The organism is Salinispora fenicalii (assembly GCF_000514815.1).
Classification (GTDB): Bacteria; Actinomycetota; Actinomycetes; order Mycobacteriales; family Micromonosporaceae; genus Micromonospora; species Micromonospora fenicalii.
On record NZ_AZWQ01000009.1, the window covers coordinates 114,588 to 172,258 of the forward strand.

The 57,671-nt window shown below is 70.6% G+C and carries 51 protein-coding genes and 1 pseudogene (2 of these 52 cut by a window edge); 18 read left to right on the forward strand and 34 right to left on the reverse strand.

The features are described 5' to 3' along the window. Positions 1-635, forward strand: the 3' portion of a protein-coding gene (locus tag B116_RS0102115) for a type 1 glutamine amidotransferase (protein WP_027659080.1). The gene continues 160 nt to the left of window position 1, outside the view; the window shows 635 of its 795 coding nt (coding positions 161-795); its start codon lies off the left edge, out of view; it ends in the stop codon at positions 633-635. Continuing rightward, positions 632-3,679: a bifunctional [glutamine synthetase] adenylyltransferase/[glutamine synthetase]-adenylyl-L-tyrosine phosphorylase gene (locus tag B116_RS0102120; protein WP_027659081.1), complete on the forward strand. Its 3,048-nt coding sequence runs from the start codon at positions 632-634 to the stop codon at positions 3,677-3,679. The genes B116_RS0102115 and B116_RS0102120 overlap by 4 nt, the downstream gene beginning before the upstream one ends. Positions 3,680-3,755: 76 nt before the next feature. Here B116_RS0102120 and B116_RS0102125 read toward each other — a convergent pair whose 3' ends face one another. Next, the gene (locus tag B116_RS0102125) at positions 3,756-5,381 is read right to left on the reverse strand and encodes a hypothetical protein (protein WP_027659082.1); all 1,626 of its coding nucleotides are present in this window, start codon (positions 5,379-5,381) and stop codon (positions 3,756-3,758) included. Between the two features lie 108 nt (positions 5,382-5,489). Between B116_RS0102125 and mptB the strand changes: the two genes are divergently transcribed. Further along, positions 5,490-6,980: a polyprenol phosphomannose-dependent alpha 1,6 mannosyltransferase MptB gene (gene mptB, locus B116_RS0102130; protein ID WP_027659083.1), complete on the forward strand. Its 1,491-nt coding sequence runs from the start codon at positions 5,490-5,492 to the stop codon at positions 6,978-6,980. A gap of 63 nt (positions 6,981-7,043) precedes the next feature. Here the strand turns inward: mptB and glnA are convergent, their stop codons facing one another. Next, complete coding sequence (gene glnA / locus B116_RS0102135) at positions 7,044-8,468, reverse strand: type I glutamate--ammonia ligase (RefSeq protein WP_018216482.1); 1,425 nt, start codon at positions 8,466-8,468, stop codon at positions 7,044-7,046. A gap of 262 nt (positions 8,469-8,730) precedes the next feature. Between glnA and B116_RS0102140 the strand changes: the two genes are divergently transcribed. Continuing rightward, positions 8,731-9,126, forward strand: coding sequence for an RDD family protein (locus B116_RS0102140; protein WP_027659084.1), 396 nt, complete (start codon positions 8,731-8,733; stop codon positions 9,124-9,126). Positions 9,127-9,258: 132 nt separating this feature from the next. Here the strand turns inward: B116_RS0102140 and B116_RS0102145 are convergent, their stop codons facing one another. The 13 genes and pseudogenes from B116_RS0102145 to B116_RS0102200 form a co-directional block, all read right to left on the reverse strand. Further along, positions 9,259-9,948, reverse strand: a complete 690-nt coding sequence (locus B116_RS0102145; RefSeq protein WP_027659085.1) for a DUF4191 domain-containing protein — start codon at positions 9,946-9,948, stop codon at positions 9,259-9,261. Positions 9,949-10,092: 144 nt separating this feature from the next. Then, a complete protein-coding gene (locus tag B116_RS0102150) occupies positions 10,093-10,737 on the reverse strand; it encodes an SPFH domain-containing protein (RefSeq protein ID WP_018721406.1) in 645 nt (214 codons plus the stop codon). Next, positions 10,734-11,960 (reverse strand): globin domain-containing protein, encoded by a 1,227-nt coding sequence (locus B116_RS0102155; protein WP_027659086.1) that lies wholly within the window; start codon positions 11,958-11,960, stop codon positions 10,734-10,736. The genes B116_RS0102150 and B116_RS0102155 overlap by 4 nt, the downstream gene beginning before the upstream one ends. A 3-nt stretch (positions 11,961-11,963) precedes the next feature. Next, a complete protein-coding gene (locus B116_RS0102160; RefSeq protein ID WP_397540548.1) occupies positions 11,964-13,148 on the reverse strand; it encodes a nitric oxide synthase oxygenase in 1,185 nt (394 codons plus the stop codon). Positions 13,149-13,609: 461 nt separating this feature from the next. Further along, complete coding sequence (locus tag B116_RS0102165; RefSeq protein ID WP_027659088.1) at positions 13,610-15,220, reverse strand: hypothetical protein; 1,611 nt, start codon at positions 15,218-15,220, stop codon at positions 13,610-13,612. Positions 15,221-15,277: 57 nt separating this feature from the next. Next, positions 15,278-16,327, reverse strand: coding sequence for a lipoyl synthase (lipA, locus tag B116_RS0102170; RefSeq protein WP_082312672.1), 1,050 nt, complete (start codon positions 16,325-16,327; stop codon positions 15,278-15,280). Positions 16,328-16,466: 139 nt separating this feature from the next. Next, positions 16,467-16,919, reverse strand: a complete 453-nt coding sequence (locus tag B116_RS24640; RefSeq protein ID WP_263404854.1) for a DUF4166 domain-containing protein — start codon at positions 16,917-16,919, stop codon at positions 16,467-16,469. 64 nt (positions 16,920-16,983) lie between these two features. Continuing rightward, positions 16,984-17,142, reverse strand: a pseudogene (locus tag B116_RS28580) (DUF4166 domain-containing protein); the annotation flags it as partial. Beyond that, entirely contained in the window at positions 17,139-17,849 is a 711-nt protein-coding gene (locus B116_RS0102180; RefSeq protein ID WP_027659089.1) for an SRPBCC family protein, read from the reverse strand. The gene B116_RS0102180 and the pseudogene B116_RS28580, both read right to left, overlap by 4 nt. A gap of 168 nt (positions 17,850-18,017) precedes the next feature. Beyond that, positions 18,018-18,659, reverse strand: a complete 642-nt coding sequence (gene lipB, locus B116_RS0102185; protein WP_027659090.1) for a lipoyl(octanoyl) transferase LipB — start codon at positions 18,657-18,659, stop codon at positions 18,018-18,020. Positions 18,660-18,733: 74 nt separating this feature from the next. After that, positions 18,734-20,554: a hypothetical protein gene (locus B116_RS0102190; protein ID WP_027659091.1), complete on the reverse strand. Its 1,821-nt coding sequence runs from the start codon at positions 20,552-20,554 to the stop codon at positions 18,734-18,736. 120 nt (positions 20,555-20,674) lie between these two features. Then, complete coding sequence (locus tag B116_RS0102195) at positions 20,675-21,586, reverse strand: TIGR01777 family oxidoreductase (protein ID WP_027659092.1); 912 nt, start codon at positions 21,584-21,586, stop codon at positions 20,675-20,677. 45 nt (positions 21,587-21,631) lie between these two features. Further along, positions 21,632-22,639 carry an aldo/keto reductase gene (locus B116_RS0102200; RefSeq protein WP_018721416.1) on the reverse strand — a complete coding sequence of 336 codons (1,008 nt, stop codon included), beginning with the start codon at positions 22,637-22,639 and terminating at the stop codon, positions 21,632-21,634. A gap of 54 nt (positions 22,640-22,693) precedes the next feature. Between B116_RS0102200 and B116_RS0102205 the strand changes: the two genes are divergently transcribed. Next, positions 22,694-23,062, forward strand: coding sequence for a MerR family transcriptional regulator (locus B116_RS0102205; RefSeq protein WP_018721417.1), 369 nt, complete (start codon positions 22,694-22,696; stop codon positions 23,060-23,062). Here the strand turns inward: B116_RS0102205 and B116_RS0102210 are convergent. Further along, complete coding sequence (locus B116_RS0102210; RefSeq protein ID WP_027659093.1) at positions 23,059-25,278, reverse strand: FUSC family protein; 2,220 nt, start codon at positions 25,276-25,278, stop codon at positions 23,059-23,061. The genes B116_RS0102205 and B116_RS0102210 overlap by 4 nt on opposite strands. A gap of 102 nt (positions 25,279-25,380) precedes the next feature. After that, positions 25,381-25,632 carry a hypothetical protein gene (locus B116_RS0102215; RefSeq protein WP_027659094.1) on the reverse strand — a complete coding sequence of 84 codons (252 nt, stop codon included), beginning with the start codon at positions 25,630-25,632 and terminating at the stop codon, positions 25,381-25,383. 630 nt (positions 25,633-26,262) lie between these two features. Between B116_RS0102215 and B116_RS0102220 the strand changes: the two genes are divergently transcribed. Continuing rightward, a complete protein-coding gene (locus B116_RS0102220) occupies positions 26,263-26,529 on the forward strand; it encodes a winged helix-turn-helix domain-containing protein (RefSeq protein WP_018721420.1) in 267 nt (88 codons plus the stop codon). Between the two features lie 47 nt (positions 26,530-26,576). Then, the gene (locus B116_RS0102225; RefSeq protein ID WP_027659095.1) at positions 26,577-26,810 is read left to right on the forward strand and encodes a GntR family transcriptional regulator; all 234 of its coding nucleotides are present in this window, start codon (positions 26,577-26,579) and stop codon (positions 26,808-26,810) included. A gap of 54 nt (positions 26,811-26,864) precedes the next feature. On the opposite strand, the gene sucB is transcribed toward B116_RS0102225, so the two are convergent. Both sucB and lpdA read right to left on the reverse strand, forming a co-directional pair. Next, the gene (gene sucB, locus B116_RS0102230) at positions 26,865-28,643 is read right to left on the reverse strand and encodes a 2-oxoglutarate dehydrogenase, E2 component, dihydrolipoamide succinyltransferase (RefSeq protein ID WP_027659096.1); all 1,779 of its coding nucleotides are present in this window, start codon (positions 28,641-28,643) and stop codon (positions 26,865-26,867) included. A gap of 65 nt (positions 28,644-28,708) precedes the next feature. After that, entirely contained in the window at positions 28,709-30,136 is a 1,428-nt protein-coding gene (gene lpdA, locus B116_RS0102235; protein WP_027659097.1) for a dihydrolipoyl dehydrogenase, read from the reverse strand. A gap of 140 nt (positions 30,137-30,276) precedes the next feature. Here lpdA and B116_RS0102240 point away from each other — a divergent pair, with 140 nt between their 5' ends. Next, on the forward strand, positions 30,277-30,603 hold the full coding sequence (locus B116_RS0102240) for a hypothetical protein (protein ID WP_018721424.1): 327 nt from the start codon (positions 30,277-30,279) through the stop codon (positions 30,601-30,603). 75 nt (positions 30,604-30,678) lie between these two features. On the opposite strand, the gene B116_RS0102245 is transcribed toward B116_RS0102240, so the two are convergent. Continuing rightward, on the reverse strand, positions 30,679-32,232 hold the full coding sequence (locus B116_RS0102245) for a leucyl aminopeptidase (protein ID WP_018721425.1): 1,554 nt from the start codon (positions 32,230-32,232) through the stop codon (positions 30,679-30,681). A gap of 160 nt (positions 32,233-32,392) precedes the next feature. Between B116_RS0102245 and gcvT the strand changes: the two genes are divergently transcribed. Then, positions 32,393-33,517 (forward strand): glycine cleavage system aminomethyltransferase GcvT, encoded by a 1,125-nt coding sequence (gcvT, locus tag B116_RS0102250; protein ID WP_027659098.1) that lies wholly within the window; start codon positions 32,393-32,395, stop codon positions 33,515-33,517. 27 nt (positions 33,518-33,544) lie between these two features. Here the strand turns inward: gcvT and B116_RS0102255 are convergent, their stop codons facing one another. The 3 genes from B116_RS0102255 to B116_RS0102265 form a co-directional block, all read right to left on the reverse strand. Next, positions 33,545-34,840 carry a DUF2314 domain-containing protein gene (locus B116_RS0102255; protein ID WP_027659099.1) on the reverse strand — a complete coding sequence of 432 codons (1,296 nt, stop codon included), beginning with the start codon at positions 34,838-34,840 and terminating at the stop codon, positions 33,545-33,547. 65 nt (positions 34,841-34,905) lie between these two features. Further along, complete coding sequence (locus tag B116_RS0102260) at positions 34,906-35,679, reverse strand: adenosylcobinamide-GDP ribazoletransferase (RefSeq protein WP_018721428.1); 774 nt, start codon at positions 35,677-35,679, stop codon at positions 34,906-34,908. After that, positions 35,669-37,645 (reverse strand): bifunctional adenosylcobinamide kinase/adenosylcobinamide-phosphate guanylyltransferase, encoded by a 1,977-nt coding sequence (locus tag B116_RS0102265; RefSeq protein WP_027659100.1) that lies wholly within the window; start codon positions 37,643-37,645, stop codon positions 35,669-35,671. Before B116_RS0102265 ends, B116_RS0102260 begins: the two co-directional genes overlap by 11 nt. 163 nt (positions 37,646-37,808) lie before the next feature. Here B116_RS0102265 and B116_RS0102270 point away from each other — a divergent pair, with 163 nt between their 5' ends. Both B116_RS0102270 and B116_RS0102275 read left to right on the forward strand, forming a co-directional pair. After that, positions 37,809-38,009, forward strand: a complete 201-nt coding sequence (locus tag B116_RS0102270) for a hypothetical protein (protein WP_018721430.1) — start codon at positions 37,809-37,811, stop codon at positions 38,007-38,009. Beyond that, the gene (locus B116_RS0102275; RefSeq protein WP_027659101.1) at positions 38,009-38,806 is read left to right on the forward strand and encodes a site-2 protease family protein; all 798 of its coding nucleotides are present in this window, start codon (positions 38,009-38,011) and stop codon (positions 38,804-38,806) included. The genes B116_RS0102270 and B116_RS0102275 overlap by 1 nt, the downstream gene beginning before the upstream one ends. 120 nt (positions 38,807-38,926) lie before the next feature. Here B116_RS0102275 and B116_RS0102280 read toward each other — a convergent pair whose 3' ends face one another. The 6 genes from B116_RS0102280 to nadA form a co-directional block, all read right to left on the reverse strand. Further along, positions 38,927-39,925: an aldo/keto reductase family protein gene (locus tag B116_RS0102280; RefSeq protein WP_018721432.1), complete on the reverse strand. Its 999-nt coding sequence runs from the start codon at positions 39,923-39,925 to the stop codon at positions 38,927-38,929. A gap of 120 nt (positions 39,926-40,045) precedes the next feature. After that, positions 40,046-42,553 carry a WG repeat-containing protein gene (locus B116_RS0102285; protein WP_223874495.1) on the reverse strand — a complete coding sequence of 836 codons (2,508 nt, stop codon included), beginning with the start codon at positions 42,551-42,553 and terminating at the stop codon, positions 40,046-40,048. A gap of 113 nt (positions 42,554-42,666) precedes the next feature. After that, positions 42,667-43,041: a hypothetical protein gene (locus B116_RS28050; RefSeq protein WP_223874496.1), complete on the reverse strand. Its 375-nt coding sequence runs from the start codon at positions 43,039-43,041 to the stop codon at positions 42,667-42,669. A 997-nt stretch (positions 43,042-44,038) separates the two neighbouring features. Next, complete coding sequence (locus B116_RS0102290) at positions 44,039-44,635, reverse strand: DUF3043 domain-containing protein (RefSeq protein WP_027659103.1); 597 nt, start codon at positions 44,633-44,635, stop codon at positions 44,039-44,041. Between the two features lie 95 nt (positions 44,636-44,730). Next, positions 44,731-46,179 (reverse strand): UDP-N-acetylglucosamine 1-carboxyvinyltransferase, encoded by a 1,449-nt coding sequence (gene murA, locus B116_RS0102295; RefSeq protein ID WP_018721435.1) that lies wholly within the window; start codon positions 46,177-46,179, stop codon positions 44,731-44,733. A 115-nt stretch (positions 46,180-46,294) separates the two neighbouring features. Beyond that, positions 46,295-47,497, reverse strand: a complete 1,203-nt coding sequence (gene nadA, locus B116_RS0102300) for a quinolinate synthase NadA (protein WP_027659104.1) — start codon at positions 47,495-47,497, stop codon at positions 46,295-46,297. Positions 47,498-47,565: 68 nt separating this feature from the next. Between nadA and B116_RS0102305 the strand changes: the two genes are divergently transcribed. From B116_RS0102305 to B116_RS0102315, 3 genes are all read left to right on the forward strand, one after another. Next, the gene (locus B116_RS0102305) at positions 47,566-48,702 is read left to right on the forward strand and encodes a glycerate kinase family protein (RefSeq protein WP_018721437.1); all 1,137 of its coding nucleotides are present in this window, start codon (positions 47,566-47,568) and stop codon (positions 48,700-48,702) included. Positions 48,703-48,838: 136 nt separating this feature from the next. Further along, the gene (gene erpA, locus B116_RS0102310; protein WP_018216456.1) at positions 48,839-49,201 is read left to right on the forward strand and encodes an iron-sulfur cluster insertion protein ErpA; all 363 of its coding nucleotides are present in this window, start codon (positions 48,839-48,841) and stop codon (positions 49,199-49,201) included. A gap of 155 nt (positions 49,202-49,356) precedes the next feature. Beyond that, the gene (locus tag B116_RS0102315) at positions 49,357-50,334 is read left to right on the forward strand and encodes a carbohydrate kinase family protein (RefSeq protein WP_018721438.1); all 978 of its coding nucleotides are present in this window, start codon (positions 49,357-49,359) and stop codon (positions 50,332-50,334) included. Between the two features lie 35 nt (positions 50,335-50,369). Here the strand turns inward: B116_RS0102315 and B116_RS0102320 are convergent, their stop codons facing one another. After that, positions 50,370-50,600, reverse strand: a complete 231-nt coding sequence (locus tag B116_RS0102320) for a sulfurtransferase TusA family protein (RefSeq protein WP_018721439.1) — start codon at positions 50,598-50,600, stop codon at positions 50,370-50,372. Continuing rightward, a complete protein-coding gene (locus tag B116_RS0102325; protein ID WP_027659105.1) occupies positions 50,597-51,748 on the reverse strand; it encodes a cysteine desulfurase family protein in 1,152 nt (383 codons plus the stop codon). Before B116_RS0102325 ends, B116_RS0102320 begins: the two co-directional genes overlap by 4 nt. A gap of 194 nt (positions 51,749-51,942) precedes the next feature. On the opposite strand from B116_RS0102325, the gene ctaC reads away from it, so the two are divergent. Then, entirely contained in the window at positions 51,943-52,914 is a 972-nt protein-coding gene (gene ctaC / locus B116_RS0102330; RefSeq protein ID WP_026321559.1) for an aa3-type cytochrome oxidase subunit II, read from the forward strand. A 10-nt stretch (positions 52,915-52,924) separates the two neighbouring features. Continuing rightward, positions 52,925-53,350 carry a cytochrome c oxidase subunit 4 gene (locus B116_RS0102335; RefSeq protein ID WP_018721442.1) on the forward strand — a complete coding sequence of 142 codons (426 nt, stop codon included), beginning with the start codon at positions 52,925-52,927 and terminating at the stop codon, positions 53,348-53,350. Positions 53,351-53,519: 169 nt separating this feature from the next. Here the strand turns inward: B116_RS0102335 and trpD are convergent, their stop codons facing one another. From trpD to B116_RS0102350, 3 genes are all read right to left on the reverse strand, one after another. Then, entirely contained in the window at positions 53,520-54,581 is a 1,062-nt protein-coding gene (gene trpD / locus B116_RS0102340; RefSeq protein ID WP_018721443.1) for an anthranilate phosphoribosyltransferase, read from the reverse strand. Positions 54,582-54,659: 78 nt separating this feature from the next. After that, entirely contained in the window at positions 54,660-55,055 is a 396-nt protein-coding gene (locus tag B116_RS0102345; protein WP_018721444.1) for a response regulator, read from the reverse strand. Between the two features lie 91 nt (positions 55,056-55,146). Then, entirely contained in the window at positions 55,147-56,106 is a 960-nt protein-coding gene (locus tag B116_RS0102350) for a cytochrome c oxidase assembly protein (protein ID WP_027659106.1), read from the reverse strand. A 107-nt stretch (positions 56,107-56,213) separates the two neighbouring features. Between B116_RS0102350 and ctaE the strand changes: the two genes are divergently transcribed. Continuing rightward, positions 56,214-56,813, forward strand: coding sequence for an aa3-type cytochrome oxidase subunit III (gene ctaE, locus B116_RS0102355; RefSeq protein ID WP_012014506.1), 600 nt, complete (start codon positions 56,214-56,216; stop codon positions 56,811-56,813). Positions 56,814-56,885: 72 nt separating this feature from the next. After that, positions 56,886-57,671: the 5' portion of a cytochrome bc1 complex diheme cytochrome c subunit gene (qcrC, locus tag B116_RS0102360; protein ID WP_018721446.1), read on the forward strand. Its footprint extends 48 nt past the window's final position; the window shows 786 of its 834 coding nt (coding positions 1-786); its start codon is at positions 56,886-56,888; its stop codon lies beyond the right edge, outside the window.

The following is a 57,671-nucleotide window of genomic DNA, read 5'->3' on the forward strand; positions in this document are numbered from 1 at the left end:
ACGGATACGCGGCGCTGGTCGTCCTCGGTGGCGGGCAGCAGGCGTACCCACTGCCCGACGGTGAGCCGGCGGCGTCCTGGCTCCCGCAGGTGGAGGCGTTGTCACGCAAGGCGGTCCGGCACCGGGTGCCGACCCTGGCGATCGGCCTCGGCGCGCAGCTGCTCGCCACCGCGCACGCCGGGACGGTTGAGCGCAGCCAGGCTGGCCCGGAGGTCGGTCCCGCGGTGGTGGGCCGCCGGGACGCCGCCGAGACGGATCCGCTCTTCCGGTACGTGCCGCTGATCCCGGACGTGTTCCAGTGGCACGCCGACGAGATTGTCGAGCTGCCGGTCCGGGCGACCCTGCTGGCCGCCTCCACCCGCTACCCGCATCAGGCCTTCCGCCTCGGTGACCGGGCCTGGGGCCTGCAGTTCCACATCGAATGTGACACCGCGATGATCGCCGACTGGGCGGCGGATTCGACCCTGCTCGCCGAGCTGGACTACGACCCGGAGCTGGTCGTCGCCGCCTGCGCCGCGGTGATGGTTGATGTCGAGGAGGTCTGGCAGCCCTTCGCGGCGCGGTTCGCCGCCCTGGCCCGCGGCGAGCTGGACGAGGGGGCCCGCCGTAGTCTGCCGCTGCTCGGGCACGAATGAAACGGCCGACCCGAGCCGCGGGACGGCTCGCCCGCTACGGCTTCGGCACCAGCGACAACAGCGCCCGCGCCGCTGACCTGCTCGGCCCCACGGGCCTGGCGCTGTGGCAGCCGGAGACCCAGGAACCCGTGGACCAGCGGGCGGCGGAGCTACTCTCGGCGCTGTCTCGGGCCGCCGATCCGGACCTGGCGCTGCGCCAGCTGCACCGGCTGGTGGAGGCCGAACATCGGGCCGCGGGAGGCGGTGAAACAGCCAACGGCGCTGACCCGGTGGGGATCGGTGCCGCATCCGGGCTCCTCGCCGACCTGTACGACGACCCGGGGCTGCGGCGGCGGTTGGTCGCCATCCTCGGCGCCTCCTCGGCGCTCGGCGACCACCTGGTCGCCAACCCGGGCCAGTGGGCTGACCTCCGGAGCACCGCGGACGGACTGGCGCCCACCGCCGACGGCCGGCTCCAGCTGACCGGCGAGGAGGGTTCGATCGCCCAGCTGCGGTCGGCGTACCGGCTGGCGTTGCTCCGCATCGCCGCGGCAGACCTGACCGGCAACCGGAGCCTGGAGCAGACGATGGCCGCGCTCTCCGCGTTGGCCGACGCGACTCTCACCGCTGCCTACGACCTCGCGCAGGGTGAGCTGCCGGAGGGTACGCCCCAGCCACGGCTGGCCGTGGTGGCGATGGGTAAGTGCGGCGGCGGCGAGTTGAACTACGTCTCCGACGTCGACGTGATCTTCGTCGCTGCCGAGGATGATGACCTTCCCGCGGCAACCGCGATCGCCACCCGTCTGATTCACGTCTGTGGCCTGGTCGCCTGGCCGGTAGACGCTGCGCTGCGCCCCGAGGGCAAGCGGGGCCCGCTGGTGCGCACCCTCGCCAGCCACCTCGCCTACTACCGACGGTGGGCCCGGACCTGGGAGTTTCAGGCGCTACTCAAGGCGCGGCCGGCCGCCGGCGACCTGGCACTGGGCCAGGAGTGGATTGAGCAGCTTGCGCCGCTGCTCTGGCGGGCCGCGGAGCGCCCAGAGGCGGTCGAGGATGTCCGGGCGATGCGGCGCAAAATCATCGATCACATCCCGCCGGCGGAACAGGAGCGCGAGATCAAGCGTGGCCCGGGCGGGCTGCGCGACATCGAATTCGCGGTGCAGCTGCTGCAACTGGTGCATGGCCGTGGTGACGAGGCGCTGCGGGTGCCGGGCACCATTCCCGCGCTGCGGGCGCTGGTCAATGGCGGCTACGTCGGGCGGGTGGACGGGGAGGCGCTGCTGCGCGGCTACCACTTCCTGCGCGCTGTCGAGCACCGGCTGCAGTTGCAGGGGCTGCGCCGCACCCACACCGTACCCACCGACCCGGCCGCGTTGCGCTGGTTGGCGGGGGCGCTCGGCTACTCGGCGGCACCCGGGCGCAGCGCCGTCGAGGCGTTCCGAGTCGAGCGGGTCACCCACGCCACTGAGGTACGCCGACTGCACGCCAAGCTGCTCTACCGGCCGCTGCTGGAGTCGGTCGCCCGGGTGCCCGCTGACGGGCTGCGACTAACCCCGGCGGCGGCCCGCAACCGGCTGGAGATCCTCGGCTTCGCCGATCCGGCCGGGGCGCTGCGCCACCTCCAGACCCTCACCGGCGGGGTAAGCCGCACCGCGGCCATCCAGCGCACCCTGCTGCCGGTGTTGCTCAGCGAGTTCGCTGACGCTCCCGAGCCGGACCGCGGGCTGCTCAGCTACCGGAAGGTCTCCGAGAAGCTTGGCAGCACCCCCTGGTACCTGCGGCTGCTGCGCGATGAGGGGCCGGTGGCCCGCCGGCTGGCGCGCGTGCTCTCCTCCTCTCGGTACGCAACCGACCTGCTCGCCCGCGAGCCGGAGGCACTGCGCCTGCTCGCGCAGGAGAGTGAGCTGGCCGCGCGGCCTCGCACGGTGCTCTACGAGGGCTTCGCGGCGGCGGCGGCCCGACACGCCGGCGATCCGGTGGAGGCGATTCGGGCGGTCCGTGCACTGCGCCGTCGGGAACTACTCCGCCTCGCCTGTGCCGACGTGCTAAGCCGGGCCGGCTCGCTGGCCCCGTCGCCGCCCAGCGTGCAGGGGCGGGCCGCTCCGGTGTTGACCGACGTGGGCGCGGTCGGTACCGCGCTGGCGGATGTCACCGACGCCACCCTGGCCGCCGCCCTGCGGGCCGCCCAGGCGTCCCTGCCGCTGATGCCGGGTCTGCGCTTCGCCGTGATCGGCATGGGCCGGCTCGGCGGATATGAGTCCAACTATCTCTCCGACGCCGATGTGCTCTTCGTCCACGATCCGCCGGCCGGGATGGATGAGAGTACGGCGAGCGCCGCGGCGCGGGCGGTCGCCGAGGAGCTACGTCGACTGCTCGGGATGCCCGCGCCCGACCCGGCGCTCGGCGTCGACGCCGACCTGCGCCCCGAGGGACGGCAGGGACCGCTGGTACGCAGCCTCGCCGCGTTCCAGCAGTATTACGCCCGCTGGTCGCGGGTGTGGGAGGCGCAGGCGCTGCTGCGGGCCCGGTTCGTCTGCGGTGACGAGGAGCTGGGCGCCGAGTTCCTGGCGATGGTCGAGCCACTACGCCATCCGGCGGCGGGCCTGACCTGGGAGCAGGTGGTTGAGATCCGGCGAATCAAGGCACGGGTGGAGACCGAGCGGATGCCTCGGGGCGCCGACCCGGCCACCCACACCAAGCTGGGCCGGGGCGGGTTGGCTGATGTGGAGTGGGCGGTGCAGCTGCTGCAGCTCCGGCACGCCGGGCAGCTGCCGGCGCTGCGGGGCACGCGTACCCTCGATGCCCTCGCAGCGGCCCGGGACGCGGACCTGGTGGACCCGGACGACGCCGCGGCGCTGGCGGCCGGTTGGACCCTCGCCGCGCAGGTCCGCAACGCCTTGATGCTGGTGCGCGGCCGGGCCGCTGATCAGCTTCCCCGGCACGGGGTGGACTTGGCGGGGGTGGTTCGGCTCCTCGGCCGCGACGATCCGGGTGAGTTCCTCGACGACTATCTGCGTACCGGTCGTCGTTCCCGCGCCGCCATGCAACGCGTCTTCGAGCTCTGAGGGCGGCCCCGGCTCGCCGGTGCACAGCGGACCTGCCCGGCGCCGAGCCGGTCGGGTCGGCGAGCGGTGGCTCTCCTCAGCTGCCGAGGGTCCACACCCCGGCGCGCGGGACGGTGACAGCGGTCCACTCGCCGTCCGCCGTGACCGTGCCGCCGGCGGCAGTTAGCCAGCGGTTGTGTCGGACGCGCACCGGGACTGTGGCGGGCCCGTCGGTCTGGAAGGTCACGGACGCGCCGTCGGCCCGCAGGATCGTGCCGGGGGCGCCGACCAGAGGGGTCGGCTCGACCACCGCCCAGACCTGCCAGTGCGGGTCGGACCACACCTCGCGCAGGTAGGGCAGGCCGCCGCGGACCAGCTCCGCCTCGGCGCGGCCGACCCAGGACAGCGGCGCATCGGGTACGGCCACGAACTGCACCGCGTTCGCCAGCAGCCAGCCGTGGTAGGTCTGGGTGGTCAGCGGAACCCCGGTGCCAGTGGCACCCGGCACTGTGGTGAAGAAGAGCGGATTGCGGTCGATGTCCGCCTGGCGCAGCCAGCCCCGCGCCAGCGGGATCTCGCCCAGCGCCGCCGATTCCCGGTAGGTGCGCGTCGGCGGGATCTCCACCCGCCCGGTGAGCTGTTGGGTGGCGAGGAAGTCGCGCAGGGGAGCGAAGTAGGCGGGGCGGGCGGCCGGGTCGGTGGCGCTGCGCAGGTCCGCCGGGACGACCGGTGGCTGCCACCAGAACACGGCGGCGAGCAGGACGGCCAGGGCGAGTCCCCCGCTGACCCGCCGCCCGCGCGGCCCGGTGCCGCCGGCGGGAAGAAGGCGGGCCGGCCAACGAGGGTGAGCTCCCCGGCCGGTACGCCTCGGCAACCAACGGCCGTCGCTGACGGTTGCGGCGGCAGCCAGCAGGGGGAGCGCGAACATCGCCGACAGGCGGGTCGCGTTCAGGCCGACCGGGGTGTGCAGCAGCGCCGCCGCGAGCACCCCAGCCGCGGCGAGCAGCGCGCCGATCCGCACCGGCCGGTACGCCACCAGCGCCGCCACCAGCAGGCTGCTCCCCACCGCCCGCACGGTGTCGGTGCGGCTGATGTTCATCCAGCCGCCGTCGCCGAAGAGCAGGGTGGTTACCCCGAGCGGCAGCGCTGCCGCCAGTCCCAGGGCGAGGCCGTCAACGTAGCGGCGGCCGAGCAGCAGCGCGGCACCGGCCAGCCCGACGAAGAGCCCGGCCACCGGGCTGGTCGCGGCCGCCAGCAGCGCTCCCGCGGTGGCCAGCACGAGTCGTCGTCGTCCGGCCGGCAGGGTGAGAGCGAGTCCGGCGGCGAGGCCGAAGGCCACCCCGAGCCCGTACGTGACCCGGCCGGCGACCAGGTTGCCGGCGAAGGTGATCACCCCGACCAGGGAGCCGGTCAACGGCCGGGGTACGTCAACGCGGCACAGCAGGGCAGCGAAGGCGACGGTTGACGCCACCAGCGCGAGCACTCCCGTCACCCGTACGCCGAGCAACGCCATCACCGGCTGGGAGAGCAGGCTGTAGCCGAACTGGTTGACCCCGCCGTACCACCGCAGGTCGACCGGGGTGGCGCCGTGGGCGGCGAAGAAGTCGGCCCGGGCCACCTGGGCGGCGAGGTCCGAGCCCATCGGCGGCAGCAGCAGGTGCGTCCCGCCGAGCACCACGGCCAAGGTGGCGGCCGCCACCACCACCGTCCGTGTGCCCCGCATGCCTACCTCCGTGTCCGCGCCCACGGTACTGGCAGCATGTTCTACCGTGCCTATCCACCTCGTCGGCGGGACCGGCTCGACGACGCCCCCCACCGCCAGGGCGTCCCGGTGACCGGAGCAGGTGGGCCCCCGCGGACGCCGGTCCGGGCGGTAGCGGCCCGCTACGTCGGTCTCGTCGGTGCGGTACTGCTGGCCGTCGCCGGGTACCTCGGGGGAGCGTTGCCCGGTGCGACCGGTGAGCGGGTGTGGCACGCCGCCGACGGGCAGCTGACCGTTCTGCTCTGGCTGGTCGGCACCGGGCTGCTGACCGGCGCGTGGTGGTCGCTGCGGGACGGTACGCCGTCAACCGGGTGGGCGTACCGCACCGCGGGGCTCTGGGCGGTGCCGCTGCTCGTCGCGCCGCCGCTGGGTAGCCGCGATGTCTACTCGTACGCCTGCCAGGGGTGGGCGTACGGGCAGGGCGTTGACCCGTACGCGGTCGGGGTTGCGGTGGCGGGCTGCCCCTGGGTGGATGCGGTCGCGCCGATCTGGCGGGACACGCCCGCGCCGTACGGGCCGGGCTTCGTGCTGCTCGCCGCGCTGGCGGTGGCGCTCGGTGGTGGGTTGGTCGGCGTGGTGGTGGTGTTGCGGCTGATCGCGGTGGCCGGGGTGCTGCTCGTCGCGGTGTGTTTGCCCGGGTTGGCGCGGGCGGCGGGGGTGCCGACTCGCCGGGCGGCCTGGCTGGCGCTGGCTTGCCCGTTGGTGGGGGTGCATCTGGTGGCGGGCGCGCACAACGACGCGGTGATGCTCGGGCTGCTGCTGCTCGGCCTGCTGGTGGTGGTGCGGTTCCCGGGCCGACCGCGACCGTTGTTGGTGGCGGGGGTGCTGCTCGGGCTGGCGGTGGGGGTGAAGGCGAGCGCGGTGGTGGTCTTGCCGTTCGCGGCGCTCGCCGCGGTGCTCGGCCGCTTCACCGTGCGGTCGGTGCTGCGCGATGGCGGTTGGCTGGCCACCGGCGTTCTCGTCGCTTTGGCGGGTGTGTCGGTGCTCTCCGGCCTCGGCCTGGGCTGGGTGGGCGGGCTGCGCCGCAGCGGGGATCTGGAGCAGTGGACCTCGCCACCCACGGCGGTTGGCATGGTCCTGGACTATGCCGGTGAGCTTCTTGGCGGGCGTCCCGTGGCGGTGCCGGTGGTCCGGGCGTTGGCGTTGGCGTTGCTGGTGGCGGTCTTGGCGGTGCTGTGGTGGCGGGCCTGGTCGGCCCTGCGCGCGCTGAATGACGTCCGGCGGCGGGTGGTCCGGTTGGAGGCCGCGCGGCCCCGGGTGGCCCTGCTCGGTGCCGGCTTGGCGCTGGCCGCCACGGTGGTGCTCGCCCCCGTCTTCCACCCCTGGTACGCGACCTGGCCATTGGTCCTGCTCGCGGTGGCTGCGACCCGGACGACCTGGTTCGTGTTGCCCTGCGCGGCGGCGGCCTTTCTCACCTTGCCGGACGGCACCAACCTGGCCCGGTTGGTGAAGGCACCGGGAGCCCTGGTGATGACCGGGTTGGTGGTGGCGGCTGCTGTGTGGGGGGTGCCGCGGCTGTGGCGGTCCCGGGTCAGCCGGGCCCCGTTCTCGTCGCGCTGAACTAAACCGGCCGGGTTGCTGCCGCAACGTTGCGGCAGCAACCCGGCCGGTCGCTGCAGGGTTCTAGCAGTCGAAGTACATCGCGAACTCGTGCGGGGTCGGGCGCAGCCGCACCGGGTCGACCTCGTTGGTCCGCTTCCAGTCGATCCAGGTGGAGATCAGGTCCGGCGTGAAGACGCCGCCGTCGAGCAGGTAGTCGTGGTCGGCCTCGAGGGAGTCGAGCACCGCCGGCAGCGAGCCCGGCACCTGCTTGACGTCGCCCCACTCCTCCGGTGGCAGATCGTACAGATCCTTGTCGATCGGAGTCGGCGGCTCGGTCTTGTTCTTGATGCCGTCGAGTCCGGCCATCAGCATCGCCGAGAAGGCCAGGTAGACGTTGGCCGACGGGTCCGGCACGCGGAACTCGACCCGCTTGGCCTTCGGGTTGCTCCCGGTGACCGGGATGCGGGTGCAGGCGGAGCGGTTGCGCTGCGAGTAGACCAGGTTGACCGGCGCCTCGAAGCCCGGCACCAGCCGGCGGTACGAGTTCACTGTCGGGTTGGTGAAGGCCAGCAGCGACGGCGCGTGCTGCAGCAGACCGCCGATATACCAGCGCGCGGTGTCGGAGAGGCCGGCGTAGCCCGTCTCGTCGTAGAAGAGCGGATCACCGTTCAGCCACAGGCTCTGGTGGGTGTGCATGCCCGAGCCGTTGTCTCCGAAGAGCGGCTTTGGCATGAAGGTGGCGGTCTTGCCGTTGACCCAGGTCTCGTTCTTCACGATGTACTTGAAGAGCTGGAGCTGGTCCGCGGCGTGCAGCAGGGTCGAGAACTTGTAGTTGATCTCAGCCTGGCCGGCGGTGCCGACCTCGTGGTGCGAGCGCTCCACGGTGTAGCCGGCGTCGATCAGCCGACGGACGATCTTGTCGCGTAGGTCGGCGTAGTGGTCAACCGGCGGCACCGGGAAGTAGCCGCCCTTGTACGCGGTCTTGTAGCCGCGGTTGCCACCCTCCTCGTCGCGGCCGGTGTTCCACCAGCCTTCGACCGAGTCGATGTAGTAGTACGACTGGTGCGCCGAGGTCTCGTGGCGGATCGAGTCGAAGATGTAAAACTCGGCCTCCGCGCCGAAGTAGGCGGTGTCGGCGATGCCGCTGGCCGCCAGGTACGCCTCGGCCTTCTTCGCCACGTTCCGGGGGTCGCGGGAGTAGGCCTCGCGGGTGAACGGGTCGTGGATGAAGAAGTTCAGCGCGAGGGTCTTCTGCGCGCGGAAGGGGTCGATGAACGCGGTGGCGACGTCCGGGAGTAGGAGCATGTCCGACTCGTGGATCGCCTGGAAGCCGCGGATGGACGACCCGTCGAATGCGAGGCCGTCGGTGAGGAGCTCGTCGTCGATCGACTCGGCGGGCAGGTTGAAGTGCTGCATCACGCCGGGTAGATCACAGAAACGTACGTCGACGAACTTCACGTCCTCGTTCTTGAGGTAACGCAGGAGTTCCTCGGGATTGGCGAACACTCGTCCTCCTGGCTCGTCCACTGAAGTGGCTAGGCTTCTGGCGACGCTATGGCCGAGCGGTTGCCCGGCCATGTCTTTAATGTTTCTGCCGTGTTACGTCCCCCGCGGAGGCTCCATGAAGCCTCCGCTACGTGAAGCGGTCAGTCCTGATGCTCCCGGGAGGGGCCAGTGTGCCAGTCTAGTGAAACTTGCGAGGCTCGGTCCGTTTTTATGACGTAGGTCGGCGTGTAGCCGTCTGCGGCACTGGCTACTCTTGAGCGCTGTGACGACCTCGGCTGACCAGCCCTCACCGCCCCGCTCCGACGTCTCCGCCAGTCCGAGCCTGGGCCCGCGGTTCGGCGCACTAGTGATCGACTGGGTGCTCTGCGTACTGGTCGCCAGTATTTTCGCCGATCCGTTCCACGACGGGTGGGCCCCCGTACTCGTGCTCGTCGCCGAGTACGGCTTCTTCATCGGTCTCTTCGCCCAGACCCCCGGGATGTACCTCACCCGGATCCGCTGTGTCTCCTGGGCCGGCGGGGGGCGAATCGGTGTTCTCCGTGCCCTGCTCCGCGGCGGCATGCTCGCGCTCGTAGTACCCGCGGTAATCATGGACGCCGACCGCCGTGGCCTGCACGATCGCGCAGTGGGATCGGTTATCGCACCCGTCGTCCGCTGACCCGGCGTGGGGTCAGCGGACGATCCATGGTTGCGGCGGCTCAGCGGGCGGTCCGCCGTGGTTGCGGCAGGTCAGCGGGCAGGCCGCCTCAGTCGTGGCAGGCTATCGGTGATCCGCCGCGGTTGCGGTAGGTCAGCGACCGCGTGCCTGGCGGAAGGCGCCCTTCGGCGGACGCATGTTCTTCGGGATGGCGCCCTTGGGTAGCTGCGGGCGGGCACTGAGCGCCTTGAGGCGCTTGTCCAGTGCGTTGACGTCCCGGCCGCTGAGCTTCTTCGGCAACCGCAGCAGCGTCATCCGCAGCTTGCGGACCGACAGCTCGCCCTCCTCCTGGCCGATCACGTAGTCGTGGAGCGGCGCCGAGCCGATCACCTTCGCCAACCGACGCTTCTCCTGGCCGAGCAGGCTGCGCACCCGCTGTGGGTTCCCCTCAGCCAGCAGGATCACTCCCGCGCGGCCGATGACCAGGTGCACCATGTCCATCTGCGTGGTCGAGCTCACCGCCGGGGTGACCCGCCAGTCGCCGCGCATGCTCTCGATGATCTGCGTGGCCGCGCCCGGCTGACCCTCGGCGGCGTTCATCATCGCCCGGTTGGAGCGCAGGTTGAGCACGATCAGCAGGGAGAGCAGCGTCAACAGGATGCCAAGTGGGATCCAAAGCCAGCCCCACACGAAGAACGCCACCACGGTCAGGGCGAGTGGAATGACCACCGCGGCGAAGGCCAGGGGCACGAACCACCGGTCCTGCTTGGCGGTGAACCGAAACACCATCCCGATCTGCTTCAGCCGTTGGCCGAACGAGACCTTCTCCTGGGGCTTTGCCATACGCCCGAGTCTAGTGGTCAACGAATTTCGTGCTGCTTGGCGGCTGGCATCGGCCGCGGTCCGGGTCGCACCGGCAGCCTCCCGCGGCCGCGACTGCTCGCCGACGGCCCCGGGGTGGGCTGGACCTGCCACTACGAATCCGCTCTATTGGTCCTTGACTGCTTGCTCCATGTTGCCGCTTACCTCCCCCAGGGCCTGTGCGCTGGTCCGCAACTGCCCCGCCTGGTCAGAAAGCCACGACTGCCACTGGGAAAGGTTCTGGTGTGCATTCCAGGTGGCGTCGACCAGCGCATCATGCCTTGCTTGCAGGTCCTTGAGTTGCTGCTGGAGTTCAGCGACCTGGGGGCCAGGGTGAGTGGTGACTCGTGTGGCCTGCTGGTGGGCGAGGGCGAGGATGTCCTCTGCCTGACGTCGTGCCTCGGTAAGGATCTCCGTACCCTCCGCGCTGGCATCGCTGATCGTGCGGTTGGCCTCTTCCTGTGCGCGCATGGTCAACGCGACCGCAACTGGGTCCGCGCCCTGTGGTGCGGTGCTCGGCAGGGATCCGTGGCGGAGCATCTCGATCTGGTTGAGCAGGCCGCGAACCTCGCGCCCCCGGCGTTCGACTTCGCCACGCAACAGTGTGATCTGGTCATCGGCGAACCGAGTCACCGCCGCCACCTCGTCGGCTGAGTGCCACCACCGACCGCGGAAGCGGCGGGTAGCCAGCAGTTCGAGGCGTTGGGTGACTTCGCCTGGTTGTGGTTGATCAGTGTCCTGTGGGTGGGGGACGGTATCGTCGTTTGTCATCGGGCTGCCCAGGTCAGGTTGGGTGTCGGTGTGTCGGCTGCAGCTAGCGGCGGATAGACGGAGTGATCGAATCTTTCCACCAGTAAACGGTCGGGATCGATGCCGCTAGCCTTGAGGGCAGCAATCGTTGCCTGGGTCATCGTGGGTGATCCACAGACGAGAATGTCAGCGTCCCTCCAAGGGCCCATGCGCAGGGCGGTGTCGGCCGCCCGGCCTACTTCGCCGTCCCAGTCCCATCCGATCTCGACGGTTGGCACGTAGCGTAGCCAGGGCTGAAAGCCGTTGGCGGTGGCGTCCATGGCGGGTGCCGATGCGGCCAGCTTCAAGAGTGCCTGGTGATCATATAGATCATCGGGGGACTTACCCCCGACTACTAGAGTGGTGGGTCGGCCGCTGCCCTGCTGGAGTTCTTCAATGATCGCGCGCAGCGGTGCTACCCCGGTGCCACCGGCGATCAGGAGGAGTGGCCGGTGTGGCGCACGGTTGTAGGCCGACAGCGCTGTCCCAGTTGGGTGCCCTAACCGGAGAACTTCCCCGACGGCGACCCGTCGGACCAGGTGGGTCGAGAAGCGACCCGTCGCGCGAACATGAAACTCGAGCGTACCGTCGGGGCGGGGCGCGTTGGCCGGCGAAAGATACCGCCAGGTGCGTAGGGCGGGAACTTGCGTTGGTAAGGACTGCCCTGGCAGATAGTTGCAGAGGTAGTTCGGGCGAACGGTGAGCACGCAGACGTCGGAGCGGCGCCGCTCTACACTGATCACCTCAGCCTGCCAGGACGGGGGCGTCAGCCGCTCCGAGGCGGCGGCACCGGCGAGCATTAACTTGGCAACGAATTCGTATGCCGCGGCCCAGTCGTCCCGGAGGCGCGGGGTCCACTCAGATCCGACGAAGTCCGCTAGCGTTGCCAGGAGGGCCTGGCCGACCCAGATGTAGTGGCGCTCTGCCAGCGGCACCGGTCGCCCCTCCACGTCGACTCCGCAGAATCGGCGATGATCGGCGCCCAGGTGATGCGCGAAAGCGGTAAGTGCATCACCGTTATCGATGTTGGTGATGATGTGTCCGAGTGCAGCGAGGAGCTTGTCCTCCTGATGCTGCATGTTGGTGGGAAACATGGTGCGGGTTTCCGGGGCGATCACGAATAGTGTTGCATAGAAGTGTTTCGCTGCTCTCGGGCCAGCTGCGGTGATTCGATTCCAGCTCCAACGTAGTGCTGCAACATCCACCCTTTAACCCTCCTGTCGAGACGCCGTGTTGCGCTCGCATAGGGTTGGTTCCGAGAAGAATGGCGCGCGGGGGGCTGGCCAGAAGTTCGGGTTGGGCACCTGGGTGTCGTAGTAGCGATGGTGTACGGCGTGGAGGGCGGCCCACCCGACCGAGCCATTGATCCACGACCAGTCGCCGTAGACGGGCCGTCCCGCCTGCTCTTCACCCTCGCAGAAGCGCATGAACATTTCCGACTCGTTGTTCGGAATGGATATTCGGACGCCGGCGGCGCGAAAGCTGTGTAGTACAGCTTGGTTAATGAGCAGCGCGGCATGCTCTCGCCAGAGGGAGGATTCGTCTTCGGTGTCGAGACCCAGGGCGGCCGCGACGGGCCGGAGCTGGTTGTACCGGGCGGCGTCGCACATGTTGCGGGTACCGATTTCATCGCTGAGATAGTGCCCGTTGAACGGAGCGCAGCTGTAGTCCACGCCGCCGATTCGTAGGCGCATATTGGCGATTACCGGGAGTGCGTGCCACCGGAGCTGAAGGTCTGCGAACCAGGCATGATCGGGGTGAGTCAGCGCTACCTCTCGTATCAGGTGACGCGGAGGGTCCACAAGTATGGGTTCCTCGGTTGCAGTCTCAATTACCCAGGGAAGTAGGTCGAACCTACCGGGGGTGGAGGGGGGCTGCCAGCCAAGCTTCAGCGCCGCATTGGTCATGTCCAGTTGGGCTGGGTCGCCGACTACCTCGTCGTTTAGCTGCCACCCGCTGTACCGGATAAGTTGGTCGTTCCAGATGCGTGCGCGTGGTCCAGTCCGGGGGTGATCGGCGGCGAACACGGTGAGGACGGATCGGATCCGTCCTCCGTTGTCGGCCACCCGAAGGTGCTCGGCCAATTCGGTGGAGATGCCAGCAGCGGTGGTAACCGTGCGGCGGTCACGGACCTTCAGGCCAGCCCAGCGGATTCGACCAATACACCGAACCGACTGTCGCCACGCTACCTTCGCGCCGTAGGCCAGCTCGTCTGGCGTCTGCCAGTAGGTGCCGGTGGTCGCGATCTCGCCGAGAACGGCGGCGATTCGGTCGGCGACATGCGGTATCTTCCGCTCTTTGTAGTAGGCCGAGATGAATTCAACCGCCTCGTTGGAAGGGTCCTCGGCGTTTTCGGCTGCGGGTATGGTGGTCTGGCACGGGGGACTCTCCACCCGGCTGTATCCGCTGGCGACGCTGCCGATGGTCACTGATCTCCTTATGTCCATGAGTGGGCAGGGAGCAGCGTTACCCGCGATTCTTCTGGCTTCTCGTATCTGCGCTCCGAGCGGGCTTACGTTCCGTGATCACGGTGCTGCGATCGGCTGCAGCCCTAGAGTTCCTGGGGATTGCGCGGATGTCAATAGGTGAATTTGTAGGTACCGGGCCAGCGGCCGGCATTCCGGCCGCTGACCTGTGGTTTTGGTGCCTAATCTGGGTGCTGAGGCGCTGGTTGTCGCCGAGTGAAGGCGGCTAGGTTTGTGCCTTATCCCTTGCGTTGACGGACTCGGGCAGGAGCGAGTCATTCGGGCACTGCTCGCCGCTTCCACGGCTGGTTGGTCTGTGGCACGCCGGGTCCGCAGCGGCTCAGCGTAGGCAACCGGGGCCGAGGGCAAAAGTGGGAGTGGTGTGGGCGCTACCCGCGCGGAAGGTAGAGGCGCCAGCCAGGAATGTGACTCAGAGTGAGGGTGCCGGTGCGCACTTGTTCATCCAGTCGGGCAGCCAGCGGCGAACCGTCTGGTGCCACCCAAGTGGGGCTCGTGGCGGCGGCAACCGCCCGTCGGTAGGCCGGGTAGCGGTCGTGGCCCGGACTCAGGTCGTCGTTCACGACGGCACAGACGATCTCCTCGGCGCTGGCGAAGGTGAGGCGATTGCAGGTCCAGTAGTCGCCGTACACATGCCGCACGTCCAGCGTCCGCAGGGTCGCCACCAACTCGGCGTGCTGAGCCTCGTTGGCCCGGTAGGTGGGTACGGCGGCAATTGTTGTCCCGGTGCCGACAACAGCGGTCCCCAACGTCCCGGCGAGCACCCCGATCGCGGCGGTGCGAGCCGGACCCGGTAGTCCTGGCGACCGTCGTCGGGCCGCGCGCCACGCCGGCCAGAGCAGCACTGGCAAGGAGATGAGCAGACAGGACAGATAGCGGGAGCTCTCCACCGGGCTGCGACCGGCGGCGCTGCTGATCGCATAGCTGGCCAGCGTCGCCACCGCTGCTGCGACCAGGGCGAGGGAGAGGGCCGCCGCAACCGCGTCGGTGAGTGGGCGGCCGCCGTTCGGGACGGACGCGGGCTGCCGGTACTCCCGGAGCTGCCGCCACGCGATCACGGTGGCGGCGAGCAACAGCAGCGGTAAGACAGCGGACCACCAGAGCTGCCAGCCCGCACAGGCACTGGGGGAGCAGAAGCCCATGCCCAGCGCCGGGCCGAGTACCAGCCCTCCGGAGAGCCGCTCCGCCCAACTGGTCGACTGCCCGGCGCCGCTGGCGGCGAGCACCGCGGTCAACGGACTGCGTCCCGTGACGAGGCTGTCCACCAGCAGCGGTGCCGCTCCGACCAGTGCGCCGAGGCCGAGTAGCGCGCCAGCCCGTCCCATGAGCTCCCGCCAGCGGAACGCCACCAGCACCACCCCGGTGCCGACCACATATGGCAGGACCAGCGGATCCACCCAGACCATCAGCCCGGCGAGGAACCCCCATCCGGTCCAGCGGGCCGGCCGGCGGCCGGGCCGGCCGGCCGCCAGGTCGTACGCGAGCAGCGCGAGTGCAACCCCGGCGGCATTCATCTCCGGGTACCCGCCACCGGCGATCAGCTGGTTCTTTACGATTCGGTCGGACCCGAACGCGAGCAGCACGGTGACCAGTAGCGCGTACCAGTGGTCTCCGGTGAGGCGGAGCGTGAGTCGCCAGGCCAGCAGGGCGAAGACGGCGTACAGGGCCAGGGTGGGCAGACGTAGCGCCAGCGTTGACGGACCGGTGAGCGCAACTAGCGGCGCCGCCAGGTACGCCTCCAGCGTCCCCATGTACGCCTGGCCGTAGAACCAGATCGGAAACCCTTGCCCCTGCCCGATGTGCAGGGCGGCGAGCCCCATCGTCGCCTCGTCGCTGTTAGTGGGGGGCGTGTCGGTTAGCAGCAGGAGGAGGCGGTAGCCCACACCGGCGACGAGGGCCGTGCCGGCGAGCGCGGTGGGCAGTCGGCGCCGGCGGGCGGCCCGTAACGTGACCTGGCTCCGCTCGCCGGCATCAATGGCCATGGGAAGATCATGGCATTTCGGGCTAGCGGGTGCCGCGGCGGCCCGTCCCGGAACCAGTCAGCCGACGACGTTGACCGGGGCGTTGCCGCGGGCCGCGAGTGCCTGCCGGTAGAGGCGGCCGGCGCGGTACGACGAGCGGACCAGCGGTCCGCTCATCACGCCGGCGTAGCCGATCTCCTCGGCCTCCTCCCGGAGCTCGACGAACTCCTCCGGCTTGACCCAGCGTTCGACGGGGTGGTGGCGGGGGGAGGGGCGCAGATACTGCGTGATGGTGATCAGCTCGCAACCCGCCTCGTGCAGGTCCCGGAGGGCCTGGGAGATCTCGGCGCGTTCTTCGCCCATGCCGAGGATCAGGTTGCTCTTGGTGACCAGGCCGGCGGCGCGGGCCTGCCGGATCACGTCCAGCGACCGCTCGTAGCGGAACGCCGGCCGGATCCGCTTGAAGATCCGCGGCACGGTCTCGACGTTGTGCCCGAGCACCTCCGGCCGGGCTCCGAAGACCTCGGCGAGCTGCTCGGGGACGGCGTTGAAGTCGGGGATCAACAGCTCGACCCCGCAGCCCGGCTGAAGGGCGTGAATCTGCCGGACAGTCTCCGCATAGAGCCAGGCACCGCCGTCGGGCAGGTCATCGCGGGCGACCCCGGTGATGGTCGCGTAGCGCAGCCCCATCGAGACCACCGACTCGCCGACGCGGCGCGGCTCGTCGGCGTCGAACTCGGCCGGCTTGCCGGTGTCGATCTGGCAGAAGTCACAGCGGCGGGTGCACTGGTCGCCGCCGATGAGGAAGGTGGCCTCCCGGTCTTCCCAGCATTCGTAAATGTTCGGGCAGCCGGCCTCCTGGCAGACCGTGTGCAACCCCTCCCGCGTGACGAGACCGCGCAGCTGGGTGTACTCCGGGCCCATCTTGGCCTTGACCTTGATCCACGGTGGTTTCCGCTCGATCGGCGTCTCAGCGTTGCGCGCCTCGATCCGCAGGAGACGCCGCCCCTCGGGAGCGGGCGTCGCGGTACGCGCTGCCTGGTCGGTCGTCGGCGCGGAGTGCTCGATCGTCACGAAGTCGAGCCTACGCCCGTCGTCCGCTGTCGATGCACGATGGGCGACCGGCATCACGCCGTTGGCGCGGTGACCCCGGACACCCTGCAGCCGTGCCGCGGCGATGATGAAGTTCTCTTCCCCGCGGTGCGGAGGAATCCTTGCCGATCGTGCCACCGATGACCCGGTGATTCGGGACGTCGTCGGAGCGAGCTCAGTCCCGCAGGTTCTCTCGCACCGGATAGACGGCTGCTGGGACGGGTGCGCAGTCGGGGCGCAGGTAGCGGACGGTAAAGCTGCCCGAGTAGCCGAACAGCGGACCGAACTGGCGGTTCGCCACAGTTACCTCGATCCGAAACCGGCCGGCCCGGTCGTCGTACCACTCGCGTAGGCGGGCCTCACCGGTGATTAATGACGGGCAGCGCAGGCCGCTGCGCCACCGGTAGCTGCCGCTTCGGATGGTGAGTGCGCCGGTTGGGTCGACACCGAGGTGCAGGTCGACCGACAGGTGTTGGTGCGTCCCGAGGTAATCGACCAGAACTCCGCGACGGGCGCTCCAGACCATCGTCGCGTCGAAGCGGCGTCGCCGCCCGGGTGCGAGCTGGAAGGTGCGTACGAAGCTCAGCGTCGGCCGGCCGAAGGAGTCGGGGTAGGCGTAGTTCTCGATGGTGAAGGGGACGTCCGTACCGGTTTTCCGGGAACAGGATGTGTCGGAATGTGCCGAGGTACAGAAACGGGCGGGTGAAAGCGGCGCCGCGCCAGATGCGGTCCATCACGCCGCTACCGACGCATCCCAGCTGGGTGTGGCCGTCGATATCGAAGCGGCGCTGCAACTCCGGATGGAGTCGGTTGAAGTCAGCCCCGAGGGCGGTGCGGAAGACAGGTTTCACAGCGTGGCCAACTCCTCCGGTGGCTGGGCCGCACGATGCTTCGACGGCCGGCGACGGCAGCGGCGGGCTGCCGGAGTGTGTGGCCGCGGGGGCAGGGCCACCGCGGCCACCGTGGCCATCGCGGTAGTGATGGTGACGACGGGGGCTGTTCCGCCGAGTGCCGCCGCGCCGGCCGCCACCGCCGTGAGCCCGAGCAGACGTGCGAGCGCCTCGCGTGCCGCGTTGCGCCGGGCTTGTTCGGGCGCGACGCCGTGCTCCAGCCAGATCCGCAGCCGATCGAACGACCAGGCGGTGGCCCATCCGAAGAGCGGGCGGAAGGCGAGGTCGAAGGCCCGCCCTAGCGGTCCCCAGCGCGGCGTGTACGTGTAGCCGGTCAGAAACCGCACACCGGAGGCAGTGGGCAGGTAGCGCCAGTAGCCGGACCCCACGGCGATCAGCGAGCGTGGATCGTCCGACCCGAAGCGCAGTGCCGAGCTGCGGCTGCCGTCCGGGCGGTCACGTTCTCCGGCGTGGACTCCCCAACCGCTGATGGTCAGTCCGGGGGCCACGGTTGTGGCGTACCGGAAGCGGGCTGGCGAGCTTCCGGGTATCGGGTCGATGCGGCCGAAGCGAGCGTCCCAGCGGCGGTGCTCGGCGGGGTCCTGCGTTGCCCGCCACACCTCGTCCACGGATGTCGTGATCATCGTCTCGACATAGATCTTCCGCATGCCAAACCCGATCGCTTGATCGACGGCTCGAGCCTATTGCGGATCAAACAGCCACTCAATAGGCGTCCGGGTAGGCATTCCCGGATGGGTAGCCCGGGCAGCTGTCGGCGATCGATGCGTCGGCGGGGTCGGCCAGCCCTCGGCGGGGTCGGGCCCCGTGCGGTGGGCTCAGGACTCGACGAGGGTGGTCAGGTGCCGCTCGACCACCGGAAGGGCGTCCGCCACAGTCACCGGTCGGCCCAGCTCGGCGGTGAGTGAGGTCACCCCGGCGTCGCTGATGCCGCACGGGACGATCCGGTCGTAGTACGTCAGGTCGCAGTCACAGTTCAGCGAGAAGCCGTGCAGGGTGACGCCGCGAGCGACGCGGATACCGATGGCGGCGACCTTACGCGCGGGCCCGCGGTCGTCCGCCGGCACCCAGACTCCGCTCCGCCCCTCGATCCGGCCGGCCAGCAGCCCGAACTCGGTACAGACGTCGATCAGCATCTGCTCCACCCGGCGCACGTACGCGACCACGTCGACCGGGTTGGGTAGGCGCAGGATCGGATACCCGACGAGCTGTCCGGGGCCATGCCAGGTGATCTTGCCGCCTCGGTCAACGTCGATGACCGGCGTACCGTCCATCGGCCGGTCCGACGGCTCGGTGCGTTTGCCCGCGGTGTAGACGCTGGGGTGCTCCAACAGCAGCACGGCGTCGCCACGTTCGTCAGCAATCACCGACTCGTGCAGCCGGCGCTGCTCCTCCCACGCGGCCTCGTAGCCGAGAGTGCCGGCGCGGACAATGGTCAGGTCCGGGGTAGTCGTGCTCACGGGCCCAGCCTAGTCCCGTACCCGCCAGTCACCCCGGCTCGTGATCCGACTCACCGGTACGCCCGTCTCACGGCTCAGCTGGACGGGACCCGCCAGACCCAGACGTCCTCGACGCGCTCCGGCTCACCGAACAGCTCGGTGGCGGTCTGCCGGAGCGCCTCCTCGTCAACGGTCCACTTCGCCCCGTGTACCTGGTCCGCGAGCACCAGAGTCTCGATCTGCCAGTGCCGCAGGTCGGCTTCGACATCTGCCCGGGTTCCCTCGGTGACGATCGGCACCACACCCAGGCGGGCGGCCTCGTCGAGGATGGCGCTCAGTGGCCGGGGCACCGGACCGATCCGGCCCCGCCCGTCCGGACCGCCCGGGCCGAGGAAGAACCCGGACGGGATCCGGAACTCGCCCTGCCGGTCCGCGAGAACGTGTGCCTGCCACCGTTGCCCGTCCGGGTACACATCGACGGTCAGCGGGATCGGCGTGAGGACCCCGCCCGGTGAGACGTAGTCCCGCCAGACACCGGAGGTGAAGAAGCGGGGGATCGGCTCCCGCTCGACGGTGATCAGTGGGGTCGGCGTCAGCGGCACCAGCGCCACGGCGAACGCCGCAAGCCAGGCGAGCCGGGCCGGCCGGGACCGCGGTGGTTCGGCCCGGAGCGCATCCACCGTGTACGCGAGCAGCACCCCGATCACCGGCGCCACGACCAGCGCTAACCGGGCGGGTAGTGCGGCGTTGACTACCGGTAGGTGAGCCAAGAGGTCGAAGGGCATCGGCAGGTCGAAGCGGTGGCCGGCGAACGTGGCCTGCGGCCCGAACGACAGCACGGTGAAGACCACCGCCACCGCCCCGAGCGCCCAGAGGGTGGCCCGTTGGGGCGCCTGTTGGACGCGCCGCCACAGCAGCACGAAGGCGGCGATGGTGAGCAGCAGCAGCGGTAGCCCGAAGAACGAGTTCTCCTCGGTCGGGTTGGGTGCGAGGCCGGTTCGTAGCCCGGCCTCGCCAGCGATCGAGCGCCGAGGGTATGCGCCGTACGCGGCGATATCCTCGGAGTGGATCACCGCGTCGAATCCGGTGCCGTCGAAGCGTTGCGGGCCGGCGAAGTGCAGCCACAGCGGGTACGCCAGCAGCACCCCCGCCACCAGCGCGGTCACCGCGAGCCCGCCGAGGAAGCCCGGCAACACCGCGCGTGCCTCGGCACGGCTGGCCGGGTGCAGCGCCCAGACGGCGACGAAGAGGCCGAGGGCGATTGCGGTGAAGAAGAGTCCTTCGGCGGCGATGGAGAACGCCACGGCGACCAGCACACCGAGGAGGACGCCGTCGCGGATCCGGTGCTCGCTGCGACGTAGGGCGAAGGCACGCCAGATCAGCAGCGGCACCAACCAACCGGCGGTCCAGTTCAGGTGGGCGTTGGCGTGCGAGACCATGCCGGGGGAGAAGCCGATGAAGAGCCCACCCAGCCCGGCGGCGAGCGGGCTGCGGGCGAACTGGCGGTTGAGCAGCCAGTACCAGGCGATCGCGGTGGCGGCGAGGTTGAGCGTGAGGATCACCAGGAAGGTGGCAGGCGGCCCGATCAGGTACGTCAGTGGTGCGAAAAGCGCCGCGTACACGGTGATCGACGTGTTGACCGCGAGGTTGACCCCATCGGGCACGTTGATCATGTACGTGAAGAGTGGGTTCTGCCCGTGGGTGAGGGCGTGCCCACCGAAGGCCAGTAGCCACTCGAACAGCGCCTGGTCGCTGGAGTTGACCATGACCGTGCGACCGTTCGGGTCCCGCCAGAGCCCACTGGTCACCCAGACCGCGAGGGCGAGCGCGATGAACGCTACGAGCAGATCCGCCCGGCGGCTACGGCGAACGCGGGCGGGCGGGGTCGGCGTGGACACGGACGGCGAGGTCGGCACGGAGCGGACGTTACCAACCGGGGCTGGACGCGCCGGTCAGACCTGCGCGGAAGAGTTCGTTAAAGCTGGTCGCTGTCGCTGTCGCTGTCGCTGGCGGCGTGCCCCGCACCGGGTCGCTGGTCATCGGTCCGGTTCCGCCGCGAGCCCGGCGTGCAGGGCGCTGGCCAGATCCGGGTGACGGTAGGTGAACCCCGCTCGGGTCAGCGCCCCCGGCAGGACCCGAGCGCTGGTCAGCGCCTCCTGTGCGAAGCCACCGAGCGCCACCTTCAGCGCCAGCGCCGGGATCGGGATGACCGCCGGACGGTGCAGCTGCCGGGCCAGCTCCCGGGTGAACTCGGCATTGGTCACCGGTGCCGGCCCGACCGCGTTAACCGGGCCGGTGAGGTCGGCCTGCCCAATGGCGAGGGCGGCAGCGTCCACCCAGTCCACCAGCGCGATCCACGGCAGCCACTGCCGGCCGTTGCCCAACCGGCCCGCGATGCCGAGCCGGAACGGCAGCAACATCGGCTTGAGTAGGCCGCCGTCGCGATGCAGCGGCAACCCGGTCCGCAGCCGGACCACGCGTACCCCGGCGTCCTCAGCCGGCCGGGTCGCGGCCTCCCACACCCGGCAGACATCGGCCAGGAAGCCCTCGCCGGCGGCTGCCTCCTCGTCAACGGCCCGGTCACCGGTGTTGCCGTACCACCCCACCGCCGACGAGTTGACCAGCACCTTCGGGCGGTCGGCAGTCCGCAGCCCGGCGATCGTGATCGCCAGCGTGGTGGTGGTGTCCACTCGACTGGAGCGGATGACCCGCCGGTACTCGTCGTTCCACCGGCGGTCACCGACGCCCGCACCGGCCAGGTTGACCACGGCGTCGGCCTCCGCCACCACCGCCGGGTCGAGCTGCGCCGCGGTCGGGTTCCACTGTCGTTCGTCGGCGCCACGCGGCGGCCGGCGGACCAGCCGGGTCACGTGGTGTCCATCCGCGGTGAGCCGGTCGGTCAGTCGGGTGCCGAGGAAGCCGGACGCGCCGGCCATCAGAATCCGCATGCGCATATTCTCGGACACGGGTGGCCGATAGATGCGTTGAGTTGGTCACCTGACCGATTCGGCTGGGGTTCGTCGAAGATCCGCCAGCAGGCGCTCGACCTCGGCGTACGCATCCGCCGGGAGCGGACCACGGGCGAGCGTGCCGACGTTCTCCGCTGCCTGGGCGACGGTGCGGCAGCCGGGGATCGGTACGGTCCGGGGACTGCGGGCCAGCAGCCAGCCCAGTGCGCCCTGTGCCAGGGTGCGACCATCGGCGGTGAGCGCAGTCCGGATCTGCGTCACCCGCTGGGCCCACTCCGGGGTGGGGCGGCCGTCGGTGAACCAGACCAGCCACGGCGGAGCCGCGCCGCGAATGTCGTCGGAGCCGACCGCCCGGGTCGCGCCGGTGAGCAGACCCATCGCCAGCGGAGCCTTGTTGATGCTTGCCAGGTCGTAGGTGTCGCAGACGGCGAGCATCGCCGCGTTGTCCTTCAACACCGACTGGTCGTGTTGGACGGTGACGCAGTGCGGGCCGGCCGCCGCAAACGCCGCCGCCGAAGCCGGGTGATCGGTACTCCAGCCGTACGCCCGGATCTTGCCCTGGCTGACCAGGTCCTCCAGCGTGTCGACCAGGTCGAGCGCGGCGGAGGTCGAAAGGTCGTTCAGGTGCAACTGGTAGAGGTCGACGTGGTCGGTGCCGAGGCGGCGCAGCGACCCCTCCAGGCTCGTCACGGTGTGTGTGGGACTGTGGTCGGTCCCGGTCCATCGACGGGTCGCCTCCTCGAAGCAGGTGCCGAACTTCGTGGCTATCACCGCCTGCTCCCGGCGCCCGGCGAGGGCGCGGCCGAGAATCCGCTCACTGTGCCCGGCACCGTAGTTGCTGGCGGTGTCGAAGAAGTTCCCGCCGTGGTCGAGTGCGGCGTGAACGGTGCGGACCGACTCGTCGTCGTCGACCTCACCCCAGCCGAATGGCTGCCCGCCGTCGCCCCACAGCGGCCCGCCAATCGCCCAGCACCCCATTCCGATCGCGCTGACCTCGATACCGCTGTGGCCCAGTGTCCGTGTCATCGTCATGCGGGCCAGCTTGCAACCTGGAGTGCACTCCAGTTCAAGTACTAGGCTGCCGACATGCCCGGGTACGCACCCTCCGAGGCCGCGCGGCGCAGCGGATTCAGCCTCGACACGCTTCGGTACTACGAGAAGATCGGCCTGCTCAACGAGGTTGGCCGTAGCTCCAGTGGCCGGCGCGTCTTCACCGACGACGACCTGGAATGGCTCGTGTTGTTCCGTTGTCTGCGCGACACCGGCATGCCGATCGCCGAGATGTGTCGGTACGCCGAACTAGCCCGCGCGGGCGAGCACACCGTCGGGGAACGCCAGGCGCTGTTGGCTCAGCACGCTGGGCGGGTCGAGGAGCGGATGCGACTGCTCCAACGTCAATACGACCACCTACAGGCCAAGATCCGCTTTTACGACCAACACGTGCGTCCGCGTTAGCCGGCCGGCGGGTTCGACGGTCCGGGCGGATTGCACCGCTCCTCGTGCCGTGCCGGGATCCGGTTGAAAGATCGGCCGAGATCGGCCAGCCAGTGGTCGACCTCGATCAGGTGCAGGACGTCGGCCCGTCGGGCGCCGCTTTGAATGATCTCGTGGACCTGTTCGACGACACCCATCGTTGGCTGCGCGACAGGGGCCGGATCGTGCAGGTGGCCCTGGGCCAGGCGATTGGCCAGGTCGGCGTAGTCGGAGCGCAGCCGTTGCGCCCGGCGCACCAGCTGGTCGGTGGGCCCGGGCCACCGGGGCGCCAGCGTGCCAGCCCGGTCGCCGGTGCCGAATCGCTCCGCACCGCGTACGATGCGATGCCCCGCGGCCAGGGCCGCCTCCCAGTCCACGTCGGTGGGTCGCGGATGGTTGCGCTCCAGGTGGTACTGGCAGAACGACGCGTCGGTGAGGATCTGCGCCCGGTGTGCTGCCGCAAGCGCCTGTTGGCCACCCGTCTCACCACGATGGGAAGGGGCTCGGCCGGATGCGTGGTCTCGTCCCGCCAGCCCCATGACGGTCTCCTCGACCGCGCGAGCACCCGCGCCGAGGTAGGCCGCCGTGTATCGGCGAAGTTCGCCACCGCCGCCCTTGGGCCACATGAGGATTCCGGTGCCGACGCCGATCGCCGCGCCGGTAAGGACGTCCAGCAGGCGGACCCCGGCCAGCTGCCAGCCGGTCGGGGTGAGCTGAGCGAAGGCGGTGATCAACAGTAGCGTGAGAAACGCCTGCCACCAGGCGAGTCCGAGTAGTGGACCCACCCCCAGGGCCAGCAGCATCGTCAGTGGCAGGAGCACCGCGTACGTCTCCTGCTGGGGAGCGGCCAGCAACAACAGGGCCCCGGCGGCGGCGCCGACGAGGGTGCCGGCCAGAGCCCGGCGGAACGTGGCCCACGTGTCCGCGGCGGAGGTCCGCAGGAGGGTCAGGATGGCCAGGAGCACCCAGAAGCCGTGCTCCAGATTCAGCGCACCGGCGATCAGCCGGGCGGCGGCCAGGGCGACGGCGAGTCGAAGGGCGCGCTGGAAGAAGACCGAGCGTGGGGTGAGGTGGATCCGCAGCCGTTGCCAGTACAGCGACGGGACGCTTCGATGTTGATACCAGAAGCTGTGTGGTCCGGCCGGCTGGTGGGTGGTGTCACGGTGGCCTTCCGCAATCCGGACGGCGGTCGCGACGAAGTCTGTGTGTCGCGCCAGCGACCGGGTGATCGCGGCCGCGCGTAGCTGACTGGTGCTGGCTGATCGCCCGGCGTTCGGCTGTTCGTGCTCCATGGTCACGACCGCGTCGTGGGACGCCCGCTCCATGCCCAACAGGGCGTCCCCCGAGTGGTCCAGGGACGCGGCGCAGCGCCGCAGGGAAGTCGCCACCTCCACGTCGGTGGTCGTCGCGGCGCTCCGCCGGAGCCAACCGGCGAGCCGTACCGTCTGGTGCAGGTCGGTGGCCGCGTCCCGCAGCGCGTGGTCCTGCCGGCTCGCCGACGTTGCCCGCTCGGTCGGCGGCAGCCGCCACATCTGGGTCTGCGTGACGGTGTTGGCCGCGTGGACCCGGCGTCGCCGGGCCTCCGCAGCGGCGGCCGGCTGCCCGGCCAGCATGTCCGCGAGCGCGGCGACGAACGCGGCGGTGCTCCGCGCGGCCCAGCCCAGGCGCTGCGCGGTGGTGGCCGGCGCCGGCCCGGGCCAGAGCCACACCTCGGCTGCCGCGACCCCGACGACAGCGAGCGTCACTCCGACCAGCCGCTCCGGCAGGGTGTCGGGCTGGTACGGGGGGAAGCTGGCCAGGATGAAGGAGAGTTGAAATGCGCTGGCGAGGCCGATCAGGCGAGGTCCGCTGACTCCGGCGAAGGCGACGGCGAACCCGATCACGAGCATGCCGGTCGCGGCGGTCCAGGTGCTCGCGGCCAGCATGGTCCCGGCGGCGATCAGGAGCCAGATGACCGGCAGCGCGGCGAGTAGCGTTCGGGCTCGCTGGGCCGGCCCGCCCGGCAACTGGGCGAACACGCCCGCGGCGAGCGTGCCGAACAGCGCGTACGCCGCCATGAGGGGGCTGCCCAGGCCGTACCGGCAGCCATAGAAGAGCAGGCAGGCGACGAGGGTCAACCGCGTCGCATGTCGGGTGGCACAGTAGTCCGGATCCCGCTGCTGGAGCCAGTCCCGGGCACGACGGTGTCGCGACCACACGTGCGTAGGGTATCGAACCGGTTACCCACCGCGAACCTCGTTGGTGAGGTGTTCGACGGGGGCGCCACCGCCGTTCGTCGCGTTCGCCGGCGGGCTGGTCCCCTAACCCCGGCTTCGGTGCCAGCCGAGGAACCGGTCGAAGAGCTGACCCGCGTCCAGCGTCTCCTGCGGGTTGAGCGTGTGCAGTTCTTCGGTCGCCTCGTACAGCAGCCCGCCGAGATAGATGATCAACGCAACCCGATTGTCGGCGTACTCCCGCAGCAGCGTCAAACGGGCGGAGCCGCACGGCCACGGTGCGGCGCATCGTCGGCAGAGCCAGAGCGGCCGCAGTGGAGTGTGCGGACGTTCCGTCACCAGTGCCCACCGTTAGCCCGCCAGGCCTGCGCGAGGGTCAACCGCCCAGCCCGCCCCACCTGTGGGTTCGCCTGGGTCGGCTCGTCATGCCAACGGGTGTTTCGCGGCCTCGGCCTTGGGTCGGCGGCTCGGTCGGGATGGGTGCGTGCCGGTCCGGGCAGGCGGTCCAGCGTAGGCCGCACGAGCACCAGCGCCGTAGCCCCCGCCAGGTCCGCCGGTGCCGGGGCGCGAGTGGCACCGGCGGGTCGGGCTGCCGCCACCGGGGGAGTACGCGCGGCGTGTTTCGCCTCGGCGAGTTGCGCTCCACATCGACCGGTCGGGGTGCGGCTTGTGGCATGGCATCTCCTCTCGGGTCGCGGCACCGGAGGGCCGGTCCGCAGAGGCTCCGGCGACGGTTGGCACCGGAACCACCCCCAGGGTTGGGATCTTTCTCTGTGTCAGAGGCTCGGGCAGGGCGTGGCACCCGAACGACCTTCGGGGGGGGGCGAGCGGCCGATCGGGCGCGTTTCACGGAGTGGCCAGCCCGGTTGCAGACCAGGGAGCCGGCCGAGACTCAACATCACATAGGCGCTTATATAAAATAAGGCATCGGTGGGCATTGGTTGCAATCACAAGTAGGTGCGTGATCAAATGGCGGTGCAGACCAGGGAGATTAAGATGCCCGCCAAACCCAAGTGGGCGAAGCTCGTCGACCACATCCGTGAGCAGGTCGCGTCCGGTGAGCTCGCTCCGGGAGACAAGCTCCCATCAACACGGCAACTGTGCGAGGAGCACGGCGTCTCCGCCATCGTCGTGCGTCAGGCCATCTTCGCGTTACGAACCGAAGGCTTGGTAGAAGGCGTTCAGGGAGTCGGCGTGTTCGTCGCAGAACCGCCGGAGGGTGACAACAACGGCTAGTGCTGCTCGTGGCATCTTCATGGTCGAATGGCGGTGCTGACCTGGGAGTGTGGATGCCCGCCAAAGCGAAGTGGGTGCTCCTCGCGGACCGTATCCGTGCGCGGATCGAGTCCGGGGAGTGGGTGCCGGGGGAGAAGTTGCCGTCAACGGCGCAGCTCAAGCAGGAGCATGGCGTGTCGCAGACGGTCGTGCGCCAGGCGATCCTGGTGCTTCAGCCGCAAGGGCTTGTCGAGGGAGTACACGGCGTCGGTGTCTTCGTCGCCGAGCAGCCGGAGCCCTGAGACGACGGTGGGCTGCCCGGTGATCCGGGCAGCCCACCGTCGTCGGGTCGGGTGTTACCGGCCCAGTTCGGCCTCGAAGTTGCCGGCCTCCAGCCGCTCCTTGACCGTGCCAAGGAAACGGGCGGCGTCGGCGCCGTCGATCAGTCGGTGGTCGTACGACAGGGCCAGGTAGATCATCGACCGGACGGCCACGACCTCGCCCAGTTCCGGGTCGTTGACCACGACCGGGCGCTTGACCACGGCACCCGTGCCGAGCATCGCCGACTGCGGCGACGGCACGATCGGGGTGTCGAAGAGGGCGCCCCGGCTACCGGTGTTGGTCAGCGTGAACGTCGCGCCAGCGAGCTCATCCGGGCTGATCTTGTTGGTCCGGGTGCGCTCGGCCAGGTCGGCGACCCGCTTGGCGATGCCGCCCAGGTTGAGGTCGCCGGCGTTGTGGATGACCGGCACCATCAGGCCCCGCTCGGTGTCCACGGCGACGCCGAGGTGCTCCGCCTCCGGGTAGGTGATTTTCCCGGCCCCCAGGTCCATCTGGGCGTTGACGATCGGGTACGCCTGCAACGCCTCGACGGCCGCCAGGGCGAAGAACGGCAGGAAGGACAGCTTCACACCGTGCCGCTGCTGGAAGGCGTCCTTCGTCTGCGCCCGCAGCTTCGCGATCCGGGTGACGTCGACCTCGACCACGGTGGTGAGCTGCGCCATCTCGTGCAGCGACTCGTGCATCCGCTTCGCGATGGTCGTACGGATCCGCGGCAGCTTCTCTGTGGTGCCCCGCTTGCTGCTGGGCGTGGGCCGGGCCGCCGGCTTCGCCGCGGGGGCGGCGGGCTGCGCCGCCGGGGCCGGAGCCGCCTTGGCGGCGCGGGCCTGCTCGGCCGCGTCGAGCACGTCCTGCTTGCGGATCCGGCCACCGACGCCGGTGCCGTTGACCGTGGTGAGGTCAACCCCGTGCTCGCCGGCGAGCTTGCGGACCAGCGGGGTGACGTAGCCGGCGTTCTCCGTGCCGCCGGTCGTCGCCGGCCGGGAGGCGGGCGCGGACGGGGTGGCGGCCCGCTCCGCCTTCGCCGGATCGGGGGCACTCTCGGCCTCGGCCGCCGGCTCGTTGTAGGAGACGCCCGGGGTCGGCTCGGTGACCTTCGCCTCGGGCTCCGGCTTCGCCTCGGGCTCCGGCTTCGCCTCGGGCTTGGGCGCGGGCTTCGCCGCGGCACCGGCCGTGCCGACGACCGCCAGCGTCGCGCCCACATCGGCGGTCTCGTCCTCCGCCACGGTGATCTCCAGGACGGTCCCAGCGAAGGGCGAGGGGATCTCGGTGTCCACCTTGTCGGTCGACACCTCGAGTAGCGGCTCGTCAACTTCGACGGTGTCGCCGACCTGCTTGAGCCAACGGGTGACCGTCCCCTCGGTGACGCTCTCGCCGAGCGCCGGCATCGTCACCGGGCTGCCCTCGCCCGACGAGCTGCCCTCGGCCGAGGGTGCGGGAGCCGACGACTGCTCCTGCGCCGGCTCCGGGCCCGTGCCCTCGGCGGCGGCGGTCGGCTCGGGCGCGGACTGCCGCGACTCGGCCGCGCCGCCGCCTGACGCCCCGTTGTCGCCCGACGCCTCATCGCCGATCGTCGCCAGCTCGCTGCCGACCTCAGCGGTCTCGTCCTCGCCAACCACGATGCGGGTCAGGACACCGGCCGCGGGGGACGGGATCTCGGTGTCCACCTTGTCGGTCGACACCTCGAGTAGCGGCTCGTCAACCTCGACGGTGTCGCCCTCCTGCTTGAGCCAGCGCGTGACGGTGCCCTCGGTGACGCTCTCACCGAGCCGGGGCATGGTGACCGATACCGGCATTTTCTCCAGACTCCTTCATTCCCCTATGGGATCGTCGCCCGTCACCGGACGCCGTGGTTGTCGTGTCAGGCGTGCGCGTGCAGCGGCTTGCCGGCGAGGGCCAGGTGCGCCTCACCCAGCGCCTCGTTCTGGGTCGGGTGGGCGTGCACGAGCTGCGCCACCTCGGCGGGGTACGCCTCCCAGTTGTAGATGAGCTGGGCCTCACCGATCAGCTCGCCGACCCGGGCACCCACCATGTGTACGCCGACGACCGGGCCGTCCTCGACCCGGACCAGCTTGACGAAGCCGGTCGTCTTGAGGATCTGGCTCTTGCCGTTGCCGCCCAGGTTGTAGTTGTAGGACTTGACCTTGTCGGCGCCGTACTGCTCCTTGGCCTTCGCCTCGGTCAGACCAACCGACGCCAGCTCGGGGTCGGAGTAGGTGACCCGCGGGATGCCGGCCTCGTCGATGACGGCCGGATTCTCGCCGGCGATCTCCTCAGCGACGAAGATGCCCTGCTGGAAGCCGCGGTGCGCCAGCTGGAGGCCGGGCACGATGTCGCCGACCGCGTAGACGTTCGGCACGCTCGTGCGCTGCCGCTCATCGGTCAGCACGTAACCCCGGTCCATCCGGACGCCCTGCTCCTCGTAGCCGAGGCCGGCGGTGTTCGGTCCCCGGCCGACGGCGACCAGCAGCAGCTCGGCCTCGATGGTCTCGCCGCCGGCGATGGTTACCCGGACGCCGCTGTCGGTCTTCTCGACCTTCTCGAACGGCTTGCCGACCTTGAAGTTGATCTTCCGCTTCCGGAACGCCCGCTCCAGCGCCTTCGACGACTCCTCGTCCTCGGCGGCGACCAGCCGGGGCAGCGCCTCGATGATCGTGACGTCCACCCCGAAGGACTTCCACACGCTGGCGAACTCGACCCCGATGACGCCGCCACCGAGCACGATCACCGACGCCGGGACCCGGTCCATCACCAGCGCATGGTCGCTGGTGATGATCCGCTCGCCGTCCACCTCCAGACCGGGCAGGCTCTTCGCGTACGAGCCGGAGGCCAGGATGATGTTGCGGCCGGTGTACCGCTTACCGTCGACCTCGACGGTGTTCGGGGCGACCAGCCGGCCGGCGCCGGACACGATGGTGATGTTCTTCGCGCCACCCAGCAGGCCCTGCAGCCCCTTGTACAGCCGGGCAACCACCCCGTCCTTGTACGAGTTGACCGCCGCCATGTCGATGCCGACCAGCTCGGCCTTGACACCGAACTGCTCCGACTCGCGGGTCTGGTCGGCGACCTCGGCGGCGTGCAGCAACGCCTTGGTCGGGATGCAGCCGTTGTGCAGGCAGGTGCCGCCGAGCTTGCCCTTCTCGACCAACGCGACGGACAGGCCCAGCTCAGCGGCGCGCAGCGCCGCTGCGTAGCCGCCGCTGCCCCCTCCGAGGATGACGATGTCGAAGGTCTCGTTCGGCTCGCTCACGTCCAACTCCCAGGTCGCCTGGCTGCATCGGGGGGTCACGGTGGGGTAATGCGGACACACCCCACCTCGGTCATCTTGTCACCACCACGCCCGGCGCGGGTAGCGAGGTGCCCAACGACACGTCCGGGACACGTACCCTTGGCATCGGCTTCGATGGTGCGGGTGTGGGGAGACGGCCGGTGGGACTGTTCCGACGGAAGAAGGCGCGTCCGGTCAGTCCGGATCGCGGTGCTGACCGGGGCGACCTGAACCACCTGGAAAACTTCGTGCGGACCCGGCGGGGAGTCGAGGCGTACATCGAGCCCCGGACGACCGTCACCGAGACCACGGTCATGCTGATCGCCGACGACGGAGAGTGGACTCGCCGCCGGATCGACGGCCCGGTAGGCGCGCGTCGCTTCGCCCACCGGCTGGGCATCCCGGTCTACGACGTGAGTCTGATGGGCTACCCGCAGCGGATGCGCGACTACAACGAGCGCCGCAAGCGTCGCCCCGAACTGTTCTGAGCCCGCACCGACTCGCCGGACGGGTGCGCCGGGCCCTCGCACCCGTCCGGCGGGTACGAGGGCCCGGCTGACACATCAGCCCTGGCTGGCGATGTCCTCGATCAGGTGCAGCAGGGTGCGGACGGGCACCCCGGTGCCGCCCTTGGTCCAGTAGCCCGTCGGCTCGCCCGAGTGGTAGCCGGGGCCGGCGATGTCGATGTGCGCCCAGGCGACCTCCTCGGCGACGAACTCACGCAGGAAGACACCGCCCTGGAGCATGTGACCCGCCCGGTCCATCCCCGCGTTGACCTGGGAGATGTCGGCGATCTCGGAGTCCATGCCCTTGCGCACGTCCTCCGGCAGCGGCATCGGCCAGGTCGGCTCGCCGACCGCCTCGCCGGCGGTCCGAACCCGCTCGCACAGCTCCGGCGTGCCCATCACACCGGCCACCTTCTTGCCCAGCGCGACCACCTGGCCGCCGGTGAGCGTGGAGGTCTCCAGGAGGTAGTCGCAGCCGTCCGTGCAGGCCCGGGCGATCGCGTCGGCGAGGATCATCCGCCCCTCGGCGTCGGTGTTGAGCACCTCAACCCGCTTGCCGTCGAACATCGTGATGACGTCGCCCGGCCGGTACGCCGTACCGGAGGGCATGTTCTCCGCCATCGGCACGTACGCGGTCACCGACACGGCGGGCGCAAGCTCCGCGACCGCCAGCATCGCGCCGGCGACGGCGCCGGCGCCGGCCATGTCGGCCTTCATCTCCCACATACCCTGCGACGGCTTGATCGAGACACCGCCGCTGTCGAAGGTGATGCCCTTGCCGACCAGGGCGACCCGCTTGCCGTTGCCGCCGCCAGCCGGGGTGTAGCTGATCCGCACCAGCCGCGGCGGAGCCTGCGACCCCTGCCCGACGGCGGTGATGCCCCCGTAGCCGCCCTCGCGCAGGGCGACCTCGTCGAGCACCTCCACCTCCAGCCCAGCTGCGCGGGCGGCGGTTGCCACGGAGTCGGCGAAGGCGGGCGGGCGCAGCTCGTTGGGGGCGGCATTGACCCAGTCCCGGGAGGACCGGACCGCGTTGGCCACCGCCTGCGCCCGGGCTACCTCGGCCACGGCGGCGGCGTCACCCGCGTCGGGGACCGCGACCAGCACCTCCGCAACCGGCTCCCGTCGGGCCGGCTGCGGGCGGGTCTTGTAACCGGCGAACCGGTAGCCGCCCAGCAGGCCTCCCTCGGAGACCGCGCGCAGCGCGGCTGGTGCGTCGGCGTCGTCCGGCAGCGGCAGGGCCAGCGCGACTCGGGCCGAGCCGGCCAGGGCCCGCACCGCGGCACCGGCCGCCCGGCGCAGACTCTCCGGGGCGGGGGCGGCTCCGGTCGGCTCCGGTCCGAGGCCCACCGCGGCGATCACCGGAGCGGTAACCGTGCCGAGCGTGGCGAGCTTGATCACCTCGCCCGGGCCTCCGGTTGCGCCGAGCAACGCCAGCGTCTCGGTCAGTTTTCCATCGAAGGCCGCGGCGATGCTCTCCGCGCCGCTGGCCAGCAGCAGGGTGCCGGCCGGCTCTCCGGGCTGGCTGTGCACGCCGATGACGATCGCGTCAACGGCGAGCTCGGCGGGGTCGGTGTCGACGAGGCTGAGGGAAATAGTGGGCGATGTCACTGAAGCTACTCCGGGCAGGCCGGGCTGGTCGCGTCGTCGCGTACCAGCGATGAAGGTCTCCGGCGGACGTACCCGCCGTTGACCAGGGCTGTCCCGCCAGTGGTGCCGGCGGGTCCCGCCGATGCTAACCAGCCGGGGCGGTGCCGGTAAGTTGCCACCCATGACCGACGTGACCTCTGGCTCCGCTGACGCCCGGCTGCGCCGCTCTCCGCTGCACGACCGGCACGTCGCTGCCGGCGCCAAGTTTGCCCTCTTCGGCGGGTGGGAGATGCCGCTTGAGTACGCTGGGGGCGGGGTTCGCAAGGAGCATTCGGCGGTCCGCGACGCGGTTGGCGTCTTCGACGTGTCGCACCTGGGCAAGGCGCGGGTCACCGGCGCGGGGGCGGCGGAGTTCGTCAACACCTGCCTCAGCAACGACCTGGCCCGGATCGGGCCGGGCCGGGCGCAGTACACCCTCTGCTGCGACGATGCCACCGGTGGTGTGGTCGACGACATCATCGCCTACCTGTACGCCGACGACCACGTTCTCCTGATCCCCAACGCCGCGAACACCGCCGAGGTGGTGCGCCGGCTGCGGGCCGCCGCGCCACCGACGGTCACGATCAGTGACGAGCATGAGGCGTACGCGGTCCTCGCGGTGCAAGGCCCGCGCTCGGCGGACCTGCTCGGCGCGCTGGGCCTGCCCACGGAGCACGGCTACATGAGCTTCGCGGAGGGCACGCTGGCCGGGGCCAACCTGACCGTGTGCCGCACCGGCTACACCGGCGAGCTGGGTTACGAACTGATCCTGCCCGCCGCGGACGCCGGCGGCGTCTGGGACGCGCTCTTCGCCGCCGATGAGCAGCTGCAGGCGTGCGGCCTGGCCGCCCGGGACACCCTGCGTACCGAGATGGGCTATCCGCTGCACGGGCAGGACATCTCGCTGGAGATCACCCCGGTGCAGGGCCGCTCGGGTTGGGCGGTCGGCTGGGACAAGCCCGCCTTCTGGGGGCGGGCGGCACTGCTCGCGGAGAAGGCCGCCGGCCCCCGGCGTCGGCTGCGCGGTCTGGTGGCGGTCGATCGGGCCATCCCGCGTCCCGGCATGGTCGTCTACCACGGTGAGACGTCGGTCGGCACGGTCACCAGCGGCACGTTCAGCCCGACCCGGAAGCAGGGCATCGCCCTGGCCCTGATCGACACCGAGCCGGCCCTGGCCGACGGGGCTGAGCTCGAGGTCGACATTCGGGGACGCCGGGCAGCGATGACCCTGGTTCGCCCGCCGTTCGTTGATCCCTCGGTGCGGTAGCTCGCTCCCGGTTAGCGCGGGCGCGGATCAGACCGGCGGGGCGGGGCGTTCGCCGGCATCCAGGACGGCCTGGGTCCAGCCGCCTTCGCGGACCCCGGTGCCATCCAGGACTGCCCAGTCGACCACGTCGGTCGCCTCCACCACCACTGCGGAGCCGATCCGTACGGTCGGATCCGTGTTGGCGTCGCTGGCACTGGCACCCTCGATCCGCTCCGGCGTTGTCCAGGAGGTGACCCCGGCCCACACGTACTCCGGGCCGTCCTCCCCGGGAAGTCCGTACTTCACCACCAGCTGCGTCTCCGGTGGTAGCGCCCCGGCGAGGAAGCGGGCGCGGATCTCGTCCAGGGAAGCGCGGGCGGTGGCGATCGCCTGGCTCATCGCGTCACCGGAGCGGGTGTAGCGCACGTCCGGCGCGATGCCGGTGAAGAGGGTTTCACAGGCCGAGGTGTAGTAGCGGCTGTCCGGCCCGGAGTAGCCGGCCGGCGGCCGCAGGGTGAGGAACGAATCCGCCTCCGGGTCCGTCGCCGGGTCCAGCTCCAGCCGAAGCAGCACCGGGGCGGTGGCCCCATGCTGTTCCGGGTTGCCGTACGCCACCGCGATGTCTCCTCCGGTGACCGTGGCCAGTACGGGTAGCTGCACGAACGCAGGCAGCTCCTCGCCGTCCAGGCCGTCGGTCCACGCCCGCAGCAGCCGCCGTGCCGTGCCGGTCATTACCGCGCCCCAGGCCCGGGTCAGGTGGTCCGGCACCCCCTGCGCCTGTAGCTCCAGCAGCCCGAACCGGCGTAGCCCCTTCGTGGTGAACCAGAGCCCGTCGGCGTCGGACGAGTACGGCACCAGTACCCAGTCGACCAGCCGGATCCGGCCCTGCTCGTCCGGCAGGGATCGCAGCGCCGTCATCGGGTCGAGGAACTGGAGCCCGAAGACATCCACCACGTCGCCGCCGGCCGTGTCGGCGACCGCCGCCGCCACCGCCCGCGCCGCCCACTCGTGCGCCGGCGGCCAGCCGGGCCGGTACTCGGCCTGCACCACGACCAGGTGGGTCGCCGCCGCCAGCCGGGACAGCTGGGCCTCGGTCGCGCCGAAGGCGGTGAGCAGGTCCGGCGGCAGCTCGGGGAACTCGTGGATCGGCCGGGTGTCCACGCTCATCAGCGGGCTGTCCAACATCTGCCGGGCGAGGGCGTGCACCGGCTCGGCGAGTCGCCCGGTGAGCTGCTGCACCGCGGTCTTCGTGCCCACCTTCGGCAACCCAGCCATCGGCACCAGGTAGGTCGCGTTCAGCGATTCCGGGACCGGTACGGGCAGGAAGTCGTCCGTGATGAGCATGGGGTCTCCCGGATGGCCGTGCCGGTGTTGTCGTGCGCAACGCTACCCGGCGGCGTGGGTGGAGCTCAGCCGGACAAGACCAGTCCCAGGTAGACAAGGGTGGTGACCACCTCGACGGTGGCACCGAGCACGTCACCGGTGATCCCACCGAGGCGGCGTATCACGTGCCGGAGCAGCCAGATCGCGGCGGCGAGGGCGGCGACGACGACGAGTGGTCCCTGCCACGGACGGTCCGGCACGGCGGCGAGCGCTAGCAGCGCCAGCGCGGCGGTCCCGGTGGCGATGGCGCCTGGCCCGACGGTCCCGGCGACCAGGGCTCCCAGCCCGTCCGGTCGGGCCGCCGGCACTCCTCGCCAGCAGGCCACCGCTACTCCGAGTCGGCCGGCAGCGGTGGCGGTCACCACCGCCGCCAGCATGGTCGGCGTTGACCATTCGGCCAGCTCCGCGAGCACCGCAGCCTGCACCAGGAGGACGACCACCAGCGCGGTGACCCCGAACGGGCCGACATCCGGCTTCTTCATGACCTCTAGCGCGGCCGACCCGCGCCGGTACGAGCCGAGTGCGTCCACGGTGTCGGCGAGCCCGTCGAGGTGCAGCCCCCGGGTCAGCAGTGCGCCGGCACCGACCGTGACGCCGGCGGCTACCAGTGGCGGCGCGAAGCCGCCGGTGAGTAGCAGCACTCCAGTGAGGAGGGCGCCGAGCAGCGCGCCGACGGCCGGGGCCAGGGCCATCGCGGTACCGGCCACGGCCCGGTCGATCCGGCCGGCCCGCACCGGCAACGTGGTGAAGGTGGTCAGCGCCAGCCGGGCACCGGCGGCCAGGCGCGGTTCAGCCGGCACGCCAGCCGGATGAATCCAGCGGCGTGGACTCCGGATCGGTGCTGGTGGGCCCCGGTCCGGCCGGTTCTGGCTCGCGGAAGTCCGGCTCGTTCTCCCTCGGCGTTGCCGGCTCCGGTTGCTCCGTCGCCGGCTCTGGCTCCTTCGTCGCCGGCTTCGTCTCGTCTGGTTCGTTCGTCGTTGCTCCGGCGGCTGCCGGCTCCGTCGTCAACTCGGCCTCGTCCGGCGTGGCCTCGTCCGACTCGACCCGTAGCGACGGGTGCGCCGGCAGCGCCGCGGCCAAGGCCAGCGCCGACCGCAACAGCGGCAGCGCCACCAGTGCGTTCCCGCCCTCGCCCACGTCCAGCCGCAGATCCAGCAGGGGAGTGAGGCCGAGCACGTCGGCGGCGAGTTGAACGCCGGGGTGCCCGCCGTGGTCGGCGAGCAGGCACCAGTGCCGGGCCGGCCCGGCCAGGTCGCGGCTGACCAGGCCGGCCGCAACCCCGACCGGCCCGTCCAGGAGCACCGGTAGCCGCCGCGCGGCAGCGCCGAGCAGCACGCCGGTTGCGACCGCGATGTCACCGCCGCCCACCTCGGCGAGGATCTCCTTGGGCTCGCGGGACGAGTGGCGGCTGCGGTGTAGCCCATCCCGGACGGCCGCGCAGCGGACCATCCACGCGGCGTCGTCGTACTCGCCCGCGTCGGTGCGCACCCGGGCGAGTACGGCGGGTGGTTCGGCGCCGGCCGTGGCGGCGAGCACCGCTGCCGCGGCGGCGTCGGTACCGGCGCCGCAGGCCCCTAACACCAGCAGCCGTACGCCCGCGTCCGCGGCCTGGTCGGCGAGCCGCCAGCCGAGCTGCAACGCCGCCTCGACCTGGTGGAGGGGGAGCGCCGGGTCGGTCTCGATCGGGTCTGCGGCGGGGGCGTCAACCACCTGCAGCTCGGCCCCGGCCTCCGCGGCGAGGCGGGCCCACGCGCCCTGGCCGTCCCGGGCCTCCTGAGCCCGGCGGGCGGAGTCGCCGGAGGCGGTTCCGGCGGCGGCGCCGCCCGCGTGATCGCCATGCACCAGCAGCACCCGGGTGCTGGCCCAGGGGGTGGGCTGTGCAGTGCCCTGGGTGGCGGCGGCGAACTCGACCAGCTGGGTGAGCCCGCCGAAGCCAGCGCCGGGCAGGTCCCGGGTGGCCACCCGCTGCACGGCCTGCGAGCCGGCGTCCTCGTCGGGCATGGGCAGCTCCAGGCCCGGCTCGATGGTCAGGTCGGTTGCGGCCATCGGCGGCGTCAACCAGGGGGTGCCGTCACCGGTGGTGAGTGCGGCCGGTGCGGGCAGGGCGCTCGCGGTCAGCACCTGCGGTAGCGGTGTCGGTGCGGGGGCCGCGCCGGTAGCGGCTCTGCTGCCGACGGCGGCCGGCGTGACCTGTGCCGGGACGGCGGCCGGGCGGGTCGGCGGGGGCGGTTTGAGCCAGCTGGGCTGGCCGGCGACCACCAGGACGACCGTGTCAACCGCGTCGGCGATTGCCCGGTTGGCGGTGCCGAGCGCGTCGGTGAAGGCGCGGCCGAGCGGGGTCGTCGGCACCAGCGAGAGGCCGACCTCGGCGCTCACCAGCACCACCCGGGCGGGGCAGGAGCGGACCGCCGCGGCCAGCTCGGCGATGGTGGCCGTGGTGTCGACGGGTTGGTGGGCGGGGTCGAGGAGAGCTGTCACCCAGCCACCGACGTCGTCAACGAGCAGCGTCTCGGCGGGCTGAGCGGCGGCTAGCAGCTCCACCAGCCGGCGTGGCTTCCCCGCGGTCTCCTCCGTGGTCCACGTCGTCGGCCGGCGGGCGCGGTGAGCTTCGAGGCGGGTCGACCACTCCTCGTCGGCGCTGGTGTCGGCGGCAGTGGCCAGATACCGGACCGTCGGCGCATCGGCTACCAGGGCCTCGGCGAACTCGGACTTTCCCGACCGGATTCCGCCGAGCACCAGGACCGTGTTCCACCCGTCAATGGACATGCCCGTACCTTAAGGCCGCCCGGTGCCCGTCCGCCTGCCGCCCCGCTCCTCCCGGAGCTGCTCACATTAGCCCCGTAACGATCATGACTGGGCCGGACGTGCAGCCGTCGGCGGCGCGGCGGACTAGGCTGGCGGGAGATCAGCGGCGAGGGGAGACACGCAGATGGCGTGGAGCTGGCAGTACGAGGGCGAGAACGGCGAACCGGCGTCGGGGCCGGTCGAGTCGTTCAGTAGCCAGGCGGACGCCGAGTCCTGGATCGGCCAGACCTGGCGGGAACTCGCGGCGGCCGGCGTGATCGCGGTCCTGCTTGTCGAGGACGACCGCGTGGAGTACCGGATGAGTCTGCAACCACCGGCGGAGTGATGGCCGGAGACCGCGCTGGAGGCGGGCCGCTGGTGTTGGGCGTGCCCCGGGCAGCGTTCCGCCCCAGCCCGGTCTTCCTCGGGCTGGTGGCACTCTTCGTGCTCAGCGGAGTCCTGACCTGGCAGGAAAGCGGCAACATCCGGGTCAACGTCTTCCTCTTCGTTGTATCCGGCTGGCTGGTCTCACTCTGCCTGCACGAGTACGCGCACGCGCTGGTGGCGTTCCGGGCCGGTGACCGCAGCGTCGCGCACCAGGGTTACCTCACCCTCAACCCACTGAAGTACAGCCATCCGCTGCTGTCGATCGCACTGCCGGTGCTGGTGGTGCTGCTCGGCGGTATCGGCCTGCCCGGCGGCGCGGTCTGGGTGGACCGGCATGCCATCCCGGGGCGGCTCCGGCACACCCTGGTCAGCCTCGCCGGCCCGGCCACGAACGTGGTGTTCACGCTGGTGCTGGTCATCGCGGTCCGGCTGGCGGCGAGCGGCGGCGGGCCGGTGCAGTTCTGGGCTGCGGTGGCACTGCTCGCCTTCCTCCAACTCACGGCGAGCCTGCTCAACCTGCTTCCGGTGCCGGGCCTGGACGGTGGCAACATGATCCAGCCATGGCTCTCCCCGCCGTACCGGCGGGTGTACGACCTCTTCGCGCCGTACGGCTTTCTTCTGCTCTTCGCGCTGCTGTGGAACCCCCGGATCAACGGCTGGTTCTTCGGGACGGTCTTCGCCGTCGGCGACGCGCTAGGCCTACCGCCGGGCCTGTACGGGCTCGGCCTGGATCTGGTCCGCTTCTGGCAGGGCTGAACCCGCGCCGTACCGCCGGTCCTCCCGCACGGCCGTACCGCCGGTCCTCCCGCACGGCGGTGGACAGTTCTCCCGCACGTGGTGGGCCGGACTTCCTGGCCGGCCCACCACGTGGGCGGGTCAGGGCCGCCGCGCGGGGGACTCGGTCCGGGCCGGGTCCCGCTCGACGATCGGCTCGATGATGTCGTCGATCGCCTTCAGCAGGTCGGCGTCGAGCCGTACGCCGGCCGCCTTGACGTTGTCGTGCACCTGCTCGGGGCGGGAGGCACCGATGATCGCCGAGGAGACGTTCGGGTTCTGCAGCACCCAGGCGATGGCGAGCTGGGCCATGCTCAGCCCCGCCTGCTCGGCGAGCGGCTTGAGCTGCTGCACCCGGGTCAGCACGTCGTCGCTGAGCCACTTGGCGATGAAGTTCGCCCCGGACTTCTCGTCGGTGGCCCGGGAGCCCGCCGGTGGGGGATGGCCCGGCTGGTACTTGCCGGTCAGCACACCCTGGGCCATCGGGGACCAGACGATCTGACCGATGCCCAACTCCTCGCTGGCCGGCACCACCTCGGCCTCGATGACCCGCCAGAGCATCGAGTACTGCGGTTGGTTGGAGATCAGTGGAATCCGCAGCTCACGGGCGAGCGGGTGAGCCTGGCGCAGCTGCGTCGCCGTCCACTCGGAGACCCCGATGTAGAGGGCCTTCCCCGCGCGGACAACGTCGGCGAACGCCTCCATCGTCTCTTCGATCGGGGTGCTGTGGTCATACCGGTGCGCCTGGTAGAGGTCGACATAGTCGGTGCCCAGCCGGCGCAGCGAGCCGTCGATCGACTCCATGATGTGCTTGCGGGACAGGCCCCGGTTGTTGTGACTCGGCCCGGTCGGCCAGAACACCTTCGTGAACAGCTCGAACCCGGAACGCCGTTCGTTCTGTAGCGCCCGACCGAGGACCTCTTCCGCGCGGGTGCCCGCGTACGCGTCCGCGGTGTCGAAGGTGGTGATACCGGCGTCCAGCGCGGCCCGGACACAGGCGAAGGCCGACTCCTCCTCAACCTGGGAGCCGTGGGTGATCCAGTTTCCGTATGAGATCTCGCTGACCATCAGGCCGGAACGGCCCAGGTGTCGGAATTCCATTCCCTGACCTTAGCTGGATAGCACGTCGCCCACGAAGGGCACGGCTCTGCTCGTCGACCTGGTGTACTGCAGGGTCGGCCGGGGAGTCCTTGCGGGCCGCCCTTGCAGTGTCCGACCAGGTCAGAGCAGTGGTACCGCATCGGTGAGTAGCTGTTCGATTTCGGCGAGCACCTCGGCCTGGTCGAGGTGTCTCGGCTCAATCAGCGGCCTACCCTGCCGATCCAACGCCCCCCACCGGCCGGCGGTGGTGGCTACCAGGTAGGCCACAGGGTGCACCACCAACGCCGGGTGCACCGGCGGCACGACTACCCGGCCGGTCCGGTCCACCACGCCGTACCGCCCGGCCAGGTCAACGACGGCCAGCCCATCCTCGGTGAAGCCATCCACCTGCCCACCGGCAACGAGCATGGTGGCGAAACCGTGGTAGCGGGTCGGTACCACCAGCCGGCCGGCGCGGTCCACCGCGCCCCACCCCTCCCGCCGGACCACGGCGATCCCGTGTCGGAACGGGCGCACGTCGGCGAAGCCCGGTGGTACCACGACCTCGCCCTGCGGGTCAATCGCACGCCAGCCGCCGGGCTCGCCCTGGGACACCCAGGCCAGCCCATCGGCGAATGGGCGGACCACCAGCCAGGATGCCGTCAACACGATGCTGCCAGCTCGATCGAGCAGCGACCACCGTTGGTCGTCCGGGCGGCGAGCCCAAGCCAGGCCCTCTCGGAACGGCTGTGCCTCCGCGTACTCTGCCGCGATGACCAGGTCACCGTTCGGGTTGGCGTATCCCAAGAGATCACCATCGCGCGCCGGCACCGGTGATTGTTCCGGCTCCAGCAACTCTGTCCTGCTGCGGGGGTACGGCCCGAAGCCGGACTTGGCGGCCCGATCGGCGACCGCGTCCAGACTCATCCGTACCCGGTCCAGCAGCTCCGCATCGGCGCTGCCGCGTAGATCCAACGCCCGCTCGAAGTGCAGACAGGCCTCGATCAGGCGACCTTGGTCAACGCAGCACCGCCCAGCATGCTCGTGTAGCGCCGCCCGTAGCCGGTCGGGCAGTTCCGGCGAGTTCGCCTTGGCCAAGAGGCGGTCGGCTTCGTCGTACTCGCCCCGCCATCGCAGTACGTGTGCCAGCCGGGCCTGCGCGAGAGCGGTCCGTCGCAACTCGCCGGTGGCCTCCGCGTAGGTCAGGGCCAGTCGGCCGTCCGCCAGTGCGTCGTCAAGGTCGCCAGCCGCCCGGGACGCCACGGCCCGCAGACTGAGCAGCCGGGCCCGGGATCGATTGTCCAGGGCTGTGTCGAGCTTCTCGGTTAGCCGGTGTCGGAGACTCCGGAACTGTTCGGGCTCGGGGATGACCTCCCGGAGCGTGGCCGGGTCCAGTCGCCAGGGATGGTTGGCCAGCACCCGCTCGGGGTCGCCCGGTGGGGCGGTGTCGTCAACGTCCGCGGCATCCGGTGGGTCGCTCCGGTCCGCAGTGGGCGGAACCGGTGCGGGAGCGGCTGCCGGGTCCGGTGGGGGAGCGGCTGCCGGGTCCGGCTCCGGTCCTGGCTCCGGTTCCGGTTCCGGTTCCGGCGCGGCAGTGGCTGCCGGGTCCGGTTCCGGTCCTGGCTCCGGTTCCGGCTCCGGCGCGGCAGTGGCTGCCGTCTCCGGTGTGGGGCCTTCCGCCGCTTCCGTTCTGGACAGGGCCGCCTCTGCCGCCGCCGCTGGGCCGGCATCCGGTTGCGGCGTGGGCGGCGCGGGGAGCACCTGGGCCGGTTCCGGTTCCGGTGCGCCCGCCGTCGGGTCCACCGCCGTCGGGTCCGCCGGCACCGGCGTCACCGCGGTCTCCGGTCCCGGCTCCGGCTTGGGTCCCGGCTCCGGCTTGGGTCCCGGCTCCGGGTCCGGCTCCGAGTTCCGGTCCGCCGCGACCGGTGGCGTCGCGGTCTCCGAATCCGAGGTGAGCTCGGCGGTGGGAATGGGTCCCGCCTCGGGTGCCCGTTCCAGGTCGGCGTCGGCTGGTGCTGGGCTTTCGGTCGGGGCACCGTCCGCTATCGGGGCTGGATCCTCGTCCGAGGCTTCGTCGCTGCTGTCGAGGACGCCAATAGCGGCGGCCGGTGGGGCGCCGGCTGGCTCGGTCTCCTCCGGCGCGATGCTGACGGGTTCCGCTTCCGCCGCGGGGGTGCTGGCGGCTTCCGCGTACTCGGACGCGTCACTGGCTGGCTCCGCCGAGGGTGGTGCCGCGGCGGCTGGCGCGTCGTCGGGCCGGTCGGGTACGGCGCTCGGCGGCGGTGCGTCGGGGCTGGGCGGGGTTGGCTCGGCGGAGGGCGCGAGCGGCTCGGCGGGCGGGGTTGGCTCGGCGGGGGTGGTAGCCGTTCCGAACCAGGCGTTTGGCCCGCTCGTGCCTGGCGCCGGCCTGGCGGGCTCGGTAGGTGGCGGAACATACCGCCGCGGCTGCGGTGCACCGATCGTTGGTGCTGGTCCGGCCGCCTCAGGAGAGGTCGGCGTCGGTCCGGGAGGTGCGCCGGTGACCGGACGGTCCAGGTGCGGGTGGGGTGACGGGGCCGTCCCGGCGCCGCCGGATACCGGTCGGCTGGGTGCGCCGGATACCGGTCGGCTGGGCGTGCCGGATACCGGTCGGCTGGGCGTGCCGGACACCGGTCGGCCGTACGGGGGCGCCGACGTGCTCGTCGAGGGACCGCCCTGCGGCGGTCGGTGGGGTGGCGGGAGATGCGGGCCGTGTGGTTCGCCGCGCCGGGGGCTCTCCTGGTTCAGGCCTGGCTGGGGTGGGGGCCAGGGGCGTCCGGTGTCGGGCCGACGGTGGGGGTGCGGTTGCCGATCGGGGTGCTGTACCGGTCCGGGTGCCCCGTCGCGGTGCGGGTGGACGGTGCCGTGCTCGGCCGAGGGACCGGGTCCGGTCGGGCGAGCACGGCCAGCCGAAGGGTCGGGGCCGCCCGAGTGCCGTCGTGGGAATGGGTCGACGCGCCCATCCCGGTTCGCCTGGTGCCCGTCCGGCCGCAGGCGCCCACCGCTGCTCTCCGGTGGTGCGCCGGGCCGACCATGTTCGGCATCGGGCGATCGTCCCCACGGGTAGCGGGTCCGAGGTGAAGGGCCTCCGGCGTCTCGACCAAGGGCATGGCGGTCACGTCCCTGGGGCCGCTCCTCGTCCGGTTCGGGTATCCAGCCCGGTTCTGGATGCCGGGCGGGGGAGACCGGCTGGTTTCGCCCCCCGGGCTTGTGCCATGGACTCCGGTCGTCGTACCCGTCCGAGCGGGCGAACTGACCGTTCCCGGAGCCGGTGTGGTGGCGGTTCCGTTCCCAGCCGGGGTCGCCCTCGCGGAAATCGCGCGGCTCTGGCCATCGGCCTCGGTCGGCCACCCGGGGCGCCTCGCCGGGCCGTTGGCGGCGCAGTTCCTCGTCGTAGTGGGCGCGGGGGTCGTCCTGTTCCTTCCAGGAGCGACCGGTGTAGGTCCCGTCGGGACGGGTCGGCGCCAGCGGGGGCACTGTGGCCCGGCCGACAACGGCAGCTCGCCCGCGCGGGGCGGGCGGCTGGGTGTGCTCGATACCGATGTCGCCGGGGTAGCGCTGGCCGGGGAACTGAGGATGCCACTCGTTGGTCGGCTCGACCATCCAGGACGGCTCGGCGAGGTGGTGCCACGGATCGTCGTAGCCGCCGCGACTCATCCGCGCGCCCTATCGCCGGCCTGGTGGAGGGGATCGCCCTGGCCCGCATGCGGGGGTTGGGCGGGACCTGGAGGGGGCGTCCGTTTGCTTTCGGGCGCGCCCCGATGACCGGCTCGCGTCCGCTCGCTCACGGCGATTGTCACCTCGTTGCACCTTGTCGCGCTGGGCACCCGCCGGCCGGTAGCTTCTTCCGTCTAGCAAGGTGTAGCTGCGGAAGGAGGGTAGCGGCGTGGGCTCGGTCGCCGCCACTGTGGCGCCCGCGCGGGACCCAAACGTTATCCCATGTTCCGGAAATTTGGGCCGAATCCGGACCAGAGTTTCGGCATCCGGACAGCTGGACACCGGTCTTCGTAGCTACCGGGGGCCGGTTCCGGCGGTGTCAGCGCCCCGCTGGGTGCCGTGCGGGCGCTGGGTCGAGGTGTCGGAAGGGGACGAGCGGGCACCCGTCGGCGGATGCCGTCAGATCGGGTCGCCGATGGCGACCCGGGGTACGGGCGCCCGCATCCGGCGAGGGCTGATCGACCGCATGATCGCGTAGAGGTAGAGCGAGCCCATCCGTTGCCCGGTGTTCGGAAAGCGCTCTCGGACCAGCTTTTTGATCTTTCGTGAGATTAGGACCGAGTCGATGATCAAGGCGACCGCGAGCATTACCCACAGGATGTTGGAGGCGAGCCGGACCTCCGGCGGCATCGCCTGGTTCGAGCCAAGCAGCACGATCAGCGCGCCACCCAAGAACCAGGTGCCCACCGTGCGTCGGGAGTCGACCACGTTGCGGGCGAGTAGCCGTTCCGGCCCCCGGTCTCGGGGGCCGCCCTCACGTCGGAACTCCGCGGCCGATTCGGCGCGCAGCCGGCGGCGTTCCTCGCGTCGCTCTTCCTTGCTCAGCGACTTAACCGCCTTGGTGGGACGCCGCCCGACGCTGGGCCGCTTGGGTGTCTCGCGCCCCTTCGCCGGCGTGTAGCCCCGGGGATGGGCGGCGGCGGACTCCTCCTCGGTCGTCGCCGGCTTGGCGACTTCGTCGAGCAGGTCAGTGGCTTTACGACGAAACAGGGGCACGTGGCAAGCGTAGCCAAACGTCCGCGCCCGGTGCACATCGCGGTGCGCCGGGCGCGGACGTCAGGAGCGGATGGTGCCGCCAGGGGTGGTACGGGTCACGGTCGCTCGACGTGCGCACCCAGGTCGGCGAGTTTCGCCTCAAAGTCCTCGTAACCCCGGTTGATCAGGTCTACGCCGTACACCCGGGAGGTGCCCTCGGCGGCGAGCGCCGCGATCAGGTGGCTGAACCCGGCCCGCAGGTCTGGGATGACCAGATCGGCGGCGTGCAACTTGCTCGGCCCGGCGATGACCGCCGAGTGTTTGAAGTTGCGCCGGCCGAAGCGACACGGCGTGCCGCCCAGGCAGTCCCGATAGACCTGGATGTTCGCGCCCATCGAGTTCAGCGCCGAGGTGTAGCCGAGTCGCTGCTCGTACACCGTTTCGTGAACGATCGAGAGGCCGCGGGCCTGGGTCAGCGCCACGACCAGCGGCTGCTGCCAATCGGTCATGAAGCCCGGGTGTACGTCGGTCTCCAGCGCGACCGACTTCAGCTCCCCGCCCGGGTGCCAGAATCGGATACCGCCCTCCTGGCCAGGGTCGTTCAGCCGGGGTGGGCGGGCATCGGTGACCTCGTACTCGCCGCCGACCGAGCGGAAGATGTTCAGGAACGTCATCATGTCGGCCTGCTCGGCGCCCAGCACCTCGACGTGGCCGCGGGTGGCCAGCGCGGCAGCGGCCCAGCTGGCCGCCTCGATCCGGTCCGGGATCGGGCGGTGTGAGTAGCCGTGGAGCTTCGGCACGCCCTGGATCTCGATCACCCGGTCGGTGTGCACCTTGATGATCGCGCCCATCTTCTGGAGTACGCAGATCAGGTCAATGATCTCCGGCTCGACCGCCGCGTTGCGCAGCTCGGTGACGCCCTCGGCCATCACCGCGGTCAGCAGCACCTGTTCGGTGGCGCCGACGCTCGGGTAGGGCAGCGCGAACTTGGTGCCGTGCAGGCCGTTCGGCGCCGACAGGTGTAGCCCCTCCGGCTGCTTGTCGACGGTCGCCCCGAACTCGCGCAGCGCCTGGAGGTGGAAGTCGATCGGGCGGGGGCCGATGTGGCAACCGCCGAGGTCGGGGATGAAGGCGCGGCCAAGCCGGTGCAGCAGCGGCCCGCAGAACAGGATCGGGATCCGGCTGGAACCGGCGTGCACGTTGATTTGGTCGGTGCTGGCGCTCTCCACGTTGGCGGGATCGAGGATCAGCGTGCCGTCCTCGTCGCCATCAGTGACCTTGACCCCGTGCACGCCGAGCAGGCCACGGACGACCTCGACGTCGCGGATCTTTGGTAGGTCGTAGAGCCGGCTTGGGCTATCACCGAGCAGCGCGGCGACCATCGCCTTGGAGACGAGGTTCTTCGCGCCGCGTACGCGAATTCGCCCTTCCAGCGGAGTGCCTCCGTGTACGACCAGGACGTCATCGGTCAACGCAACCTCCAGCGCGTCGAGTGGTGCCGGGTATCGGTGGGGTTGGATGTCCTGCGATCCGCGGTGACAGGGGTCGGTGACCGGGACACCCACGTGTCGTCGCCCAGGGCAGCATAGCCCTCTGTGATGAAGGCGGACTCGGTCAGATCGCCCTTGGTGGTATTTATCGGCGTTCTAGCACTTTTTGCACCAGAGTTGCTACGGACAGTTAGCGTGCTCCGCTTGGTGGCCGCTTCTCCGTTGCCGGTAGGGCGAGCATCTGGTCCAGCGCCGTCCGGGCCTGGTGCGCGGTCTCCGCATCCACCGTGATTTGGTTCACCACCCGGCCGGCGACCAACTCCTCCAGCGCCCACACCAGATGGGGCAGGTCGATGCGGTTCATCGTTGAGCAGTAGCAGACCGCCCGGTCCAGGAACATGACCTGCTTGTCCGGGTTGGCCAGCGCCAGCCGACGGACCAGGTTCAGCTCCGTGCCCACCGCCCACGCCGAGCCGGCCGGGGCCGCCTCGATCGTCTTGATGATGTACTCCGTGGATCCGACGAAGTCAGCGGCGCGGACCACCTCGTGCCGGCACTCGGGGTGCACCAGCACGTTGACGCCCGGAACCCGCTCGCGTACGTCGTTGACGCTGTCGAGGGTGAACCGGCCGTGGACCGAGCAGTGCCCCCGCCACAGAATCATCCGAGCATCGCGTAGCTGCCCAGCGGTGAGCCCGCCGTTCGGCTTGTGCGGGTCGTACAGCACGCAGTCGTCCAGCGAGAAACCCAGCTCCAGAACGGCGGTGTTCCGGCCCAAATGCTGGTCGGGGAGGAAGAGCACCCGCTGGCCTTGCTGATACGCCCACTCCAACGCCCGCTGGGCGTTCGACGAGGTGCAGACGACACCGCCATGGCGCCCGACGAAGCCCTTGATGTCCGCCGAGGAGTTCATGTAGGTGACCGGGATGGTGCCTTCGGTGAGGCCGAGGTCGGCCAGGGTCTCCCAGGCGGCTTCGACCTGCGGAAGCGCCGCCATGTCCGCCATCGAGCAACCGGCGGCCAGGTCGGGCAGGACAACCCGCTGCTGGTCCGTGGTGAGGATGTCGGCGCTCTCGGCCATGAAGTGCACGCCGCAGAAGACGATGTACTCCGCGTTCGGCCGGGCCGCGGCCTCCCGGGCCAGCTTGAACGAGTCGCCGGTCACATCGGCGAACTGGATCACCTCGTCGCGCTGGTAGTGGTGGCCCAGCACGAAGACCCGGTCACCCAGCTGTGCCTTGGCTGCCGTTGCCCGGGCCACCAGGTCGGGGTCGCTCGGCGCCGGCAGTTCGCCCGGACACTCGACTCCCCGTTCGGTATCCGGATCGCTGCCCCGACCGAGCAGGAGGAGCGCGGTAGCGGTGGCGGAAGGTTCTACCCAGGTCGACGTCACGCCACCTATGGTTCCACAGCACCGCCGCGTCGCGACTTTCGCCGGTGTGTGCTGCCACACTGCTCGGCATGCGTGTGCTGCTTTGCCCGGACAAGTTTGCCGGCACCCTGTCGGCGTCGGCGGTGGCCGCCGCCGTGGCCGCTGGGTGGCGATCGGTGGCACCGGACGACGACCTGCTCGTGCATCCCCTCGCCGACGGCGGCCCCGGGTTTCTGGATGTGTTGGCCGGGGCGGTGGACGCCCGCCGGGTGCCGGTACCGACCGTCGACCCCCTTGGCCGTCCAGTGGCCGGTGAGATCCTGCTGACCCGGGCTGGCATCGGGTACGTGGAGAGCGCCCAGGCCTGCGGTCTGCACCTACTCGCCCCAGCGGAGCGTGACCCGAAGCGCACCACCTCGTACGGGGTGGGGCTGCTGGTGGCCGCTGCCATCGAGTGCGGCGCTTCCGAGGTGGTGATCGGGCTCGGCGGCTCGGCCACCAATGACGCCGGTGCGGGCCTGCTCGCCGCCCTCGGCGTGACATCGCTGGACGGCGTCGGTGCGGCCCTGCCGTACGGGGGAGCAGCGCTGGCCGCCGTCGCGGCGCTGGACGGGGCGCCCCGGCTGCGGGCCGCCCGACTGGTCGCTGCCACAGATGTGGACAACCCGCTACTCGGGGTGCATGGGGCGAGCAACGTCTTCGGCCCGCAGAAGGGCGCCGACCGGGCGGACGTGCTGCTGCTAGACGCGGCGCTGGAGCGGTTCGCCGCGGTCCTCGAACGGGACCTGTCCGGCTGCCCCAGTGGCCTGGGCGCCCTGCCCGGTGGCGGAGCGGCCGGCGGGCTGGGCGCGGCGGTGTTGGCCCTTGGCGGCCGGTGCGGCTCGGGAATTGGCCTGGTCGCCCACGCGGTCGGGCTGGACACCGCGCTGGATGCCGTCGATCTGGTGATCACCGGCGAGGGCTCGTTTGACCAGCAGTCCCTGCGCGGCAAGGTGGTCGCTGGGGTGGCCGGTGCGGCGCGGGACCGGGGCGTGCCGTGTGTGGTGTTGGCGGGGCGGGTGGGCGCGGGCCGGCGGGAGGCGGCCGCGGCGGGCGTCACCGAGGCACACAGCCTCGTCGAGCACTACGGCGGGGAGGAACACGGTGGGGTTGCGGCGGCGATCAGCCAGCCGGCTGACGGGCTGCGGGCCCTGGCGGCCCGGTTGGCCCGGCAGTGGAGTCGCTGACTGGCCGGTGCGGCCCCCGTCACCTGGGTGGCCCGGTAGCAAGCGGCCTACAATCGAAAGCCGGACCGCAGTGGGAATCGTTGACCGACGGTGTTGGCCACGACGACCACACCTTACGTGTGCAGGGAGATTCCACGTGACCACGCCAGCGCAGACCGAGTCGACCGAGGCCCCCACGACCGTCATCCTCACCGACGTCGCGGCCCAGAAGGTCAAGGCTCTGATCGAGCAGGAGGGCCGTGACGACCTGCGGCTCCGGGTCGCGGTGCAGCCGGGTGGCTGCTCCGGCCTGCGGTACCAGCTCTTCTTCGACGAGCGGTCGCTCGACGGTGATGTCGTCACCGACTTCGACGGCGTGGAGGTCGTCGTTGACCGGATGAGCGCCCCGTACCTGGGTGGCGCCACCATCGACTTCGCCGACCGTATCGACGCGCAGGGCTTCACGATCGACAACCCGAACGCGGGGAACTCCTGCGCCTGCGGCGACTCGTTCAGCTGACCGCCTTCTGGCTGGGCCGGCCCCGGTTCTCCAACACGGGACCGGCCCCCGGCGGCTGGTACGGGAGTTGCCGATGGTTCAACTGAACGGTTACCTCGGGGTAGCCGGAGCGGTAGGCTGACCGACGCCCCGCTCCCGACACCCCAAGGGATGACATGAAGATCGCCGTGACCGGCTCGATCGCGACTGACCACCTGATGAGCTTCCCCGGCCGATTTGCCGAGCAGTTCATCGCGGACCAGCTCGACAAGGTGTCGCTCTCCTTCCTGGTGGACGACCTTGTACTACGACGGGGCGGGGTGGCCGCCAACATCGCCTTCGGCATGGGCCAGCTGGGCCTGCGCCCGGTTCTGGTGGGCGCGGTGGGTGCCGACTTCGCCGACTACCGTTCCTGGCTGGAGCGGCACGGCGTTGACTGCGACTCGGTGCATGTGAGCGAGATCGCCCACACCGCCCGCTTTGTCTGCACCACCGACACCGAGATGTGCCAGATCGCCTCCTTCTACGCGGGGGCCATGAGCGAGGCGCGCAACATCGAGCTGGAGCCGATCGCCCAGCGGGCCGGCGGTCTCGACCTGGTACTAGTCGGCGCCAACGACCCGGAGGCGATGCTGCGCCACTCCGCCGAGTGCCGGGAGCGGGGGTACGCGTTCGCGGCCGACCCCTCCCAGCAGCTTGCCCGGATGCCGGGCGAGGACGTGGTCGCGCTGGTTGAGGGCGCCGAATACCTGATGACCAACGAGTACGAGAAGTCGCTGCTGCAGAGCAAGGCCGGCCTCAGCGACGAGCAGCTGCTCGACCTGGTCAAGGTACGGGTGACCACTCTGGGCAAGCAGGGTGTGGAGATCGCCGGGCGGGACATCGACCCGATCCATGTGCCGATTGCCCGGGAGATCCGCGCGGTTGACCCGACCGGAGTCGGCGACGGGTTCCGGGGCGGCTTCTTTGCCGCGCTCTCCTGGGGTCTCGGGCTGGAGCGGGCCGCCCAGGTCGGCTCGTTGCTGGCCACCCTCGTGTTGGAGGCGGTCGGCACCCAGGAGTACCAGCTCCGCAGAGACCTGTTCATCAAGCGGCTCGCCGAGTCGTACGGCGATGCGGCTGCCGAAGAGGTCCGCCCGCACCTGGTGCCGTGATCCCACGCCGGCACTGATTCCCCGGGCCCGGGGAATCAGTGCCGGCGGCGAACGTCGAATCCCGGGCCGTCGGGACCGTCCACCCGGCCTACGAACTCCTGCCCTCGAAGGCGGCACCAGGCGGGTAGGTCCACCGCGGCGGCCGGATCATCGGCCAGCACCCGGATGAGGGCGCCCACCGGCAGCTCGGGCAGGCGGCGGGCCACCGCGATCACCGGTAGCGGGCAGCGCTGCCCCCGGCAGTCGAGCACCTCGGGCGCCGTCATAGCCCCACCACGCCCGCCTCGGCCCGCAACGCGGCCACGATCCCCGGGAGCTCGGTCAGGAACCGCTCCACATCGGCCTCGGTCGTGTCCTGGTGCAGCGAGACCCGAACATTGCCGTGTGACAACACTCCCATCGCCGCCAGCACGTGCGACGGGCGCAGCGTTGACGACGTGCACGACGACCCGGAGGAGACGGCGAAACCGCGTCGGTCCAACGCTTGTAGCAGCGCCTCACCATCGACGTACAGGCAGGAGAAGGTCACCAGGTGCGGAAGTCGATCTTCGGGATCACCGACCACCTCCACATCCGACACCTCGGTCGCCACCCGGGCCCGGATCCGATCCACCAGGCGGGCGAGTCGGGCCGCCCGCGCGTCCGCATCGGCCGCGGCTGCGCGCAGACTCGCTGCCGCCGCGACGATCGCCGGTAGGTTCACCACCCCCGGGGCCCGTCCCGATTCGCGTTCGTCCATCGGCCACGGCGACTCCCAGCGGGTGCCCTTGCGGACCACCAGCAGGCCGACTCCCGGCGGCCCGCCCCACTTGTGGGCGCTCGCGGTCAGCACCGACCAGCCCGTCGGCACCGGCGCGTGCCCGACCACCTGTGCCGCGTCAACGTAGAGCGGTACTCCGGCGGCGGCGCAGGCGGCGCCGGCTTCGGTGACCGGCTGCACGGTGCCCACCTCGTGACTCGCGGCGATCAGGGCCGCGAGCGCGGTGCCGGGCGCCCCGACCGCCGCCGACCAGGCCTCCAGATCGATCCGGCCGACCCGGTCGACCGGGATTGATGTCGCCGTACCGCCGCCGGCCACGTGCCGCTCGGCGGCGTGCAGCACCGCCGAGTGCTCGATCGCCGAGTGCACCAGGCCGGACCCGGCTCGCCGACGTCCGGCGAGCCCGCCGAGGACGGCCGAGTGCGCAGCCGCCGTACCGCTTGGGGTGAAGGAGAGCTCGTCCGGCCGGACGCCGAGCGTGGCCGCGGCGGCCTCCCGCGCCGCGTCCAGGAGTTGACGCGCACGCCGTGCTTGGGCGTAGAGCCGTTGTGGGTCGGCCCAGCCGTCGTCCAGGGCGGCCAGTAGCGCCTGTCGGGCGACGGGGTGCAGTGGCGCGGCGGAGGCGGCGTCTAGGTAGACCGGAGAGGCGTTCACGGAACTCCACGTTATCGCCTCCCCTGTCCCGTGATCACCCCGATGGGGGCGGACAACCACCCCAATCAGGTCCAGCCGGTCCTGGTCGAGTAATCTGCGACCGTCGGTGACCCCTTTGCCGCCGGTGTTGTAGCTCCACCGGCGGAGGCCGGCAGATCAGATGACACGGCGGCGCGCTAGGGAGGCAGGACCAGGTGGTCGCAAGGAGTTCGGAGGTACGGCCGTCGGCCGTACGGCACAGCGTCTACCCGGGAGCCGGTGGGCGCCGGGTGCGGGGTGCCGGCCGGGTGGCTGGGCTCGGTCTCGGCGGAGCGGCACTGCTGGTCCTGCTCACGGGCTGCGATGTCGGTGCTGCGTTCGGCGGCTTCGGCTGGCCGCAGGGTGGCATCACCCCCGAGGCGAACCGGATGTACGACCTGTGGATCGCCTCGTGCATCGCGGCGCTCGCGGTCGGCGTGTTCGTGTGGGGCCTCATCTTCTGGTGCGTGGTGCGCTACCGGAAGCGGGGCAACGAGCTGCCGGTGCAGACTCGCTACAACCTGCCGATGGAGTTCCTTTACACCATCGCCCCGATCCTGATCGTCTCCGTGCTCTTCTACTACACGGCGATCGTGCAGACCGATGTGGGGAAGACCTCCCGGGACCCGGACGTCACCGTCGAGGTGGTCGCCTTCAAGTGGAACTGGCAGTTCAACTACCGCGACGGCCAGGGCGTGGAGGCCAACACGGTGGCTTCGGTCCTCGGCACCAGCGAGGTCATCCCGATCCTGGTGTTGCCCTCGGACCGATCGATCCGCTTCGAAGAGACCAGCCGCGACGTCATCCACTCGTTCTGGGTGCCGGAGATGCTGTTCAAGCGTGACGTCTTCCCCGGTAGCATCCGCAACGTCTTCGAGGTCTCCAAGCTCGAGGGCGAGGGTGCGTACGTGGGCCGCTGCGCCGAGCTGTGCGGCACCTACCACGCTTTCATGAACTTCGAACTGCGGGTCGTCACGCCGGAGAAGTACGACCAGTTCATCGCCGCTAAGCAGGACGGACGGTCCACGCAGGAGGCGCTGACCGCAATCGGTGAGGATCCGTACGCGACGACCACCGAGCCGTTCGACACGCGACGCACCGACGCCAACTTCAACCCCGACAAGTCGGCTACCGGCTCGGGTAACTGAGGGAGCAGGCATGAAGACCGAGTGGCGCATCTTCCTCATCATCGCCGGGTTCCTGCTCTTTGCCGCGGCGCTCTACGGGGGCTGGACCTACGGCGACGGCGGCCAGATCGAGTGGGTTGGCACCATCGCCCTGCTGTTGAGCTTCCTGCTCTGCCTGATGTGCGGTGGCTTCTTCTGGTTTGTCGCCCGGCGAATCGATCTGCGCCCCGAGGACCGGGCTGATGCGGAGATCGCTGATGGCGCGGGTGAGGTGGGCTTCTTCAGCCCGGGCAGCTACTGGCCGTTCGGTATCGCGTTGGCGGCCACTGTCGCCGGTCTCGGCCTCGTGTTCTGGCAGCTCTGGCTGCTGGCTGTCGGCCTGGTAGCGGTCGTCCTCGCCACCTGTGGCCTGCTCTTCGAGTACTACAGCGGTACCCGGCGCACTGCCGAGCACTGATCATTATTAGACGAACGGCCCGTTCCCGGCAGGGAACGGGCCGTTCGTCGTACGGGTGCTGATCGCTCTGCGAGCGGATGGCAGTGGGCCCGTGGCGCGGTTGGGTGATCCAACGGCGGTGCCCAGTGGCCCTTCCGCCGGTCTGGCGTTGGCTCAGCTGGTCGTTGGCTCAGACGGTCGCTGGCCGGACGGTTTGGGCTACCTCGATCCAGCGCTCCAGCGTGCGGGCCGCGGCGCCGGAGTCGATTGAATCGGCGGCGCGGAGTAGGCCGGCCTGCAGCGCCCCGGTCAGGTCTGTGTCCAGGGGCCCCTGGGTGGCGAGCGCCGCAGCGGCGTTGACCAGCACCGCGTCTCGCACCGGTCCGGTCTCCCCGGCCAGCAGGCGGCGTACCGCATCGGCGTTGTAGGCGACGTCACCGCCGCGTAGGTCGGCGAGGGTGGCCCGGGGTATCCCAAGGTCGGTCGCGTCGAGCAGTACCTCGGAGACCGTGCCTCCCTGTGCCGCCCAGACACGGGTAGGGGCAGCGGTGGTGAACTCGTCGAGTCCATCCTCACCGCGCAGGACGAGTGCCGAGTCACCGCGGGCGGCGAAGACCGCGGCCATGACCGGCGCCATCCGAGCGTCGAAGCAGCCGACTGCACCGGCTCGGGGACGAGCCGGGTTGGTGAGCGGGCCGAGGAAGTTGAAGGCGGTTGGTACGCCTAGCTCTCGACGGACCGGGCCAGCGTGGCGCATCCCGGGGTGGAACCGGGCGGCGAAGCAGAAGCCGATCCCTGCCTCGGCGACGCAGGTCGCCACCGCCTCGGGGCCCAAGTCCAGCGGCAGACCGAGGAACTCCAGTACGTCCGCGGTGCCGCAGGATGAAGAAGCGGCCCGGTTGCCGTGCTTGACGACCCGCACGCCGGCTCCAGCGACCACCAGGGAGGCCATGGTGGAGATGTTGACGGTGTGCGCGAGATCGCCGCCAGTGCCCACCACATCCACTGCGGTTGCGCGAAGCTCCGCGGGTAGTTCGACCGGAACGGCGTGCGTCAGCATCGCCTCGACCAGGCCGGAGAGCTCGGCGGGGGTTTCCCCCTTGGCCCGCAGCGCGACGGCGAAGCCGGCAATCTGCGCCGGGCCCGCCGATCCGGACATGATCTCACCCATCGCCCAGGCAGTGTCGGCGGTGGATAGCTCGTCGCCGCGCAGCAGCGCAGCGAGCAGGTGCGGCCAGGTCCGTTCGCCCATGAGGGCCTCCCGAGCGGTCCAGGGGTTAGGATCCGGCGCCGGCGGATCCGGCGCCGAGGCGGTGCCGGAGTGGGGACGTCAGGTCGGTGCGTGGGTCCGCAGCACTTCGGCAACGGTCGTGCCGGTAGTCACCGGATCGAGCGGGTGCACCAGGGTGGCGTCAACCTCGGCGTAGGCGGCGAGCCATCGGTCGGCGGCGCGAGCGAGCACCACGCAGGTGGGCGGGGGGTCGGCCCGGTCGTCCTTGATCTGCCGGGCGATGCCGAGGCCGCCGCCCGGGTGGGCCTCGCCGTCCAGAAGTAGGAGATCAATTTCGTAGTCGTCAACCAGCCGGATGCACTCGGCGTAGTCGGACGCGTCGACGAACTCGACCTTGAGGCCGGGTGCGGGCCGGGTGCCGACGGCGAGTCGCATCCGATCCCGGACCTGTGGGTCGTCACTGTAGAGCAGGACAGTGCACCGACGATCGCTCATTGCTTAACTGGCTCCCACCTCGTAGCTATCCGCCGATCGTACCGGGCGTATCCAGCAGGGCTTCCGCGGGCGGTGCTCCCCGGCCCGGCAGTCAGCCCACCGTCGGGCGGGCCCGCTGCTCGGCCTCCTGGCGGTCCAGCTCGCGGTCGATCCGGCGGGCCTCCCGTTCGGCCTGGCGCATCCATCGCACGACCAGCACCGCCAGCATGGTGACGCTGACGAACTCGCCGCCGCCCCAGAGGATGCCGCCGGCGATCACCTGGTCCTGCCACGGGTCGGCCCAGGTCAGGTCGAGCGAGGAGTGCCAGTCGCCACCAAGGAGGGTGGTCGACTGCATGATGGTGAGCCCGAGCACGGTGTAGAACGGCACGCAGAGCAGCATCAGCAGCGCCCGCCCCGGGTAGGGCCAGCGGTGAGGCAGCGGGTCGAGCCCGAGCAGCGGCCAGAAGAGGAGGCATCCGACCAGCAGTACGTGTGCGTGGACCAACCCGTGCGCCCACCCGTGTTCGAGCGTGTAGCGGTACAGGTCGGTGAAGTAGAGGGCGAACGGGGTGGCCATGAAGATCGCGAAGGCGGCCAGGGGGTAGCTGCAGAGCCGGGCGATCCGGCTGTGCACGAGCGTCCGCAGTAGCTCGCGCGGGTGCGGCGGCAACGCCTGTAGCGCCAGCGTGATCGGGGCGCCCAGGGCCAGGAAGATCGGTGCCACCATGGAGAGCACCAGGTGCTGCGTTAGGTGCACCGACAGCAGTGTCGTGTCATAGGCCGCCAGCCCGCTGAGGGTCACTGTGGCGATGCCGCCGAGGCCGGGGCCGAGGAAGAGCAGTGTTCGGACCACCGGCCATCGGTCGCCGCGTACCCGGAGCCGACGTACGCCGTAGAGGTAGAGTCCAGCTGCGAGCGCCAAGCCGACGGCGGTCCAGCTGACTGGCTGTACCTCGGTGAAGACCGAGGTGAGGCTGAAGGGCGGCGGGGTGGCCGCGGGTGCCGCGACCGAGGTCGCGGCCGGTGCGGCGACTTCGGTAGCAATGGAGACTGGATCGACGCGCTGCACGTTTTTACCCTAGGTGAGGCTAATCGGACCCCCCCGATCGGGCTGCCCGGAGCACCGGTTTGGGCCCCCGCTGATCGCCGGCCTCGCTTAACGGCAATAATGACCGCGTGACTGCGGCCCCAGCGATTGACAAGAGCCGGATCCACTCCCTGACGCGACCCAACATGGTCAGCGTCGGGACGATCGTGTGGCTCTCCAGTGAACTCATGTTCTTCGCGGCGCTGTTCGCGATGTACTTCTCGATCCGTGCCGCGGCGCCGGAGCAGTGGGCGGAGCACACTCCGCACCTGAATGTTCCGTACGCGACGACGTTCACGGTGATTTTGGTGCTCTCGTCAGTGACCTGCCAGATCGGCGTGTTCGCTGCGGAGAAGGGGGACGTGCACGCCCTGCGGCGCTGGTTCACGATCACCTTTGTGATGGGACTGATCTTCGTACTCGGGCAGCTGAACGAGTACCGGGAGCTGATCCACGAGGGCATCAAGATCAATGAAGATGGCTACGGATCGATGTTCTACCTCACCACCGGCTTCCACGGGCTCCACGTGGCAGGCGGTCTGGTCGCCTTCGTCATCTTCATGATTCGCACCACCATGGGTCGATTCACGCCGGCACAGGCGACGTCGGCGATCGTGGTGTCGTACTACTGGCACTTCGTCGATGTGGTGTGGATCGCGCTCTACGCCATGATCTACTGGCTTCAGTGATCTTGGCGCGCCCCGAATCGCGCCGCTGCTTCGTCCCCTCAGGCAAGGTCCAACCGGTTAAGGACACAGGTCATGACTTCTGACAACGACCGCCGACGCGGTCTGCTCGCGCGGCTGCGCGGGCGGCCCGTGGCGCGCAGCAGGGGCCGCCGCCGGCTGGGTGCCGCGGTCCGGCTGCTGGCAGCGCTGATGCTGGCCGGCGGCGCCTACACGGCTTTCGCCCCCAGCGTGCAGGCGCAGGACACACAGATGTCCAGCGCCGCCACGGATGGCAAGGCGCTGTTCAACGAAAGCTGTGTGAGCTGCCACGGTCGCAACGCGCAGGGTGTCGAGGGGCGCGGCCCGAGTCTGGTCGGTGTTGGCTCCGCCTCGGTCGAGTTCCAGGTGGGCACGGGCCGCATGCCGATGGTCCGGCAGGAGGCCCAGGCGCCCCGCAAGCCTCCGGTCTTCAATGACGATGAGATCCGTCAGCTCGGGCAGTACATCCAGGAGCTGGGTGGCGGCCCAGAGGTGCCGGCCGGCGAGGATCTTCACAAGGGCGGCAACCTCGCCGCCGGTGGTGAGCTGTTCCGGATCAACTGCTCGCAGTGTCACGCCTTCGGCGGTGGCGGTGGAGCCCTCTCCTCGGGTAAGTACGCGCCGACCCTGAAGCCCGCCACCGACCGTCAGATCTATGCCGCGATGCTCAGTGGTCCGCAGAACATGCCGGTGTTCGGGGACAACCAGATCACGCCCGAGCAGAAGGCGGACATCATCGCCTACATCCAGGAGACCCTGAACCACAACCAGGACCCGGGTGGCTTCAACCTCGGCCGCTACGGTCCCTCGACCGAAGGCCTGGCGATCTTCCTGGTTGGC

Coding starts and splice junctions, on each gene's coding strand:
- B116_RS0102120 (WP_027659081.1), top strand. CDS start 632: ATGAAACGGCCGACCCGAGCCGCGGGACGGCTCGCCCGCTACGGCTTC.
- B116_RS0102125 (WP_027659082.1), bottom strand. CDS start 5,381: ATGCGGGGCACACGGACGGTGGTGGTGGCGGCCGCCACCTTGGCCGTG.
- B116_RS0102145 (WP_027659085.1), bottom strand. CDS start 9,948: ATGGCAAAGCCCCAGGAGAAGGTCTCGTTCGGCCAACGGCTGAAGCAG.
- B116_RS0102150 (WP_018721406.1), bottom strand. CDS start 10,737: ATGACAAACGACGATACCGTCCCCCACCCACAGGACACTGATCAACCA.
- B116_RS0102165 (WP_027659088.1), bottom strand. CDS start 15,220: ATGGCCATTGATGCCGGCGAGCGGAGCCAGGTCACGTTACGGGCCGCC.
- lipA (WP_082312672.1), bottom strand. CDS start 16,327: ATGCCGGTCGCCCATCGTGCATCGACAGCGGACGACGGGCGTAGGCTC.
- B116_RS0102180 (WP_027659089.1), bottom strand. CDS start 17,849: ATGCGGAAGATCTATGTCGAGACGATGATCACGACATCCGTGGACGAG.
- B116_RS0102195 (WP_027659092.1), bottom strand. CDS start 21,586: ATGCGGATTCTGATGGCCGGCGCGTCCGGCTTCCTCGGCACCCGACTG.
- B116_RS0102200 (WP_018721416.1), bottom strand. CDS start 22,639: ATGACGATGACACGGACACTGGGCCACAGCGGTATCGAGGTCAGCGCG.
- B116_RS0102205 (WP_018721417.1), top strand. CDS start 22,694: ATGCCCGGGTACGCACCCTCCGAGGCCGCGCGGCGCAGCGGATTCAGC.
- B116_RS0102220 (WP_018721420.1), top strand. CDS start 26,263: ATGGCGGTGCAGACCAGGGAGATTAAGATGCCCGCCAAACCCAAGTGG.
- sucB (WP_027659096.1), bottom strand. CDS start 28,643: ATGCCGGTATCGGTCACCATGCCCCGGCTCGGTGAGAGCGTCACCGAG.
- gcvT (WP_027659098.1), top strand. CDS start 32,393: ATGACCGACGTGACCTCTGGCTCCGCTGACGCCCGGCTGCGCCGCTCT.
- B116_RS0102255 (WP_027659099.1), bottom strand. CDS start 34,840: ATGCTCATCACGGACGACTTCCTGCCCGTACCGGTCCCGGAATCGCTG.
- B116_RS0102265 (WP_027659100.1), bottom strand. CDS start 37,645: ATGTCCATTGACGGGTGGAACACGGTCCTGGTGCTCGGCGGAATCCGG.
- B116_RS0102270 (WP_018721430.1), top strand. CDS start 37,809: ATGGCGTGGAGCTGGCAGTACGAGGGCGAGAACGGCGAACCGGCGTCG.
- B116_RS0102275 (WP_027659101.1), top strand. CDS start 38,009: ATGGCCGGAGACCGCGCTGGAGGCGGGCCGCTGGTGTTGGGCGTGCCC.
- B116_RS0102280 (WP_018721432.1), bottom strand. CDS start 39,925: ATGGAATTCCGACACCTGGGCCGTTCCGGCCTGATGGTCAGCGAGATC.
- B116_RS0102305 (WP_018721437.1), top strand. CDS start 47,566: ATGCGTGTGCTGCTTTGCCCGGACAAGTTTGCCGGCACCCTGTCGGCG.
- B116_RS0102315 (WP_018721438.1), top strand. CDS start 49,357: ATGAAGATCGCCGTGACCGGCTCGATCGCGACTGACCACCTGATGAGC.
- B116_RS0102320 (WP_018721439.1), bottom strand. CDS start 50,600: ATGACGGCGCCCGAGGTGCTCGACTGCCGGGGGCAGCGCTGCCCGCTA.
- B116_RS0102335 (WP_018721442.1), top strand. CDS start 52,925: ATGAAGACCGAGTGGCGCATCTTCCTCATCATCGCCGGGTTCCTGCTC.
- trpD (WP_018721443.1), bottom strand. CDS start 54,581: ATGGGCGAACGGACCTGGCCGCACCTGCTCGCTGCGCTGCTGCGCGGC.
- B116_RS0102345 (WP_018721444.1), bottom strand. CDS start 55,055: ATGAGCGATCGTCGGTGCACTGTCCTGCTCTACAGTGACGACCCACAG.